At 63.8% G+C, this 56,404-nt stretch carries 52 protein-coding genes and 1 tRNA gene (1 of these 53 cut by a window edge); 34 read left to right on the forward strand and 19 right to left on the reverse strand.

Annotated features, from left to right (window positions below):
* Positions 1-585: 585 nt before the first annotated feature.
* From RBR52_RS10740 to RBR52_RS10750, 3 genes are read left to right on the forward strand one after another with little or no spacing between them, the layout of a single operon-like run.
* The gene (locus RBR52_RS10740; RefSeq protein WP_320377213.1) at positions 586-1,992 is read left to right on the forward strand and encodes a TIGR03013 family XrtA/PEP-CTERM system glycosyltransferase; all 1,407 of its coding nucleotides are present in this window, start codon (positions 586-588) and stop codon (positions 1,990-1,992) included.
* Positions 1,993-2,013: 21 nt separating this feature from the next.
* Complete coding sequence (locus tag RBR52_RS10745) at positions 2,014-3,294, forward strand: nucleotide sugar dehydrogenase (RefSeq protein ID WP_320377215.1); 1,281 nt, start codon at positions 2,014-2,016, stop codon at positions 3,292-3,294.
* A gap of 6 nt (positions 3,295-3,300) precedes the next feature.
* A complete protein-coding gene (locus RBR52_RS10750; RefSeq protein WP_320377217.1) occupies positions 3,301-4,314 on the forward strand; it encodes an SDR family oxidoreductase in 1,014 nt (337 codons plus the stop codon).
* Positions 4,315-4,390: 76 nt separating this feature from the next.
* On the opposite strand, the gene RBR52_RS10755 is transcribed toward RBR52_RS10750, so the two are convergent.
* Positions 4,391-5,506 (reverse strand): alkene reductase, encoded by a 1,116-nt coding sequence (locus RBR52_RS10755; protein WP_320377219.1) that lies wholly within the window; start codon positions 5,504-5,506, stop codon positions 4,391-4,393.
* Positions 5,507-5,908: 402 nt separating this feature from the next.
* Here RBR52_RS10755 and RBR52_RS10760 point away from each other — a divergent pair, with 402 nt between their 5' ends.
* The 3 genes from RBR52_RS10760 (at position 5,909) to RBR52_RS10770 (ending at position 7,461) form a co-directional block, all read left to right on the forward strand.
* Positions 5,909-6,115, forward strand: coding sequence for a hypothetical protein (locus tag RBR52_RS10760; protein WP_320377223.1), 207 nt, complete (start codon positions 5,909-5,911; stop codon positions 6,113-6,115).
* Positions 6,116-6,182: 67 nt separating this feature from the next.
* Entirely contained in the window at positions 6,183-6,590 is a 408-nt protein-coding gene (locus tag RBR52_RS10765) for a lysozyme inhibitor LprI family protein (protein WP_320377225.1), read from the forward strand.
* Positions 6,591-6,654: 64 nt separating this feature from the next.
* Positions 6,655-7,461, forward strand: a complete 807-nt coding sequence (locus tag RBR52_RS10770) for an enoyl-CoA hydratase (protein ID WP_320377227.1) — start codon at positions 6,655-6,657, stop codon at positions 7,459-7,461.
* Here the strand turns inward: RBR52_RS10770 and RBR52_RS10775 are convergent.
* The gene (locus RBR52_RS10775; protein ID WP_320377229.1) at positions 7,450-8,310 is read right to left on the reverse strand and encodes a PP2C family protein-serine/threonine phosphatase; all 861 of its coding nucleotides are present in this window, start codon (positions 8,308-8,310) and stop codon (positions 7,450-7,452) included. The genes RBR52_RS10770 and RBR52_RS10775 overlap by 12 nt on opposite strands.
* A 166-nt stretch (positions 8,311-8,476) precedes the next feature.
* Here RBR52_RS10775 and RBR52_RS10780 point away from each other — a divergent pair, with 166 nt between their 5' ends.
* Positions 8,477-10,492, forward strand: a complete 2,016-nt coding sequence (locus RBR52_RS10780) for an ATP-dependent DNA helicase (protein ID WP_320377231.1) — start codon at positions 8,477-8,479, stop codon at positions 10,490-10,492.
* Positions 10,493-10,720: 228 nt separating this feature from the next.
* Here RBR52_RS10780 and RBR52_RS10785 read toward each other — a convergent pair whose 3' ends face one another.
* On the reverse strand, positions 10,721-11,554 hold the full coding sequence (locus RBR52_RS10785; RefSeq protein ID WP_320377233.1) for an outer membrane protein assembly factor BamD: 834 nt from the start codon (positions 11,552-11,554) through the stop codon (positions 10,721-10,723).
* A gap of 70 nt (positions 11,555-11,624) precedes the next feature.
* On the opposite strand from RBR52_RS10785, the gene RBR52_RS10790 reads away from it, so the two are divergent.
* Positions 11,625-12,644, forward strand: coding sequence for an RluA family pseudouridine synthase (locus RBR52_RS10790; protein WP_320377235.1), 1,020 nt, complete (start codon positions 11,625-11,627; stop codon positions 12,642-12,644).
* 9 nt (positions 12,645-12,653) lie between these two features.
* Here the strand turns inward: RBR52_RS10790 and RBR52_RS10795 are convergent, their stop codons facing one another.
* Positions 12,654-13,478 carry a glycosyltransferase family 2 protein gene (locus RBR52_RS10795; RefSeq protein ID WP_320377237.1) on the reverse strand — a complete coding sequence of 275 codons (825 nt, stop codon included), beginning with the start codon at positions 13,476-13,478 and terminating at the stop codon, positions 12,654-12,656.
* Positions 13,479-13,625: 147 nt separating this feature from the next.
* On the opposite strand from RBR52_RS10795, the gene pgeF reads away from it, so the two are divergent.
* The 6 genes from pgeF to rimO all read left to right on the forward strand — a co-directional run bounded on the left by pgeF (position 13,626) and on the right by rimO (position 20,493).
* Complete coding sequence (pgeF, locus tag RBR52_RS10800; RefSeq protein WP_320377239.1) at positions 13,626-14,465, forward strand: peptidoglycan editing factor PgeF; 840 nt, start codon at positions 13,626-13,628, stop codon at positions 14,463-14,465.
* Between the two features lie 114 nt (positions 14,466-14,579).
* A complete protein-coding gene (gene phaC / locus RBR52_RS10805; protein ID WP_320377241.1) occupies positions 14,580-16,313 on the forward strand; it encodes a class I poly(R)-hydroxyalkanoic acid synthase in 1,734 nt (577 codons plus the stop codon).
* A 41-nt stretch (positions 16,314-16,354) separates the two neighbouring features.
* Complete coding sequence (locus RBR52_RS10810) at positions 16,355-17,533, forward strand: acetyl-CoA C-acetyltransferase (RefSeq protein ID WP_320377243.1); 1,179 nt, start codon at positions 16,355-16,357, stop codon at positions 17,531-17,533.
* A gap of 45 nt (positions 17,534-17,578) precedes the next feature.
* Entirely contained in the window at positions 17,579-18,319 is a 741-nt protein-coding gene (gene phbB, locus RBR52_RS10815; protein WP_320377245.1) for an acetoacetyl-CoA reductase, read from the forward strand.
* A 172-nt stretch (positions 18,320-18,491) separates the two neighbouring features.
* The gene (gene phaR / locus RBR52_RS10820) at positions 18,492-19,037 is read left to right on the forward strand and encodes a polyhydroxyalkanoate synthesis repressor PhaR (protein ID WP_320377247.1); all 546 of its coding nucleotides are present in this window, start codon (positions 18,492-18,494) and stop codon (positions 19,035-19,037) included.
* 55 nt (positions 19,038-19,092) lie between these two features.
* Positions 19,093-20,493 (forward strand): 30S ribosomal protein S12 methylthiotransferase RimO, encoded by a 1,401-nt coding sequence (gene rimO / locus RBR52_RS10825; protein ID WP_320377249.1) that lies wholly within the window; start codon positions 19,093-19,095, stop codon positions 20,491-20,493.
* An 18-nt stretch (positions 20,494-20,511) separates the two neighbouring features.
* Here the strand turns inward: rimO and RBR52_RS10830 are convergent, their stop codons facing one another.
* Entirely contained in the window at positions 20,512-21,009 is a 498-nt protein-coding gene (locus tag RBR52_RS10830) for a hypothetical protein (protein WP_320377251.1), read from the reverse strand.
* A gap of 135 nt (positions 21,010-21,144) precedes the next feature.
* Positions 21,145-21,951, reverse strand: a complete 807-nt coding sequence (locus tag RBR52_RS10835) for a sulfite exporter TauE/SafE family protein (protein WP_320377253.1) — start codon at positions 21,949-21,951, stop codon at positions 21,145-21,147.
* 242 nt (positions 21,952-22,193) lie between these two features.
* Here RBR52_RS10835 and RBR52_RS10840 point away from each other — a divergent pair, with 242 nt between their 5' ends.
* Positions 22,194-22,742, forward strand: a complete 549-nt coding sequence (locus RBR52_RS10840) for an acetate uptake transporter (protein ID WP_320377255.1) — start codon at positions 22,194-22,196, stop codon at positions 22,740-22,742.
* Positions 22,743-22,827: 85 nt separating this feature from the next.
* Here RBR52_RS10840 and RBR52_RS10845 read toward each other — a convergent pair whose 3' ends face one another.
* Entirely contained in the window at positions 22,828-23,400 is a 573-nt protein-coding gene (locus tag RBR52_RS10845; RefSeq protein WP_320377256.1) for a DUF4124 domain-containing protein, read from the reverse strand.
* A gap of 214 nt (positions 23,401-23,614) precedes the next feature.
* On the opposite strand from RBR52_RS10845, the gene RBR52_RS10850 reads away from it, so the two are divergent.
* Complete coding sequence (locus RBR52_RS10850) at positions 23,615-24,421, forward strand: exodeoxyribonuclease III (RefSeq protein WP_320377258.1); 807 nt, start codon at positions 23,615-23,617, stop codon at positions 24,419-24,421.
* Between the two features lie 147 nt (positions 24,422-24,568).
* Here the strand turns inward: RBR52_RS10850 and RBR52_RS10855 are convergent.
* Positions 24,569-24,643, reverse strand: a tRNA-Val gene (locus tag RBR52_RS10855).
* A 98-nt stretch (positions 24,644-24,741) separates the two neighbouring features.
* Positions 24,742-25,461 carry a DNA polymerase III subunit epsilon gene (gene dnaQ / locus RBR52_RS10860; RefSeq protein WP_320377260.1) on the reverse strand — a complete coding sequence of 240 codons (720 nt, stop codon included), beginning with the start codon at positions 25,459-25,461 and terminating at the stop codon, positions 24,742-24,744.
* A 207-nt stretch (positions 25,462-25,668) separates the two neighbouring features.
* On the opposite strand from dnaQ, the gene RBR52_RS10865 reads away from it, so the two are divergent.
* Positions 25,669-27,297, forward strand: coding sequence for a peptide chain release factor 3 (locus RBR52_RS10865; protein WP_320377262.1), 1,629 nt, complete (start codon positions 25,669-25,671; stop codon positions 27,295-27,297).
* 9 nt (positions 27,298-27,306) lie between these two features.
* On the opposite strand, the gene RBR52_RS10870 is transcribed toward RBR52_RS10865, so the two are convergent.
* From RBR52_RS10870 to ribF, 4 genes are all read right to left on the reverse strand, one after another.
* On the reverse strand, positions 27,307-28,116 hold the full coding sequence (locus RBR52_RS10870; protein ID WP_320377264.1) for a DUF2189 domain-containing protein: 810 nt from the start codon (positions 28,114-28,116) through the stop codon (positions 27,307-27,309).
* Between the two features lie 138 nt (positions 28,117-28,254).
* The gene (gene lspA / locus RBR52_RS10875; RefSeq protein ID WP_320377266.1) at positions 28,255-28,782 is read right to left on the reverse strand and encodes a signal peptidase II; all 528 of its coding nucleotides are present in this window, start codon (positions 28,780-28,782) and stop codon (positions 28,255-28,257) included.
* Between the two features lie 13 nt (positions 28,783-28,795).
* Positions 28,796-31,675, reverse strand: coding sequence for an isoleucine--tRNA ligase (ileS, locus tag RBR52_RS10880; protein ID WP_320377268.1), 2,880 nt, complete (start codon positions 31,673-31,675; stop codon positions 28,796-28,798).
* 128 nt (positions 31,676-31,803) lie between these two features.
* Entirely contained in the window at positions 31,804-32,937 is a 1,134-nt protein-coding gene (gene ribF / locus RBR52_RS10885; protein WP_320377271.1) for a bifunctional riboflavin kinase/FMN adenylyltransferase, read from the reverse strand.
* Between the two features lie 371 nt (positions 32,938-33,308).
* On the opposite strand from ribF, the gene RBR52_RS10890 reads away from it, so the two are divergent.
* Together RBR52_RS10890 and RBR52_RS10895 are read left to right on the forward strand one after the other, a co-directional pair.
* The gene (locus RBR52_RS10890) at positions 33,309-33,512 is read left to right on the forward strand and encodes a cold-shock protein (RefSeq protein WP_013105664.1); all 204 of its coding nucleotides are present in this window, start codon (positions 33,309-33,311) and stop codon (positions 33,510-33,512) included.
* Between the two features lie 143 nt (positions 33,513-33,655).
* Complete coding sequence (locus RBR52_RS10895) at positions 33,656-34,204, forward strand: DedA family protein (RefSeq protein WP_320377281.1); 549 nt, start codon at positions 33,656-33,658, stop codon at positions 34,202-34,204.
* A 3-nt stretch (positions 34,205-34,207) separates the two neighbouring features.
* Here the strand turns inward: RBR52_RS10895 and RBR52_RS10900 are convergent, their stop codons facing one another.
* The 4 genes from RBR52_RS10900 to RBR52_RS10915 form a co-directional block, all read right to left on the reverse strand.
* Entirely contained in the window at positions 34,208-35,437 is a 1,230-nt protein-coding gene (locus tag RBR52_RS10900) for a tryptophan--tRNA ligase (protein WP_320377282.1), read from the reverse strand.
* 35 nt (positions 35,438-35,472) lie between these two features.
* The gene (locus RBR52_RS10905; RefSeq protein ID WP_320377283.1) at positions 35,473-36,132 is read right to left on the reverse strand and encodes a site-2 protease family protein; all 660 of its coding nucleotides are present in this window, start codon (positions 36,130-36,132) and stop codon (positions 35,473-35,475) included.
* A gap of 90 nt (positions 36,133-36,222) precedes the next feature.
* Positions 36,223-36,858 (reverse strand): L-threonylcarbamoyladenylate synthase, encoded by a 636-nt coding sequence (locus tag RBR52_RS10910; protein WP_320377349.1) that lies wholly within the window; start codon positions 36,856-36,858, stop codon positions 36,223-36,225.
* An 11-nt stretch (positions 36,859-36,869) separates the two neighbouring features.
* A complete protein-coding gene (locus RBR52_RS10915) occupies positions 36,870-37,721 on the reverse strand; it encodes a 3',5'-nucleoside bisphosphate phosphatase (protein ID WP_320377284.1) in 852 nt (283 codons plus the stop codon).
* Positions 37,722-37,946: 225 nt separating this feature from the next.
* On the opposite strand from RBR52_RS10915, the gene RBR52_RS10920 reads away from it, so the two are divergent.
* Positions 37,947-38,435 (forward strand): aminoacyl-tRNA deacylase, encoded by a 489-nt coding sequence (locus tag RBR52_RS10920; protein WP_320377286.1) that lies wholly within the window; start codon positions 37,947-37,949, stop codon positions 38,433-38,435.
* A 22-nt stretch (positions 38,436-38,457) separates the two neighbouring features.
* Positions 38,458-39,090, forward strand: a complete 633-nt coding sequence (plsY, locus tag RBR52_RS10925; protein WP_320377288.1) for a glycerol-3-phosphate 1-O-acyltransferase PlsY — start codon at positions 38,458-38,460, stop codon at positions 39,088-39,090.
* A gap of 25 nt (positions 39,091-39,115) precedes the next feature.
* Here plsY and RBR52_RS10930 read toward each other — a convergent pair whose 3' ends face one another.
* Positions 39,116-39,796 (reverse strand): TIGR02281 family clan AA aspartic protease, encoded by a 681-nt coding sequence (locus RBR52_RS10930; RefSeq protein ID WP_320377289.1) that lies wholly within the window; start codon positions 39,794-39,796, stop codon positions 39,116-39,118.
* Positions 39,797-39,802: 6 nt separating this feature from the next.
* Positions 39,803-40,288, reverse strand: a complete 486-nt coding sequence (locus RBR52_RS10935; protein ID WP_320377290.1) for a YajQ family cyclic di-GMP-binding protein — start codon at positions 40,286-40,288, stop codon at positions 39,803-39,805.
* 50 nt (positions 40,289-40,338) lie between these two features.
* Here RBR52_RS10935 and murB point away from each other — a divergent pair, with 50 nt between their 5' ends.
* The 13 genes from murB to RBR52_RS11000 all read left to right on the forward strand — a co-directional run.
* A complete protein-coding gene (gene murB, locus RBR52_RS10940; protein ID WP_320377291.1) occupies positions 40,339-41,364 on the forward strand; it encodes a UDP-N-acetylmuramate dehydrogenase in 1,026 nt (341 codons plus the stop codon).
* Positions 41,364-41,702 (forward strand): DUF4282 domain-containing protein, encoded by a 339-nt coding sequence (locus RBR52_RS10945; RefSeq protein WP_320377292.1) that lies wholly within the window; start codon positions 41,364-41,366, stop codon positions 41,700-41,702. The genes murB and RBR52_RS10945 overlap by 1 nt, the downstream gene beginning before the upstream one ends.
* Positions 41,703-41,950: 248 nt before the next feature.
* The gene (locus RBR52_RS10950) at positions 41,951-44,803 is read left to right on the forward strand and encodes a 2-oxoglutarate dehydrogenase E1 component (RefSeq protein WP_320377293.1); all 2,853 of its coding nucleotides are present in this window, start codon (positions 41,951-41,953) and stop codon (positions 44,801-44,803) included.
* Between the two features lie 111 nt (positions 44,804-44,914).
* A complete protein-coding gene (odhB, locus tag RBR52_RS10955; protein ID WP_320377294.1) occupies positions 44,915-46,216 on the forward strand; it encodes a 2-oxoglutarate dehydrogenase complex dihydrolipoyllysine-residue succinyltransferase in 1,302 nt (433 codons plus the stop codon).
* 74 nt (positions 46,217-46,290) lie between these two features.
* Positions 46,291-47,724 (forward strand): dihydrolipoyl dehydrogenase, encoded by a 1,434-nt coding sequence (lpdA, locus tag RBR52_RS10960; protein WP_320377295.1) that lies wholly within the window; start codon positions 46,291-46,293, stop codon positions 47,722-47,724.
* Positions 47,725-47,733: 9 nt separating this feature from the next.
* A complete protein-coding gene (zapE, locus tag RBR52_RS10965) occupies positions 47,734-48,831 on the forward strand; it encodes a cell division protein ZapE (RefSeq protein ID WP_320377296.1) in 1,098 nt (365 codons plus the stop codon).
* Positions 48,828-49,538: a hypothetical protein gene (locus RBR52_RS10970; RefSeq protein WP_320377297.1), complete on the forward strand. Its 711-nt coding sequence runs from the start codon at positions 48,828-48,830 to the stop codon at positions 49,536-49,538. Before zapE ends, RBR52_RS10970 begins: the two co-directional genes overlap by 4 nt.
* Before the next feature lie 68 nt (positions 49,539-49,606).
* On the forward strand, positions 49,607-50,512 hold the full coding sequence (locus RBR52_RS10975) for a mechanosensitive ion channel family protein (protein WP_320377298.1): 906 nt from the start codon (positions 49,607-49,609) through the stop codon (positions 50,510-50,512).
* Entirely contained in the window at positions 50,502-50,948 is a 447-nt protein-coding gene (locus RBR52_RS10980; RefSeq protein WP_320377299.1) for a mechanosensitive ion channel domain-containing protein, read from the forward strand. Before RBR52_RS10975 ends, RBR52_RS10980 begins: the two co-directional genes overlap by 11 nt.
* Positions 50,949-51,004: 56 nt before the next feature.
* Positions 51,005-52,648 carry an acyl-CoA synthetase gene (locus RBR52_RS10985; protein ID WP_320377300.1) on the forward strand — a complete coding sequence of 548 codons (1,644 nt, stop codon included), beginning with the start codon at positions 51,005-51,007 and terminating at the stop codon, positions 52,646-52,648.
* Between the two features lie 196 nt (positions 52,649-52,844).
* A complete protein-coding gene (locus RBR52_RS10990; protein ID WP_320377301.1) occupies positions 52,845-53,594 on the forward strand; it encodes an electron transfer flavoprotein subunit beta/FixA family protein in 750 nt (249 codons plus the stop codon).
* 37 nt (positions 53,595-53,631) lie between these two features.
* Entirely contained in the window at positions 53,632-54,564 is a 933-nt protein-coding gene (locus RBR52_RS10995) for an electron transfer flavoprotein subunit alpha/FixB family protein (RefSeq protein WP_320377303.1), read from the forward strand.
* 100 nt (positions 54,565-54,664) lie between these two features.
* Positions 54,665-56,404, forward strand: the 5' portion of a protein-coding gene (locus RBR52_RS11000; protein WP_320377304.1) for an acyl-CoA dehydrogenase. The gene runs 45 nt beyond the window's last position; 1,740 of the gene's 1,785 nt are visible here — the first part of the coding sequence; it begins with the start codon at positions 54,665-54,667; the stop codon falls past the right edge of the window.

Raw genomic sequence — 56,404 nt, forward strand, 5'->3', positions numbered from 1 at the left:
GTCCACGATCAGACTGAAACGCCGTCCACGATCACGCTGAAATCCCGTCCACGATCAGCCTGAAATGCCGTCCACGATGGGCTGAAATACGCACTGTGGACTTACACCACGTCGCGGGACGCGACCTCTGCCGGCCGCCGTACCGCTCATGCGTCCGTGTCCAGTCCGCGCCGGGCGCTTCCTCGTGCGCCCACGACCAGCCTGCATCGAGCGCCTTCTCCTTCTGATAGCTCACAGCGCTCACAAGGAAACGCAGGGCCGCCCCAAGTTTCCATGACCCCACGGCGGGGATCGGCGAGCCGACCCTGTGGGCGCTCATAGACGGCATGCCCTGCGGTGAGAAATCGCGCAGACATCCTTTGAATCGGGGGGTCCGCTTGAGCCGGGGATGGCTGTGTTATTTCCGATTGGCAACAATTCGACAAACCAACCGAGAAGCTCGGATTTGTCGACAAAAGTGCGAAAAAATTCACATCGACCTGACCGCCTGGCAGCGCAGAATTCACGCAAACACAGGGAGTCCGTGCCCGGTCTTGGTGTGCTGATGGACGGTCTGTCGTGATAACCCATTGCCCAGAGTGAAAAATGTTCAAGATCTTTAATCTCTATATTCCTGCAAAAATGACGCTGGAATTGCTGGTCGATCTGGCAATTTCCATTCTGTCGTTTGCTCTCGCGACCTGGTCTGTTTATATGATGACCGAAGGCAAGCAGGATTTATCGTATTGGGCACAGCAAGGGTTTTACCCACTGATTCTGTATACTGGATTGACGGTGTTGCTTTATACCGCCCTTGGCGTTTACCGCATCGACGCGGAAAACAGCTTGCGCAGCTTTCTGGTGCGCACCACGGTTGCATTTGGCTTTGTCTTCTTCCCGGTTTATTGGTACACGCTGATGTTCACCGAAGCGGGCAGTTCATTCCGAGTACTGGTGTTTACCTATCTTTTTCAAATGGCGCTTCTGATTCTTATCCGCTTCATCTTTCTGCGGCAGACGGCGCTTTCCGGCATGACGCGGCGTATTCTGATCGTCGGAAATGGGCGAGAGGCTCAGGCGCTTTCACGCCAGATCATGGAACACCACGGGTCTTCCTATACCATCGTCGGTTTTTATCCCACGCAGCATGATGACCAGGCCCCGGTTCGACTCGCTGGTCAGGTCTTTGATGAAAATATTCCTCTCGAACAAGTCGTGCTCGACACGCGGGTGGACGAAATCATCGTGGCTGTGCGTGAACACCGGGGCGGCGTACTCCCGATCCGGCAATTGCTCGAAGCCCGCATTCTCGGCACGCCGGTACACAATCTGCCCACGTTTTACGAGCGTCTCAAGGGTGAAGTACCGCTAGAGAGCATGAAGGCAAGCTGGCTGATTTATGGTGGGGGCTTTACTCAAGGCCATCTCCGAGCGTGGGCCAAGCGTCTTTTCGATATGGTGAGCGCAAGTGTTCTGTTGCTGGTGCTGTGGCCTATCATGCTGCTGGCCGCATTGTTCATCAAATTGGAAGACAAGGGCCCGGTTTTCTTCCAGCAGCAGCGCGTCGGTCTTTTTGGAAGGCCATTTTATTGCCTCAAATTTCGCAGCATGCGCACCGATGCAGAAAAAGACGGCGTGGCGCGTTGGGCGAGCACGAATGACAGTCGCATTACCCGGGTCGGAGCTTTCATTCGCAAGACCCGCATAGACGAATTGCCCCAGTTGATCAATGTCTTGCGTGGAGAAATGAGCATGGTCGGGCCGCGCCCGGAGCGCCCGACTTTTGTGGATATGCTCGAAAAGGACATCCCCTTCTACGCCATTCGCCATAGCGTCAAGCCGGGTGTCACAGGGTGGGCACAGGTGCGTTATACCTACGGCGCCTCGGTAGAGGATGCGAAGAGGAAATTGCAGTTCGATCTTTACTATGTCAAAAACAATAGTGTATTTCTGGATTTATTCATTTTGTTCGAGACTGTGCGCGTGGTGATTTTTGGTGAAGGCGCTAGATAATTTAACTTTAGAAAGAAAGCGATGACAGTTGTTGCTGTAGTTGGATTGGGATATGTCGGTCTTCCTTTGGCCGTCGAGTTTGGGAAAAAATATCGCACCATCGGTTTCGATCTTTCAGTCGAGAAAATATCTGCTTATTGCAGGCATATCGACCCGACGGGAGAGGTCAGTCAAGAAAGTCTCAAACAGGCGACCTTGTTCGAACCGACGACCGACGCCTCGAAGCTCAAGGAGGCCGATTTTGTGATCGTCGCCGTGCCGACTCCGGTTGACGATGCGCACAACCCAGACTTCAGCCCACTCGTCGGCGCCAGCACTTCGGTGGGCAAAAATCTCAGACCCGGGGCGATCGTGGTCTATGAGTCGACGGTTTATCCAGGCGCCACGGAAGAAATCTGTGTGCCGATTCTTGAAAAACACTCTGGTTTGAAGTGGATGCGGGACTTCTTTGTTGGTTATTCGCCCGAGCGGATCAACCCAGGCGACAAGGAGCACACCTTGACTCGCATCGTCAAGGTCGTTTCTGGCGATACCCCGGAAACGCTGGAAACCGTCGCTACCGTTTATGGCTCTATCATTACTGCCGGGGTGTACCGCGCCGAGAGCATCAAGGTGGCCGAAGCGGCGAAAGTGATCGAAAACACGCAGCGCGATCTGAATATTGCGCTGATGAATGAACTCTCCCTCATCTTTCATCGCATCGGCATCGATACCTTGGCGGTACTCAAGGCGGCGGGCACCAAGTGGAATTTCCTGCCGTTCCGCCCGGGTCTGGTCGGCGGGCATTGCATCGGTGTCGATCCGTATTACCTGACGCACAAGGCCGATATGCTCGGCTACCACCCGCAGGTGATTCTGGCAGGGCGTCGCATCAATGACGGCATGGGCAAATACATCGCCGAACAGACGATCAAGCAAATGAGTCTGGCGGGCCTGCCGATCAAGGGGAGCGACGTCATCGTTCTCGGCTTGACCTTCAAGGAAAACTGTCCCGATCTGCGCAATTCCAAAGTGATCGACGTGATCCGTGAATTGGCGTCTTATGGGGTAAACGTCATCGTGCATGACCCGATTGCAAACCCGGACGAGGCGGTGCACGAATATGGCGTCACGCTGACGCCTTGGGCCGAATTGCCGCGCGCGCGAGCCGTCGTGTCGGCCGTGGCGCATCAAGCCTATAAAGACATGTCGGTCGCCGAAGTCCTTGAGAAACTGCAGCCGTCCGGTATTTTCATGGACGTCAAGTGTCAATACGACGCGGCCGAGCTTCAATCGCATGGCGCGCAAGTCTGGAGACTTTGACCCGCCATGTCGATCGAGCCATTGTTGTCTTCAAAGTCCCGGCGCTGGCTGGTCACCGGCAGCGCCGGATTCATCGGTTCTCACTTGATCCAGACGCTTCTGACGCAGGGTCAGAGCGTGGTCAGTCTGGACAATTTTTCAACCGGCCATCGATCCAACCTGGACGAGGTGCGGCGCCTCGTCGGCGAGGAGGCCTGGAAGCGGCACACCTTCATCGAGGGCGATATCGTCGATCCGCAGACCTGTCAGCAGGCCTGTCAGGGGGTGGATATCGTGTTGCACGAGGCGGCTTTGGGGTCGGTGCCGCGTTCGATCGAAAACCCGCTGGCGACCCATGCGGTCAATGCCACCGGTTTTTTGAACATGTTGGTTGCCGCGCGCGACGCGGGGGTGAGCCGCTTCGTCTACGCGGCTTCGAGTTCCACTTATGGCGACCACCCCGGTCTGCCCAAGGTCGAAGACCTCATCGGCAAGCCGTTGTCGCCCTATGCGGTGACCAAATATCTCAACGAACTCTACGCCGATGTGTTCGGGCGGGTTTATGGCCTGCAGTCCATCGGGCTGCGCTATTTCAATGTGTTCGGCACCCGCCAAGACCCTAACGGGCCGTATGCCGCGGTGATTCCCAATTGGGCCAAGGCCATCCGCAGCAATCAGCCTTGTTTCATCAACGGCGACGGCGAAACCACGCGCGACTTCTGTTATGTCGACAATGTGGTGCAGGCCAATGTGCTGGCAGGCTTGAGCGCCAACCCCGAAGCGGTGGGTCAGGTCTACAACGTGGCGTTTGGCGAGCAGACCAGCCTGAACACCCTGCACCAGTTGTTGAGCGAGCAAATCATGGCGCTCGATTCGAGCGTGAAATTCACCCCTCCGGTCTACCGCGACTTTCGCAAGGGGGACGTGCGCCACTCGCTGGCGGATATCGGCAAGGCGAAGCGCCTCCTGGGTTACAGCCCCGATTTCAGCGTGCGGGCGGGTTTGAAAATCGCGATGCCCTGGTACGTCGGCAAGGCGTGAGCGCCTGATTGCCCGGCTGTCCGCTGGTAAGGCGGGCGGCCGATCGATTTCGGGCTAGCTGGGGCAAAGACTGTCCTCAGACCGTCGACGGGGAGGCGTCGAGTGTGGGGTAGTCGGTGTAACCGGCTTCGCCGCCGCCATAGAAGGTGGCGGGATTGGGTTCGTTCAGCGGGGCGCCCTGCTGGAACCGTGCCACCAGATCCGGGTTGGCGATGAAGGGGCGGCCAAAGGCCACTGCATCGGCCAGCCCGGAGGCCAGACGCGCCTCGGCGGATTCGCGGGTGTAGTTGCCGCAGACGATGATGCGGCCCGCATAGGCGGCGTGCAGCTTTTGGCGGAAGTCATCGCTCAAGGCCGGGCCGCCCGCCCAGTCGGGCTCGGCAATGTGGATGTAGGCGATGCCGCGGCGGTCGAATTCCTGCGTCAGATAGAGGTGGATCTCCTCGGTCTGCGCGTCCTGGATGTCGTGACGGTTGAAATGCGGTGAGATGCGCACCCCCACGCGATCGGCCCCGGCTGCGGCGATCAGGGCGTCGACGGCTTCGAGCACGATGCGGGCGCGGTTTTCCAGGCTGCCGCCGTATTGATCGGTGCGCTGGTTGGTGTTCGTGGCCAAAAACTGTTGCAGCAGATAGCCGTTGGCGCTGTGCAGTTCCAGCATGTCGAAGCCCGCTGCCAGCGCGCGCTCGGCGGCGCGTCGGTAGTCGGCGATGATGCCTGGAATTTCAGCGGTTTCGAGCGCGCGCGGCATGTCGCAGGGCACGCGCCTGGGGCCTTCGGGCAGCACGACGAAGGCTTCGCCCGTCTCGCTGCGAATCGCGCTGGGCGCCACGGGTGCCTGGCCGTTTTCCTGCAGCAGATGGTGCGAGATGCGCCCAACATGCCAGAGTTGCAGGGCCATGCGGCCGCCTGCGGCATGTACCGCCTCGGTCACCTGCTTCCATCCGGCGACCTGTGCGTCGGTATGGATGCCTGGCGTGAAGGCATAGCCTTGCCCTTGACGCGAGATCTGCGTGGCCTCGCTGACGATCAGCCCCGCGCTGGCGCGCTGGGCGTAATAGCGCGCATTCATTTCGCCGGGAATGTCGCCCGGCTGCCTGGCGCGTGAGCGTGTGAGCGGCGCCATCACCATGCGGTTGGGAAGAGTCAGCGCGCCGAGTTGCAGGGGGGTGAAGAGATTGGGAGCAGTCATGTCGTTCCTTTTGTTGTTGCGGTGCGGCAATCGTAGGCAGCTTTTGCCTGATCTGCACGGTGGCGCAAAACGGATCGAGCGACTTCTGCTCAGCGCGAGTCGGCGGGGGCGTCTTGGTAGATCGGACTGTGCTCGGGCCGGGGGAGCCGGGCTTCTTACAGAGAGGGGTAACGCGCCTTGCGCGTCAGCCAGACCCGAGCAGAAAGCTGACGGCATCGCTCATTCAGCTACAAAAAACAAGATGATTCGTCTGTTGCATGAGTGTGACCGGGCCAAAGTGTGCCGGATCTGGAACGGAACGAGCGCGGCCGTTGGTGATGATCGGCACTGCCGAGGATCACCACAGCAACCCGATGAAAATCGCCCCGTCCGGGTTCGAGCGGGCGGACACTTCATTTTCACATGCTGCCCGAATCGCTGCGCCATATGCGCAACTGGAACCGCGACTGCCTCGATTTTGCGCAGCAGCAGGGCTGGCGCTCGCGCAATACGCCCATCATCATCGCGCTCTATTCCGACGTGCTGCAGTCGTTTCGGCTGACCGCGCGCGGCCAGCGACCGGGGTGGCAGCCACCGCCGCAAAATCGTTATGACCAGGCGGCGTTGTGACCGATTGAAACCGCAGGGAACAGCAAGGCGAGGCGCAGCTCCATCTTCCTTTGAACGGAGGATGAGGATGCTTGGAAGAGGCATTTTGTGCGGCGGGCTGCTGGCGCTGGCGTGTATTGGGCAGGCGCAGGCCGCCCCCGAAGTGAAGACCCCGCCCATCTGCCTGTCTCAGCCCCACAGCGCCGATTGCGCCGCGCAGACGCGGCACGCGCTCAATGACCGCATGTTCCATCTCTATCGCCTGGAACTGCAGAAGGTCATGGGCACCTACACCGAAAGGCGGCTCGTTCATGCGCAGAATCTGTGGCGGCGCTGGGCAAATGCGGAATGCCTGTTCCGCGACGGCCCGCCCGACCACGGCGGCGCAGAGTGGAACCAGCGCCAGGATGCCTGTCTGTCGGGCATGATCCGCACCCGCATCGCCCAGCTCGACGGCTTTCTGCACTGCTCCGGCGCCACTTGCCCGCCGCGATGAACCGCGTCAGGCAAAGTTCAGCGTGACATGGCAACATTCGCGAAAAACCCAAGGAGACTCCGCCATGTCCAATGCATCCAACCCGACCGAAGTCCTGCTGCACGAACGCGATGCGCGCGGCGTGGTCACCCTCACGCTCAATCGCCCGCAGGCGTTCAACGCCCTGTCCGAAACCCTGCTCGACGCGCTGCAGGCGCAGATCGACACCCTGATGGAAGACGACGCCGCCCGCGTGGTCATCCTGCGCGGCGCGGGTCGGGCCTTCTGCGCGGGACACGATCTCAAGGAAATGCGCGCCCAACCTTCGCAGGCGTATTACCAGGCGCTGTTTGCCCGTTGCGGCAAGGTCATGACCGGGTTGATGCGCCTGCCCCAGCCCGTCATCGCGCAGGTGCATGGCATCGCCACCGCCGCGGGTTGCCAGTTGGTCGCCAGTTGCGATCTGGCCGTGGCCAGCGCCGACGCGCGCTTTGCCGTCTCGGGCGTGAACTACGGGCTGTTCTGCTCCACGCCCGGCGTGGCGCTGGCGCGCAATGTGCCGCGCAAGCAGGCGATGGAAATGCTCCTGACCGGCGAGTTCATCGACGCCACCACGGCGCAGCAGCGCGCCCTCATCAACCGGGTGGCCCCCGTCGATGCGCTGGATGCCGAAGTGGAGCGCCTGGTCGCCAGCATTCTGAACAAGCCCGCCGCCGCCGTGCGCATGGGCAAGGCGCTGTTCTACCGCCAGGTCGAGACCGGCATCGACGCCGCCTACCAGCTCGCGGCGCAGACCATGACCTGCAATATGCTCGACGACTGCGCCCTCGAAGGCGTGCAGGCCTTCATCGAAAAACGCGAGCCGAGCTGGCGCGCGGCTTCAGGCGCCTGATGACGCGCCTGAGGTCTCGCCCGGCGCGGGCAGGCGCACGAGTTCGATGACGATGAGGGACAGGTTATCGCCGCGCCCGCCCGCGCGGGTGCGGGCCTTGTCGATCAGGTATTGGCAACATTCGCGCGGCTGCAGTTTGGAGACGGCGATCTCCAGATCCTGATCGCTGAAGTAGTGCCACACCCCATCGCTGCACAGCATGAGCACGTCGCCAGGCATCAGCGGGCTTTCTTCCACGGGCTTGATCGGCAGTTCGGACATGCCCAGGCTGCAGGTCAGCACATTGCTCATCGCGTGGTTGCGCGCCCGGGCTTCGGTGAGCTCGCCCTTGTCGACCAGGGTTTGCACATACGAGTCGTCTTTGGAGCGCTGCAGCAGTTGGCCGTCGCGGAAGACGTAAATGCGGCTGTCGCCCACATGCGTCCAGTAACAGCGGCCTTCGTCGGCATGGAACAGCGCGCAGGCGATGGTCGAATGCGGCTCCTGCTCGGTGGACAGGGCGGTGAGCCGGATCATGCTGTGGCTCTCCTGCACGATCTGCTGCAGCAGCGCGTGCGGGTCGTCGCTGTCGGGGTGATAGCGCTCGAACAGTTGCTGCGCGGTGAGCATGACCTGATCGGCCGCCTTGCGTCCGCCGCTCTTGCCGCCCATGCCGTCGGCAATCACCGCCAGCACGCAACCCTGCACGCGAGGGTGAGGAATGATGCGCAACTGATCCTGCTGGTAAGGCCGGTCGCCCTTGTGCAGACCGCTTGCCGCGCTCAGCCGCCAGCGGGCGCCCGCGCGGTGCTGCACCGGCTGGGGCAGGGGCGGCAATCGGGAAGGCGGGTAGTGATCGGCGGGATCCATAGAATCGGCGGCGATTCAATGCGGAAGGCGGATAGGGGTGAGCGGGTGAACGAACAAGCGAAGCTGCAAGTGCAGAACACCGATGATTCTAGGGGGCGTGCAGGTGCGTCTTCGTCAGGATTTGCGCCACGGGAATGCGCCCGTCGTTTGCATGTCGACTGAACCCGTGTCCCCCGCGCCCCAACCGCCCGCGCCCGCAACGGCCCTGGCCGAGCATTGCGATGCGCTGTTTTCTCCCGGCAGTCCACTGCAGGCGGAATTGCCGCAGTGGTCGGTGCGCGAGGGGCAGCGCGAGCTGGCGCTTGCCGTGGCGGGGGCCATCGAAGACCGCGCCATCCTCATGGCCGAAGCCGGCACGGGCACGGGCAAGACGCTGGCCTATCTCGTGCCCGCGCTGCTGCATGGCGGGCGCGTGATCATTTCCACCGCGACGCGCAATCTGCAGGATCAGCTCTACAACAAGGATTTGCCCGCCGCGCGCCGGGCGCTGGGCGCCGCGGTGAGCACCTGCGTGCTCAAGGGGCGCTCCAACTACGTCTGTCTCTACCGTCTGCAGCGGGCGGCGCAGTGGGTGCACGGTCGTCATGCCCATGCGCAGTTGCGCCGCATCGCGCAGTTCGCCAGAAGCGATGCGCGCGGCGATCTGTCGGCGCTGTCGGGGCTGGAAGAAAACTCCGCGCTCAATTTTCTCGTCACCTCCACCACCGACAACTGCCTGGGCGCCGACTGTCCCGATTACAAGGCCTGCTTCGTGATGAAGGCGCGACGCGAGGCGCTGGCCTGCGACGTGGTGATCATCAACCACCATCTGTTTTTCGCCGATCTGGCCTTGCGCGGCGAGGGCGTGGCCGAATTGCTGCCGACCGCCGACACCCTCATTCTCGACGAGGCGCACCAGCTCGCCGAGATCGGGGTGCAGTTTCTCGGCGCGCGCTGCGGCACGGCGCAGGTGGTCGATCTCAGTCGGGATGTGCTGGCGTGCGGGCTGCAACAGGCCAAGGGCCTGGCCGACTGGCAGACCTTGAGCGCTGCGCTGGAGCGTGCGGCGCGCGATCTGCGTCTGGCCGCGCCGCAAAACCCCGGGCGCCTGAGCCAGCCCCAGGTGCTCGATCTGCCCGGCTGGGACGTGGCCCTGCACGACCTCCAGGCGCAATTGGCGCATACCGCTGAGGTGCTGTCGGCGCATGTCGAGGCAGCGGCTGAATTCGAGCGACTGACAGATCGCTGCACCGCGCTGCATCAGGCCTTTTCAGACTGGCAGGCGGCGCCTGACCGCGAGCAGAGCGAGCAACCCCCGCAGGTGCGCTGGGCCGACGTGGGCGGCGCGCATCTGCGGCTGCAGTCCGCGCCCCTGTCCATCGCGCCGGCGTTTGCCGCGCTGCTGGCGCAGCGCAGTCAGGCCTGGATTTTCACCTCGGCGACCCTGAGCGTGGGCGGCAACTTTCGCCATGCCCGCGCCGCGCTGGGGCTGACGCCGGAGCAGGGCGGCTGTGCGCCGGTCGAAGGCGGGGTGGCGCCGCGTTGCCGCGAATTGCGCGTGGCCAGCCCGTTCGACTATGCCGGGCAGGGGCGGCTGCTGGTGCCGCAAGACCTGCCGCTGCCCAACCAGCCGGGACATTCGGAATCGGTGGGGGCGCTTGCCGCTGAACTCGCCTCGGGCAACGTCGGCGGCACCCTGGTGCTGACGACCACTCTGCGCGCGGCCAGGCTCATTGCGCAAACCCTGCGCGCGCTATTGCCCGACCGGGCGGTGCTGGAACAGTTCGATGAATCGAAGGCGGCTCTGCTGGCGCGCTTTGCCAGCACCTCGCAGGCGGTCTTGGTGGGCAGTCAGAGCTTTTGGGAGGGCGTCGATCTGCCCGGCGACCGGCTGACCCTGGTGATCATCGACAAACTGCCGTTCGCCCCGCCCGACGACCCGCTCACCGCCGCGCGGCTCAAGCAGATCGAGGCCGAGGGACGCAGCGGCTTTGCCGACTACAGCATGCCGCAGGCGGCACTCTCGCTGCAGCAAGGCGCGGGTCGGCTGATCCGCACCGAAAGCGATCGCGGGGTGCTGGTGGTGTGCGACCGGCGCCTGACGGCAACGGGCTGGGGGCGGCAACTTCTGGCGAGTCTGCCACCCTTCACGCGCTTGACCCAGACCGCAGAGGCGCAGGCGTTTTTGCGACAGGCCGATTGAACCCAGATTGTCCATTAGGCGGGGCTTTGCCCCTACACGGTTGCTGGCGGTCGGTTTGGGGTGTCTTTGCCCCGGCGCTTCGCGCCCATAGCTTGGGCTATGGGCTTGTCGCGCCGGGCCCAATCCATCCCCAAACCGCCACGCCATCATCCCGTGTCCTAATGAACAATCTGGGTTGAATGCGACAGAAGCCGCTGCGGCACGCCGCAAATCCGCTGAAAAGACGATTTACCAGAGCTTCCAGAACGAGTCGTCGCGCCTGGGCAGACCTTCGGTGAGATAGGTGCTGTGCGGGTAGTTCAGCTTGAGCACGCGCTCGGCGTCGTCGCGCAACTGGGTCAGTCCCAGTTTGCCGTAGGCATCGACCAGAATGGCCAGGGCGAGCTGATTGGCCGGCGCGTCCTGATAGTGCTCGATGGCGCGCTGCGCGCGGTCAGCCGCGGCCACATAGGCCCCGCGACGGTAATAGAACAGCGCGACGTGGGTCTCATACTCGGCCAGCGAGTTGACGATGTAGCGCATGCGCTGGCGGGCGTCGGGCGCGTACTTGCTGTCGGGGAAGCGGGTGACGAGTTCCTTGAAGGCCTCGAAAGACTGCCTGGCCGCCGCCTGATCGCGTTCGTACAGCTTCTGATCCGACAGGAAGGAGAACCAGCCCTGATCGGTGTTGAAGTTGATCAGGCCCTTCAGATAGAGCGCATAGTCGGCGTAGGGGTTGTTGGGATAGAGCTTGAGAAAGCGATCGACCGCGGCCAGGGCCTGCGCGCGTTCGCCCTGCTTGTAATTGCCATAGGCGATTTCCAGCAGTGACTGCTGGGCGTAGAGCCCGTAGGGATAGCGCGACTCCAGCTTTTCATACAGCTTCACCGCCTTGTCGGTGTTGCCGCTGCTCATCTCGTCCTTGGCCTCTGCATACAATTTGGCCGACGACCAGCCCAGGGTTTCGTCTTTCGGCGGCGCTGAGGCGCAGCCGGCAAGGCCAGGCAGCACGACGCTCAGCACGACTGCCGCCGCAGCGCCCGACAACCGCAGCGTCCAGAGACGGTACAACGCAACACGCATATCAATCGCCCAGGGTGGTGTAAAGCGCACAGATTATAGGGAGCCTCTTTGGGGGCCTCGATTCCCCCTCATGACCGATTTCTCCCCAACTCCCTCCCAGGCACAGGTCGACGACGATCTCGACGAAGACCTCACGGCTGCCCAGCCGCTGCTGCTCGAAGCCGTCGTGCCCGAGGCCGCCGCCGGGCAGCGTCTGGACAAGGTGCTTGCCGCGCAGTTCCCGCAGTATTCCCGCAGCCGCCTGCAGCAATGGTGCGAGGCCGGGTTGGTGCGCATGGGCGCGCAGGTGGCGGGGGTGCGCGACAAGGCCCGCGCGGGCGAAACCCTGCGCATCAGCGTGCCCGTCTTGCCCGAGGACACAGCCTTCGCCCCCGAAGACGTGCCGCTGAACGTGGTGTTCGAAGACGCCGATCTGGCCGTGCTCGACAAACCGGCGGGGCTGGTGGTGCATCCGGCCGCGGGCAACTGGAGCGGCACCCTGCTCAACGGCTTGCTGGCTCGCTATCCCGAGACCGCCGGGCTGCCGCGCGCGGGCATCGTCCATCGTCTCGACAAAGACACCAGCGGGCTGATGGTCACGGCGCGCACGCTGCAGGCGCAGACCGAACTGGTGCGCAGGCTGCAGGCGCGCACCATCCACCGCCAATACCTCGCGCTGGCCTGGGGATCGGTCGATCGCGCGTTCAGCGTGGATGCGCCCATCGGCCGTCATCCGCGCGACCGCCTGCGCATGGCCGTGGTGCACGGTGGCAAACCGGCCCGCACCGACTTCACCCCGCTGGCCGAACTCGACACCCGCTGGGGGCCGCTGACGGCGCTGCGCTGCAAGCTGCACAGCGGGCGCACGCATCAGATTCGCGTGCATCTGCAATTTGCCAAGCTCGAACTGGCGGCCGACCCGGTCTATGGCGGGCGCCTGCGCCCCGATCTGCCGCTGGGCCGCCAGGCGCTGCATGCCGCGCGGCTGGGGTTTGCTCATCCCGCCAGCGACAAGCCGCTGGATTTCATCGCTCCCGTTCCCGTGGACATCGCCCGTTTCTGGGAGGCTTGCGGCGGTGAGTCGAAAGAGATCGATCCGCAGCGCTGGTGAGACCCCGGATCAACTCATGCGCGCTTGGCGGACGAACTCTTCAAAGTGCAGTCCGGGCTTTTGTTGCCAAGCCTGAAGATAGGCCGCGTTGAGCCGCCGCTTGCGTTGCAGACAGACGGCCAGGGCCGAAGATCGCTCGGCAGACGATAGACGCGACAACATTTGCACATACGCGCGCTCGGCCCGGTGACTGGCCGCGGGCATGTGATGCGTGGCCGAATCGGGGCGGATGCGATAGTGCATCAACGGCTGGGGGTGCACGAACAGGCCGCCGGCGTTGACCACGGCGGCGTGGTTGAATAACAGGTCTTCGGCGAAGTCGAGGTCTTCGTCCCATGTGTGGGTGATGCAATCGCGGCGATACACCGGGCAGAATCCGCCGTCGATCAGCAGACTCTCCTGTGGTGTGAGGTGCCCGTGCACGGGCAATACCGGCGTCAGCTTCGGCAGATCCGCAGCACCGAGGGGGGTGATCGCCATGCGGCATACCGCAGCGCCGTGGGTGGCGGCCATGGGCAGCAAAGTGGCCGCGCGCTCGGGCAGCCAGACATCGTCGGCATCGAGAAACGAGATGAAATCGCCGCCGGCGCGATGCAGTCCGGCATTGCGCGCGGCCGATGGCCCGGCTGCGATGCGTCCTGTCGTGGTGCAAAGGCACTCCAGCGCTTGTCGGCGGGTCGGGGTGAAGTGGCGGGCATAGTCGGTGCCGTCATCTGAGACGACGATGACTTCGATGACGAGGCCGTCTGGCCGGTGCTGCGCAGCCAGTGAATCCAGCGCATCGCCGATGAAGGCATGCGACCGATGGGCGGGAATGATGACGGAAAGTCGCATCGCAGGGAAGAACACTCGGCACGAGGTGTAGGCTTTCACTATAAATTGCGGGCAGCCGGCACACAGGCTGCGAGCTTTGCCGATCGCAGCATCTGGATACCTCCCTTACCTTTTTCCGGCGCAAACTTGCCGCGCATTGTGCCCGCTATGCCGCTCACGCCCGTTCTGACGGATTTCATCCCCCCCCACCTCGTCGTCAACACGGCGCAGGCGCCTTGGCTGCAAGTCGTCTGGCCGGGCAACCCGCGAGTGCGCGCGGTGTTCACCAGTTGTGCCGGGGGCGTGAGCGTGGGGCCCTGCGCCTGCGGACAGGGCGCAGCAGGCGCAGGAATGAATCTGGGTAGTCATGTGGGCGACGACCCTGCCGCTGTGTCGCAGAACCGCCGCTTGCTGAGCGCAGCACTGGGCGGCGCCCAGCCCCGTTATTTGCGGCAGGTGCACGGTATCGAGGTGGCCGATCTCGACCCGATGAATGGCGAGATCCCGGAGCCGGATGCGGACGCCGCCTGCACCACGCGGCGCGGCGTTGCCGCCACGGTGCTGGTCGCCGACTGTCTGCCGGTGTTGTTCGCCGCACCGCAAGGCAGGGCGGTGGCGGCGGCGCATGCGGGGTGGCGCGGTCTGGCGGGCGGCGTGCTCGAAGCCTGTCTGCAGGCTGTTTGCGACCGTGCCGGGTGCGATCCAGCCGAGGTGCAGGCCGTGCTGGGCCCGGCCATCGGGCCTGAGGCCTTCGAAGTGGGCGACGAGGTGAGGGCGGCATTCGTCGGCCTTCATGCGCAAACGGCGGCGGCGTTCAAACCCGGAAAACCCGGCAAGTGGTGGGCTGATATCTGGCAACTTGCGCGCATCCGTCTGCAGGCCGCGGGCGTGTCGGCGCAAGGGATTGCAGGGGGCGGCCTTTGTACCTTTGTCCATGCGCAGCGGTTCTACTCTTACCGTCGCCAGGCCGTCACCGGGCGGCAGGCGGGGTGCATCTGGGTGGATTAGGTCCTGTTTGCGCATCGTACAAGCGCGGTTGACAGGGCATGCAGCCTGGTCAAGAATGCCGTGGCCTGCCGCTTTTGCGGATGGGCTTGCTCCCTCCCCGTCGTTTCAAATCCCATGGAACAAAGCACTTCGACCGGCCGCGCTGCGCCACCCTTTTTCCCGCGACAGACCGGCCCCTGGGCAGCCTGGGGCGAGCTGCAGCCGAAATGGGCCTCGCTGCTTGGAGGAGCCGCAAAAGCGCAGGCCGTGCAGATCGCGCCCGAACGCCTGCGTTCTCTGCAACAGCGTTACGTTGACGAGTTCCGTCAGTTGTGGAGCAGTCTGCTGCAAGCGCAGGCTTCGCCTGCTTCCATCCCGTCGGCAAGTGATCGGCGTTTCTCCCACGAGGCCTGGAGCGCGAACCGGATTTCGCGCTACACCGCCGCGCTCTACCTGCTGGGCGCACGCGCCTTGTTCGATCTGGCCGACAGCGTGCAGGCCGATGAACCGACGCGGCAGAAGCTGCGCTTCGCCGTGCAGCAATGGGTCGATGCGGCGGCGCCGTCCAACTTTCTCGCGCTCAATCCCGAGGCGATCGACAAGGCGGTGCGAACGCAGGGAGAGAGCCTGCGCGCCGGGGTGAACAACTGGCTGAAGGACCTGAAACAGGGGCGCCTGACCCAGACCGATGAATCGGTATTCGAGGTGGGGCGCAACGTGGCGACCACGGCGGGGCAGGTGGTGTTTGAAAACGCGCTGTTCCAGCTCATCGAATATGCGCCGCTGACCGAACAGGTGCATGCGCGGCCGCTGTTGTTCGTGCCGCCGATGATCAACAAGTATTACATCCTCGATCTGCAACCCGACAATTCCCTGGTGCGGTTTGCCGTGGAGCAGGGGCACCGTACCTTCGTCATGTCGTGGCGCAACCCGGACGCCAGCCTGGGTCATCTGACCTGGGACGATTATGTGCAGGATGGCGCGATCCGCGCGATGGAGGTGGTGCGCGACATCGCCGCCAAGCGCAGCGAAGGCACGATCAACACCCTGGGGTTTTGCGTCGGCGGCACCCTGCTGGCCAATGCGCTGGCGGTGCTGCAGGCGCGCGGCGAATCGTTCGCCCACAGCGCCACCCTGCTGACCACCATGGTCGATTTCAGCGATACCGGCATTCTGAGCGTTTATGTGGACGAAGCCTCGGTGTCCCTGCGCGAAGCCACGATAGGCAAGGGTGGGTTGATGACGGGGCGCGAGCTGGCCACGGCTTTCTCCAGCCTGCGCCCGAACGATCTGGTGTGGAATTACGTCGTCGGCAATTACCTCAAAGGTGAGACGCCGCCGCCTTTCGACCTGCTGTACTGGAATTCCGATTCGACCAACCTGCCGGGGCCGATGTTCGCCTGGTATCTGCGCAATACCTACCTCGAAAACAAGATGCGCCAGCCCGGCGCGCTGACCGTGGCCGGCGCGCCGCTCAATCTGCAGGCCGTCAAGCTGCCGACCTATGTGTATGCCTCGCGCGAAGACCACATCGTGCCGTGGCAGACGGCGTATCAGACCACGCAGATATTGGGTGGGCCGATGCGCTTCGTGCTGGGTGCTTCGGGACATATCGCGGGGGTCATCAACCCGGCCAAACGCAACAAGCGCAGCCACTGGACCTCGCCTTCCGGTCAGCGCAAGCTGCCCGCGCAGCCGCAGGCCTGGCTCGACGCCGCTACCGAACAGCCGGGAAGCTGGTGGAACGACTGGGCGCAATGGCTGGCCGGGCAGGCCGGGCCCGACATCGCGGCGCCGAAAAAACCCGGCAACGCTCGCTACAAGCCCATCGAACCCGCGCCGGGGCGCTATGTCAAGGTGCGGGCCTGATGAACTGCAAATGATCTTTTTCAAACGAAGGAGCTTTGGTCATGACTGATATCGTCATCGTGTCCGCCGTGCGCACGGCGGTGGGGAAATTCGGCGGTTCGCTCGCGAAAGTGCCGGCGGTCGATCTGGGCGCGCTGGTCATCAAGGAGGCGATCGCGCGCGCCAGGCTGGAGCCGGGGCAGGTGTCCGAGGTGATCTTCGGGCAGGTGCTGCAGGCGGGCATCGGGCAGAACGGCGCGCGGCAGGCCAGCATCAAGGCGGGCCTGCCCGATACGGTGCCGGCGATGACCGTCAACAAGGTCTGCGGCTCGGGACTGAAGTCGGTGATGCTGGCGGCGCAGGCCATCCGTGAGGGCGATGCCGACATCGTGGTGGCGGGCGGGCAGGAGAATATGAGCGCCGCGCCGCATGTGCTGCCGGGTTCGCGCGACGGCCAGCGCATGGGCGACTGGAAACTGATCGACAGCATGATCGTCGACGGACTGTGGGATGCGTTCAATCAGTACCACATGGGCATCACCGCTGAAAACGTGGCGAGAAAATACGGCATCACCCGCGAAATGCAGGACGCCTTCGCCGCTACCAGCCAGAACAAGGCCGAGGCGGCACAAAAATCGGGGCGCTTCGACGATGAAATCGTGCCCGTGATGCTGCCGCAGAAAAAAGGCGACCCCGTTGCCTTCGCCACAGACGAGTTCGTGCGGCACGGCGTGACGGCGGAAAGCCTGGCCGCGCTGCGTCCGGCGTTCGACAAGAGCGGCACGGTGACGGCGGGCAATGCTTCGGGCATCAACGATGGGGCCGCGGCCGTGGTGGTCATGTCGGCCCAGCGCGCCTCCCAACTTGGCCTCAAGCCGCTGGCCGCCATCCGCGCCTACGCCAACGCCGCGCTCGATCCGGCCTATATGGGCATGGGGCCGGTGCCGTCGTCGACCCGCTGTCTGTCGCGCGCGGGCTGGACGCCGCAGGAACTCGACCTGATGGAAATCAACGAGGCATTTGCCGCGCAGGCCATCGCCGTGAATCAGCAGATGGGCTGGGACGCCGCCAAGGTCAATGTCAACGGCGGGGCCATCGCCATCGGCCACCCGATCGGCGCCAGCGGCTGCCGCATTCTGGTCACACTGCTGCACGAGATGAACAAGCGCGATGCGAAGAAAGGCCTGGCTTCGCTGTGCATCGGCGGCGGCATGGGCGTGGCCATGGCGCTGGAGCGTTGAACCTGCGCAGATTGATGAAGCCGAAACCAAAACGAGGAGTACGCAATGAGCAAAAAAGTAGCTTATGTCACGGGCGGCATGGGCGGCATCGGCACCGGGATCTGCAAACGACTGTGCGAGGCGGGACACAAGGTCATCGCGGGCTGCGGGCCCAACTCCAGCCGCAAGGAGAGCTGGCTGGAGACCATGCGCGCGCAGGGCTTCGATGTCTATGCCTCCGAGGGCAATGTGGCCGACTGGGATTCGACCCAGGCGGCGTTCCGGAAAGTGTTTGCCGAACATGGTCAAGTGGACATTCTGGTGAACAACGCCGGCATCACCCGCGACGCCGTGCTGCGCAAAATGACCTACGAAGACTGGGATCTGGTGCTGCGCACCAATCTGTATTCCATGTTCAATGTGACCAAGCAGGTGATCGACGGCATGGTCGAGCGGGGCTGGGGGCGCATCATCAACATCGCCTCGGTGAACGGCGAAAAAGGCCAGTTCGGCCAGACGAATTACGCCGCGGCGAAGGCGGGCATGCACGGTTTCACCATGTCGCTGGCGCTGGAAGTTGCCTCCAAGGGGGTGACGGTCAATACGGTATCGCCGGGCTACATCCTGACCGATATGGTCAAGGCCATCCGGCAGGACGTGCTCGACAAGATCATCGCCTCGATTCCGGTCAAGCGTCTGGGTACACCGGAAGAAATCGCCTCCATCGTGACCTGGCTGGCGAGCGAGGACGCCGGGTTCACGACCGGCGCCGAATTCAGTTGCAACGGCGGGCTGCATATGAGCTGAGGAAGTGCGCAATGCACAGCGGTGCGGACGAGTCTCGATATCCCTCGGTGGCAATCACCGGGGAGTATGGTTCAATCGGATGGTCATTGATCCGCTCATCTCCTCGTCGAGCGCTCATTGAACAGATCATTGAACAGCTCATTGAACAGCTCATTGAACAGATTCCACCGCCATGTCCAAGCCCGACACGCCTCAGCGCATCATCAAAAAATACCCCAATCGCCGCCTCTACGACAGCGAAGCGAGCGCCTACATCACCCTGAGCGATGTCAAGCAACTGGTGATGGACGCAGTGCGCTTTGTGGTGCAGGACGCCAAAACAGGCGAAGACCTCACCCGCAGCATTCTGCTGCAGATCATTCTGGAGGAGGAGAGCGGCGGCTTGCCCATGTTCAGCTCGGTGATGCTTGAACAGATCATCCGTTTCTACGGTCACGCCATGCAGGGGATGATGGGCAGCTATCTGGAAAAGAATGTGCAGGCCTTCATCGACATCCAGAACAAGCTCGCCGAACAATCGCGCGGAGTGTATGACAACGCGGCGCTCAACCCCGAGGCCTGGACGCAGTTTCTCAACGTGCAAAGCCCCATGCTGCAGAACATGTTGGGCAATTACCTCGAACAGAGCAAGAACCTGTACATGCAGATGCAGGAGCAGATGCAGGAGCAGGCCAGGCAGATGCTGGGCGCGTTCCAGCCGCCGCCAGCCAAGAAGTAGGCTGCAGCCTGTTGCCATGTCGACCGAGGGCCAAGCCTTCAGCGACAATCGCGGGATGGAACGATCTCTCATTCAATCACCTTCGGTGATGCCCGCTGCGCCGAAAGTCGGCTTCGTCTCCCTGGGCTGCCCCAAGGCGCTGGTGGACTCCGAGCGCATCCTGACCGAACTGCGCGCACGAGGGTATGACACCTCCGATAGCTACGCCGGGGCGGATCTGGTCATCGTCAACACCTGCGGCTTCATCGACGCCGCGGTGCAGGAAAGTCTCGACGCCATCGGTGAGGCGCTTGCCGAGAACGGCAAGGTCATCGTCACGGGTTGTCTCGGTGCGCGCAATGATGCGGCGACGGGCAACAACCTGGTGCGAGAAGCGCATCCCAGGGTGCTGGCCGTCACCGGGCCGCATGCGACCGACGAGGTGCTGCGACATGTACATGCCGTATTGCCCAAGCCGCACGACCCGTTTGTCGACCTCGTGCCGCCTGCGGGCATCAAGCTCACGCCCAGGCATTACGCCTATCTGAAGATCAGCGAGGGCTGCAACCATCGCTGCACCTTCTGCATCATTCCGGCGATGCGCGGCGATCTGGTGTCGCGGCCGATCGGCGAGGTCTTGAACGAGGCGCGCGCGCTGTTCGCCTCCGGCGTGAAGGAACTCCTGGTGGTCAGCCAGGACACCTCGGCTTACGGCGTCGATGTGAAATACCGCACCGGCTTCTGGGACGGACGCCCGATTCGCACCCGCATGACCGAGTTGGTCGATGCGCTGGGCAGCCTCGCAGCCGAGCATGACGCCTGGGTGCGCCTGCACTACGTCTATCCCTATCCGCATGTCGACGAGGTGTTGCCGTTGATGGCACAGGGACGCATCCTGCCCTACCTGGATGTGCCGCTGCAGCACGCCCACCCGGACGTGCTCAAACGCATGAAGCGCCCGGCAAGCGGCGAACGCAACCTGGAGCGCATCGCCCGCTGGCGCGAGATCTGCCACGAACTGGTGGTGCGCTCGACCTTCATTGCCGGATTTCCCGGTGAAACGGAAGCGGAGTTCGAGACTCTGCTCGATTTCATCCGTGAAGCCGAACTCGACCGCGTGGGCTGTTTCGCCTATTCGCCGGTGGAGGGTGCGGCTGCCAATGCGCTACCTGGTGCGGTGCCCGATGTGCTGCGCGAAGAGCGCAGAGCCCGCTTCATGGCCGTGGCCGAAGAGGTGTCCACGCGCAAGCTGCACAGGCGGGTGGGACAGGTGATGCGGGTGTTGGTCGATCAGGCCAGCCGCGACGGCGGCGTGGGCAGAAGCTATGCCGATGCGCCTGAGATCGACGGCAGAGTGCATCTGCTGTCGCCCGAGAAGCCCTCGGCCAGGATGCGGCTGGCGCAAAGCGGCGGTCAGTTCGTGCGCGTCCGCATCGTGCGCACCGACGGGCACGATCTGGTGGGTGAACTGCTCTGAAGCCGCGCAGCCCCTTGTTTACTGCGCGCCGATGGCGGCCTTGAGCGCGGCCAAATCACGCGCGAACCCAATATGCGTGATCTTGCCCTGGCGAATCTGCATCACCGTGACCGCCTCTTTTTCGTGCGGCATGAAGGCCGCCTGTTCCGCCTTGCCGGCCAGCAGGATCGAATAGGGGCGCTTGCGCATCTTGGGCAGTGCAAAAGTCTGGGTGACAAACCCCGGCATGCCGCTGATGTCAGCGAGGAACACGATGCCCTGCTTGCGCATCGCCTCGACGCCCAAGGCGGTCAAGTAGTCGTTCACCACATCGGAGGGCGCCTTTTCCACCGCGAACAACACGATGCGGGTATCGGCGCCCGGAAAGTCTTCCTTCTTGCCGTGCTGATTCTCGAATTGCGTCTGGGGCAGGGTGTCACCCACGCCCAGCGTTGAAGTCGAGGCCAGCGCGGGTAAGGCGCCGCAGACAAATGAAGCGGCGACGAGCGCTGCGGATAAAAAGGTACGGCGTTGCATTCGAACTCCTGTGAGCGAATGCAACATCAGAACAGATCGAGGCCAGCAGGTTCCACCCCGGCTCAGGCCATCTGACCATACCGCTTGAGGCGCGTCAAAAACTGAACGGGCGAAGCCGGCAATTCGAGCCGTTATTTAAAGATGGATGCCGAATGCCGACATGTTTCTGTAGATCATGTAAACAGCCACCACGGCCACCAGCGCCGCAAAGATCAGGTTGAGTGCGCCTTTGCTGCTCTTGCCCAGGTGGGTCGCCAGCCGCGCGCCGAACACCCCACCCGCAATGCCCCCGGCAATGTAGAGCCCCGCCACCGTCCAGTCGAGCAGGCCTGAACTGGCATAGTTGACCGCTGTCGTCAGGCCGAAGGTCCCCACCGAGAACAGCGAGGAACCCACCGCCGCCAGCATCGGCATGCCGGTGGCGAACACCAGGCCCGGCACGATGAGAAAGCCGCCGCCGATGCCGAAGAAACCCGAAAGCGTGCCGACGATCGCCGCAGATAGCACCAATTTCCAGAGTGAGAACTGCCCCGGATGACCTTCGATGTCGCCGGGTTTCGCTTTTTTCGGGCGAACCATCAAGGCAGCGATGATCAGCATCAGAATCGCGAACAGAAAGAGCAGTTTCTTGCCGTCGACCGCCTTGCCCAGCGAGGAGCCGACAAAGGCCGCAATCGCGCCGACGATGGCGAAGATCACCGCCTCCTTCCAGCGCACATTCCCGGCCCGCGCATGCGGTATCAGGTTGAGATAGGCGTTGACGGAGACCGCCAGCGCCGTGGTGCCGATGACGACGTGGGGAACGGGATAGCCCACCAGATAGAGAAGCAGCGGCACCGCGAGGACGGAGCCGCCCCCGCCGATCAGGCCAAGAGTGAAACCGACTGCCACGCCGGAAACGACGGACAGGATGTGTTGGGTCAGGGTCAGATCTGCGAGCATGGTAGCCATAGCATATAAGAACTCTCTTATGAGTTTTGTGAGGATTTGTGCGGATTTGTGGCGAGGCGAAGAATTGCGTCGCCAGAAGGCGCGAAAAGCGACACGATGTAAATCCTGTCCTGTTTGCGTGACATGTAGGCGAATCGTCAGCCAGGTTGCCGATGCTCCGCGCGGGCCTGCAAAAACGCAGACCGCGCGGCGAAAGCGCCGTGTTGAGCGAATAAACCAACGAGGAGATTGAAATGACTGAGAAAACGGCGATCAACCCGGCCCCGCTGGGCTTGTCCGGATTTGCCCTGACCACCTGGCTGCTGAGCATGGTGAATGCCGGATGGTTTCCCGGCGCGGATGTCCCGATGGTGTTGGCTGCGGCGTTTGCCTTCGGCGGAACGGCGCAGTTCGTCGCCGGTGTCATCGAGGCATTTGCCGGCAACAGTTTCGGTTTTGTCGCGTTCTGCGGCTATGGCGCGTTCTGGTGGAGTTTTGCCCTGTTCGTCGATTTCTTCGCCAAGGGCGTGGGCGGGCCGTTCGTCGGCTGGTATCTGCTGCTGTGGGGCGTGTTCACGACCTATTTGTGGATAGGCACCTGGAAAAAGGGTCGCGCCTTGATGCTGGTATTCACGGCGCTGGTTCCCACTTTTTATCTGCTGGCCGCTGGGGCAATGATGGGCAATGACGGTCTGAGCGTATTCGGCGGTTATCTGGGGCTGATTACGGCCGCGCTGGCGTTTTATCTGGCAGCGGCCGAGGTCATCAATGAGTCCTGGGGGCGCATCGTCCTGCCGGTTTGACCGCTGCCGCTGCGCGGCATGGCTGCATTCGTTCTGAAGCCTGGCTCATCCGTTGGGGGATGGGCCGGGAGTCCCGCCGGGCGTGTCATTGCGCTGCCGAGGTTCTGGCCCAGAGCGGTTTCATCCGGGCGTGCAGCGCGTCGTATTCGCGGTTGATGCGGTCGATTTCGGCCTTCTGGCCGACGATGAGTTCGGTTTCCTGCTGGGTGAGGACCTTGTTTTCATCAAACTTGGTTCGCAGTTCAAGAGGCAGCGGGCCCTGCGGATAAAACTGCGCATCGATTTCCAACTGCTTGCGCTGGCGCTGCAGGCTTACCAGTTGCTTGCTGGCTTCTTCGATCAGGGCCTGGGGACGACTCAAGTCCTTGACGCGGGCTGCCTCCAGCGCGGCAGCATTCGGATAGCGCAGCAACAGCGCGCGATCTTCGCGCTGTCGTTCTCGCTGCTGTCTGGCAAGACTCTGCGCCGCCGCATTGGCCCGGGCCTGCTCGGCCTGTTCCTCGAGGGTGAGAATGCGCCTTCGCACGGTGCCGTCGGCGCCGATCACGCGGCCGCCGTAGTTCAGGCAATCCTGAGTCAGGCGATCGCTGGAAACGAGCGTGCCGTTCGCGTCGCGACAGAGGTAGATGTCGGCGTGCGCCCAGGCAGGGGCACTCAACAAAAGACCGAAGAAAAGAGGGCGAAGTCGGCGCACGATCAATTTCATGAACTGCGGGTAAGCGCGTTGCTGCAACAATGTCGTATGGGGTCGTCGCGTTGACGAGCCGCCTTATTGTGCCTTGCTTTGCGGACTTGCAGGCGCAGCCTGTGTTGCGTGGGCGACGTCCCGAAGCCCTGCCTGCTCATCGCCTGATCCAACCGGATGCCTGGATATGTTGCCTTTCCCCTTGCGCGTGACCACCCTCAACCTCAACGGCGTGCGTTCCTCCGCGAACAAGGGGGTCGATGACTGGCTGCGGCAGCAGGCGCGCCCTGATGTGCTGTGCGTACAGGAGCTCAAGGCGCTCGATGTCGATATGACGCCCGGCTTGCGGACTCTGGGCGGACTGCCCGGGGCCGCGTTTCATCATGCCGAGAAACCCGGCTACAGCGGTGTGGGCCTCTACTGGAAACATGAGCCCGATGAGGTGCGCATCGGCTTTGGTCATGCCGAGTTCGACGCCGAAGGGCGCTATGTCGAAGCCATCTACAAACGTCCCGGCGGCGGGCGTTTATCCATCGTCTCGGCCTACTTTCCCTCGGGCTCCAGCTCGGACGATCGGCAGCAGGCGAAATTTCGATTCCTGGCCGATTTTTACGAACATCTACGGGCGTTGAAAGCCGCGGGTGAAGTGCTGTTGTGCGGCGATGTGAACATCGCCCACAAGGAGATCGACCTGAAGAACTGGAAAGGCAACCTCAAGAACAGCGGTTTCTTGCCGGAAGAACGCGCCTGGATGACCCGCCTGCTTGACGATGCGGGCTATGTGGACGTGTTCCGTCAGCTCGACCCTGCGCCCGATCGATACACCTGGTGGAGCCATCGCGGACAGGCGCGGGCCAAGAACGTGGGCTGGCGGATCGACTATCACCTGGCCACCCCCGGTATCGCGGCGCAGGCCAAGCCGGGAAGCGCCTGGATTTACACCGAGCAGCGGTTTTCCGATCATGCACCGCTCACCATCGACTACGTTGGCTGATGTGCCCCGATTCTTGCCCCGGTTTGTACCCCTGCCGGGCTGCGGCTGTCAAAAAACCACGGCGAACAGCTACGGAATAAAAAAAGCCGTAAAGCATTGATTTCCTAATGCTTTACGGCCGTCTGCGGACTTCGCCGGACAATCAAATGGTGGGCGGTACTGGGATCGAACCAGTGGCTTCCACCGTGTGAAGGTGGCACTCTACCGCTGAGTTAACCGCCCAAAGCCAAATCATCTACTGAACCAGCCGGACCTACGCGTCACCGAGCTTGCCCAGAGGTCGATCAGCAAAGTTAGCAATTATTGCACACTTTTTCAGCTCATCCGTTTTGACTCTTGTCCGGGCTGGGTCGCCAGATGCTTTTGCCCTGGCTTTTCTTGTCGATCAACTGCAGAAAGGCCTGGTGCGCTGCTTGCTCTTCTTCGTTAGGCGGGTAGACGGGTAGAGCGTATCGGTCGAGTTGACCAGAGGCCACGCTCACCTGCTGCCGCGGCGTTTCCAGATCGATCACCAGGCTCTCCTGCCCGCGTGTGAGGCTGAGATAGACCTCGGCGAGCAGTTCGGCGTCGAGCAGCGCGCCGTGCAGGGTGCGGTGCGCGTTGTCGATGCCAAAGCGCTTGCACAAGGCGTCGAGGTTGTTGAACTTGCCGGGGAACTGCAGCTTGGCCATGAGCAGCGTGTCGGTGACCTGCGTAACGTGCTGCTTGAAGGCGGGCCGGTTCAGTCTTTCGAGTTCGGCGTCGAGGAAGGCGCAATCGAAGGGGGCGTTGTGGATGATGATTTCGGCGTCGCGCACGAATTCCAGGAGGTCGTCGGCGATCTGGTCGAAGCGTGGCTTGTCCGCAAGAAATTCTTCGGTGAGTCCGTGGACTTTGAGGGCGTCGGGGTGACTGGCGCGATCCGGGTTGAGGTAGGCGTGGTAGTGCCTGCCCGTCAGTTTGCGGTTGAACAGTTCGACTGCGGCGACTTCGATGATGCGGTCGCCGCTGGCCGGATTGAGGCCGGTGGTCTCGGTATCGAGGACGATCTGGCGTGTCATGCGGGGTGGGTCTCAGGCAAAATAGTAAATTTGCTGCGCCACCGGATGGGTGGCGCGTCTGCGCGTAGCGGCGGGCTGCAAAGCCTCATGGCGATGAATTCAGGGCGACGAATTCCCTTTCCTTTTCTCTTCCTTTTTCTCTTCCTGCTACGCAGCCCAAAGCCTAACCCAGATGCAAGCCGTCGCGAGACGCGACCCGGCCAGACCATGAGCACAAACCCTTCCGAGCAGAACCGCGAGCAGATTCGCAGGCGGCGCACTTTCGCCATCATTTCCCACCCCGACGCGGGCAAGACCACGCTGACCGAAAAGCTGCTGCTGTTCTCGGGGGCGATTCAGATCGCCGGCAGCGTGAAGGCGCGCAAGGCCAGTCGCCACGCCACTTCGGACTGGATGGAAATCGAGAAACAGCGGGGTATTTCGGTGGCCTCGTCGGTCATGCAGATGGAGTGGCGCGACTGCGTGATCAATCTGCTGGACACGCCGGGCCACCAGGACTTTTCCGAAGATACCTACCGCGTGCTCACCGCAGTGGACGCGGCGTTGATGGTGATCGACGCGGCCAACGGCGTGGAGGAACAGACGCTGCGCCTACTCGAAGTCTGCCGCGCGCGCAACACGCCCATTCTGACCTTTGTCAATAAGATGGATCGCGAAGTGCGCCAGCCGCTCGATCTGATGGATGAGATCGAGCGCCATCTGGGCATGGCCGCCGTGCCGTTCACCTGGCCGGTCGGCATGGGGCGCGATTTTCACGGCGTCTACGACCTGCGCCTGGATCGCATGCGGGTGTTCCGGCCCGGCGAGGAACGGGTGCGCGACGATGACCAGATGCTCACAGGGCTGGACAACCCGGAGTCGGTGCGCCGCTTTGGCCAGCCCTACCAGCAGGCGCAGGGTGAGATTGGCCTGCTGCGCGACGCGGCGCCCGCGTTCGATGAGGCGGAGTTTCTCGCGGGGCGCCAGTCGCCGCTGTTCTTCGGCTCGGCGATCAACAACTTCGGTGTGCAGGAGGTGCTCGATGCGCTGGTGGAACTTGCGCCTTCGCCGCGGCCGCGCGCGGCGACCACCCGGGTGGTACAGCCTGACGAGACAGCGTTCACCGGCGTGGTGTTCAAGATACAGGCCAATATGGACCCGGCTCACCGCGATCGCATCGCCTTTGTGCGCATCGTTTCGGGGCGCTTCGAGCGCGGCATGAAAATCCGGGTGGGGCGCACCGGCAAGGACATCCGCCCCGGCAGCGTGGTCACCTTCATGTCGCAGCGCCGCGAATTGCTCGATGAAGCGTATGCGGGGGACATCGTCGGCATTCCCAATCACGGCACACTGCATCTTGGCGACAGCCTGAGCGAAGGGGAGGAATTGCAGTTCACCGGGCTGCCGTTTTTCGCTCCCGAGATGTTTCGCACGGTCGAGATCGCCGACCCGATGCGCAGCAAACAACTGCGCACGGGCTTGCAGCAGTTGGGCGAGGAGGGCGCGATTCAGGTGTTTCGCCCGGCAACCGGCGGCAGCTTGCTTTTAGGGGCCGTGGGCACATTGCAGTTCGACGTGGTGCAGCACCGGCTCAAATCGGAATATGGCGTGGACGCACGCATGGAAGGCAGCAAATACCGCATGGCGCGCTGGTTCACCTGCGACGATCCGCAGGCGCTCAAGCGCTTCATCGATACCAATGCGCACCGCATCGCCTACGACGTGGTCGATGCGCCAGCGGTCTTGCTCACCCATGCGAGCGAATTGCGGGTGATGCAGGAACTGGCGCCCAAAATCCAGTTCCACACCCTGCGCGAGCATGCCGGTCAGGTGTTCAAGCCCTCGCTGCAGACTTGAGGATGGACGTCAGGCATTGATGGGTTGCTGCAGGCTGGGGCAGACCACGCCGCGGTAGGCATGCCAACTGGCATGGCCGATGATGGGCAGCACGATGATCCAGCCCAGTCCAAAGGGGAGCATGGCCAGCAGGCTGATGCCGCCGATCAGCGCCGCCCAGCAGGCCATCGCCACCGGATGCTCCATGCAGACGCGCAGACTGGTCAGCGCGGCGGTGATGGCGTCCACCGGCCGATCGAGCATCATGGGAATCGACACCACGCTGATGGCAAAAACCAGCCCGCCGAACAGCAGTGCCACGCCGAGATAGACCAGCACAAACGTGACGTTGGCCGGATCGAGCAAGAGCCGCAACACGCCGCCGCCATCGGGCATGCCCGCATCGAAAAACAGCGCGAACACCACCAGCGCGGTGCGTCCCCACAGCAGTTCGATGACCAGCAGCAGCCCGGCGAACAGGGCGACGCTGCTGCGGTGGGGCCACCAACAGCGGATGCAGAAGTTCAGCCGCGCCTTGAGATGGATCTCACACCGGCGGCTGGCTTCCATCAGCCCCATCGCCAAGGCGGGACCGACCAGCAGCAGGCCCGCAGCCAGCATCAGGGTGTATTCGGGGGTGCTCGCCAGCGTCCAGGCCAGCAGCCAGCCCAGCGCCGTGAAAATCAGCCCATAGCTCAGGCCGACGATCGGGCAGCGGGCAAAGTCGCGCCAACCCGCCGCCAGCCAGCCAAAGGGGGTGTGCCATTGCAGATTGCATACGCTCACGCGGGTGCGGGTTTGCGCAGCGAGCGGATGATGCTGCGCTTCTTCAGGTGTCATATCCCGGTTCTCCTCCGTTTGGGGCCGCCTGCATCGGGCGGCCTATCAATTTTGGAGGCTAAGGTGCGACAAACCGCCGCACAACCCGGGATACCACGGGGTGTTTATCGTGATATCACAATAAACTCATAACAAAAATCACGAACGGCGCTGGCGGGCACGCCGAAACTCGTCGACGATCAACAGCACGGCCCCGACGAAGATGGCCGAGTCGGCCAGATTGAAGGCAGGCCAATGCCATTGCTGGCCGCCCAGGGTGAGGTAGAAATCGAGGAAGTCAGTCACCTTGCCCCACAGCACGCGGTCGATCACATTGCCCAAAGCGCCTCCAAGGATGAAGGCCAGCGCCAGGCTGAACAGCGCCTTGCCTCGGTTGCGAAACATCAGCCAGAGGATGAACAGCGAGGCTGCGAGACTCAACGCGGTGAAAAACCAGCGCTGCCACCCCGGTGCTGCGGCGAGAAACGAAAACGCCGCTCCGGGATTGTGGATGTAGACCAGATTGAAAAATCCGGTCACCGGATGGCTGCTGTCGAGCGGCAGGTCTTGGCGCACCAGCCACTTGGTGAACTGATCGGCCAGAATGACGGCCAGCGACACCAGCAGCCAGGGCCAGACCCGTGCGCGCCGTGCGACGAAGGAAGCATCAGACAGGGCAGAGGGCATGCGCGAGGGGCTCTCAGGCGATGTGGCGCGGTTCGCCCGCACCATAGAGATTGCTCACGCAACGCCCGCACAGGCCGGGATGGGCTGGATCGGCATCGACATCTTCGCGCCAGTGCCAGCAGCGCTCGCATTTGGCGTGGTGGGTGGGCGTCACCACGATGCGCAGTTCGCCTTCGCCGGGGTGCAGGCTGGCGCGCGAGGTGATGAGCACGAAGCGCAGATCGTCGCCCAGCCGGTCAAGCAGGGCGTACTCGGCGGGCGGGGCGTACAGATCGACCTCGGCCTGCAGTGAGGCGCCGATTCGGCCTTGCTCGCGCAGGGTTTCGATTTCCTTGTTGGTCGCCTCCCGAATGGCGCGGATGCGCGCCCATTGTTCGAGCAACACGGCGCTGTCGGGCTGCTCGGGCCACGGCCAATAGGTCTCGACGAAAATGCTCTCGCCCTTGCCGATCAGCGCCCAGGCCTCTTCTGCGGTGAAGCTGAGAAAGGGCGCCATCCAGCGCAGCATGGCCTGTGTGATCTGCCACAGCGCGGTTTGGGCGCTGCGTCGGGCCAGGCTGTCGGGCGCGGTGGTGTAGAGCCGGTCCTTGAGCACATCGAGGTAGAACGCGCCCAGGTCTTCTGAGCAGTAGACCTGCAGCCTGGCCACCACGGGATGGAATTCGTACCGGTCGTAATGCGCCAGGATGACCGACTGCAGGCTCTGCGCATGCGCCAGCGCCCAGCGATCGAGTTCGAACATCTGGCTCAGCGGCACAGCGTGCTGAGCAGGATCGAAATCGCTGGTGTTGGCCAGCAGGAAGCGCAGGGTGTTGCGGATGCGGCGATAGCTATCGACCACGCGGGCGAGGATTTTGTCGTCGCCTGCGATGTCGCCGGAATAGTCGGAGGCGGCCACCCACAGGCGAACGATCTCCGCGCCCAGCTTGTTGCAGGTCTGCAGCGGATCGATGCCGTTGCCCAGCGACTTGCTCATCTTGCGGCCCTGGCTGTCGACGGTGAAGCCGTGGGTCAGCAGCGCTTTGTAAGGCGCGCGGCCGTACATCGCGCACGAGGTGAGCAGCGAGGAATGAAACCAGCCGCGGTGCTGGTCATGGCCTTCGAGATAGAGGTCGGCCTGTGGGCCTTGGGCATGACCCGCACCGGCATGACTGCCCATGAGCACCGTGGTGTGCGTGGTGCCCGAATCGAACCAGACTTCGAGGATGTCGCTGCTCTTGGCGTAGTGCGCCGCATCGGCCTCGCAGCCCACGCGGGCGAGGACGTCTTCGGCGCCGGCCTTGCTCCAGGCCTCGATGCCGCCCTGCTCCACCATCTCGGCGGCGACATCGAGGATGTCCAGGGTGCGGGGATGCAGCTCGCCGCTGTCCTTGTGCAGGAAGAAGGGGATGGGCACGCCCCAACTGCGCTGGCGGCTGATGCACCAGTCGGGCCGGTTGGCGATCATGTCGTGCAGGCGGGCCTTGCCGTTTTCCGGATAAAAGCCGGTGTGCTCGATGGCTTCGAGCGCCATCTGGCGCAGGGTTTTGGGCGCCTTGTCCCGGGTGAACACGCCTTCGCCTTCGTCCATGCGGATGAACCACTGCGCCGCGGCGCGGTAGATGACCGGCGCCTTGTGACGCCAGCAGTGCGGGTAGCTGTGGGTGATGGTGTGCGTCGACAATAGCCTGCCGGCGTCTCGCAGGGTGTCGATGATGCGGGGAGCGGCTTTCCAGATGTTCTGCCCGCCGAACAGCGGCAGGTCGGGCGCATAGCTGCCGTCGCCCTGCACCGGATTGAGGATGTCTTCATACGCCATGCCATGCGCGACGCAGGAGTTGAAGTCTTCCACGCCGTAGGCGGGCGAAGAATGGACGATGCCCGTGCCGTCATCAGCCGTGGCGTAGTCCGCCAGATACACCGGGGACAGCCGCCGATAGCCCGCATCCACCTCGAACAGCGGATGACGGAAAGCCAGCCCGCCCAGCGCCTTGCCGGGCGCGGTAGCCACGATGCGGCCTTCGAGTTCATAGCGCTTCAGGCAGGTCTGGACCAGGCTGGCGGCGAGCACCAGATAGCCGCGGGGGGTATCGACCAGCGCGTACTCGATTTCCGGGTTGAGGTTGAGCGCCTGATTGGCGGGCAGGGTCCAGGCGGTGGTCGTCCAGATCACGGCAAAAGCGGGCTTGGCGGCGTCGGGCAATGCCGGCAGGCCGAAGGCCGCCGCCAGCGCTTTGGGATCGTCCGACTCGAAGGCGACATCGAGAGTCTGCGATTTTTTGTCGGCATATTCGATCTCGAACTCGGCCAGCGACGAACCGCAATCGAAGCACCAGTAAACCGGCTTGAGCCCGCGATAGACGAAGCCGCGCTCGATCACGCGCTTGAAGGCGCGAATTTCCGCCGCCTCGTTGACGAAATCCATGGTGCGGTAGGGATGATCCCAGTCGCCCAGCACGCCCAGGCGCTTGAAGTCGGCCATTTGCTGCACGATCTGCGCCGTGGCATAGGCACGGCTCCTGGCCTGCATTTCGTCGCGCGGCAGGCAGCGGCCGAACTGCTTTTCGATGGCGTTTTCGATCGGCAGGCCGTGGCAGTCCCAGCCCGGGATGTAGGCCGCATCGAAGCCGGCGAGCTGCCGCGCCTTGACGATCATGTCCTTCAGTATCTTGTTGACCGCATGGCCCATGTGGATCTGGCCGTTGGCATACGGCGGGCCGTCGTGCAGCACGAATTTCGGCGCCCCCACGCGCGCCAGACGCAGCCTGCGGTAGAGACCCTCGTCGTTCCAGTCGGCAATCCATTGCGGCTCGCGTCTGGGCAGATCGCCGCGCATGGGAAAAGGCGTGTCGGGCAGATTCAAGGTGGCCCGGTAATCGGGCTTTTCGGCGGCGGCAGGGGAGGCGTGATCCATGGGGCTGAGTGCAATGCCGGAACCCCGGTCTAAGGGTCCAACGGAAAAAAAGTGAATGGCGACTGCGTCGATGAAGCCGATCATCCGAAGGGAATCGGAACTTGGCGGGTGATCGCTGACGATCGCTGTCAAATTCGATCGCGCGTGGTTTGCCTGGCGAGCTGTGCGAACCAGGCGCGGGCCTGATCGCTGTCTCTCTGGATGGCGGCGGTCAGTTGAGCAAGGTCGGAGTAATGCGCCTCATTGCGCAGTTTGTGCAGGAGTTCCACTCGAATGAGTTTACCGTAGGCTTGCGCCCGCCAATCGAACACATGCGTTTCCAGCAGTACCCGCCCGTTGGTCTCGACGGCCGGTCGCGTGCCCAGGCTTGCCACGGCGGGAAGCGCAGCCGTCTCCAGCCCGTGCACCTGGGCGACGAACACGCCGCCCAAGGCTGGGCGCGCTCGATCGAACCGCAGGTTCAAGGTCGGAAATCCCAGCTTCCGTCCGAGTTTGGCGCCGTGCAATACATGCCCTGAAATGGCGTAGGGGCGCCCGAGCAGGAGCTGCACGGTCTCCATGTCACCTGCCTGTAGCGCCTGCCGCACGGCCGAACTGGAGATGCGCAAATCAGTTCCGCACGGCCGCTCCGAAGGAACTGACACCCCCTCGGGGGGATGAGCGGGACATGGATCAGTCCCTGCGGACTGATCCATGCCATGCGAATCCGAGTGGCTTGCAAGCCGCGAGGTGGAATGCGAGCGCAGCGAGTCAGGGGGCAGTTTCATCCTGGTCTGCGTGAGCACGACGGGCATCTGCCGGGCCTCTCCCCCTGCGCTGCGCATCAGCCTGTCGAGTTGGGCGAAATCTCCCGCGCGTCGGGCACCGAAGCGGAAATCATCGCCGACCAGGACGAATTGCGCCTTGAGACCCTGCAACACGATCTGCCGAACAAAAGCCTCGGGCGACAGTGCCGCGATGCTCGCATCGAACCGCAGCACGATGACTTGCTCCGCCCCGGCTTCGCGCAAGGCGCACAACTTGTCGCGCAGGGTCGAAATACGGCTGGGCGCGGAATCCGGCTGACCGTGAAGTGTTGCAAAAAAATCACGCGGATGCGGTTCAAAAGTCAGCACCGTCGGCACGAGCCCCCGTGCATGGGCGGTGTGCACCAATTCGTGCAACATGGCGAGATGTCCCCGGTGCACCCCATCGAAATTGCCGATGGTCAGCGCCGTTCGGGAGGCTAGCGCCTTGTGATGAATTCCCCTGAAAATATGCATAAAAACAATTTATTAACGCGTTATCTTGAAGTCATGTGCGAGGATTTTTGCGGCTCAAGATCCGCGTCGTTTGGTGGGTGACGGCGCACCGTTGCAATGCACTCGCCCGCAAGCCGCTCCTGGTCTGCTGGCGTCGAAACAGCATATTGTCCGCGTTATCCAGCTCGGTTCCGTTCTCCGTGCCGGGTAAGGGGTTTGCCCTGCGCTCAAAGGTCGCTCGCACGGTTGTTTTGCATGTATAGTTATTGCGCAGTCGAAACAAGAGCCTGTGCCTCATTGGCTTGGGGTTGGCTTGTGGCGGTTTCACAGTAGTGATTTGCCGGGCTTGTTGAAGATTTGCACTTCTCTATTTTTTTCTTAAAGGTTGATTCATGGCTACCGGTACTGTGAAATGGTTTAACGAGTCCAAGGGCTTCGGTTTCATCAAGCCCGATGAAGGCGGCGAAGATCTGTTCGCGCATTTTTCTGAAATTCAGGCCAAAGGTTTCCGCACCCTGCAGGAAAACCAGCGTGTCGAATTCACCGTGAAGGCTGGCCCCAAGGGACCCCAGGCTTCTGCCATTCGGCCCATCTGATCATCCCTCTGATCATCCAATCCGATCGTTTCCTCCGATCTGGAGCATGATGCGTCCCGGCCAAGAGCCGGGGCGCTGCAAAATCGACCGGCTTTGAACCGGTTTTTTTGCATGGGCCGAGCCCGCCGGTAGACTCCCCCTGCATGATCGAGGACTTCGTTCGGCATTACGGTTATGCGGCGGTGGCATTGGGCGCATTGGCCGAGGGAGAGACGGTACTGCTGCTTGCGGGCTATGGCGCCCACCGCGGCTGGCTGGAGTGGCCTCTGGTCGTCGTGGTGGCGGCAATTGCAGCCACGCTCGGTGATCAATTCTTTTTTTTCATGGGGCGGTGGTTCGGGCCGCACTTGCTCAGACGCTTTTCCAGCTTGGAAAGGCAATTGCCCCGTGTTCAACGGCTGCTGCATCGTGGCGCGCCGTGGGCGATCGTGAGCGTGCGTTTCCTCTATGGTTTGCGCATCGCGGGGCCCGTTCTGATCGGCATCGCCGGGGTTGCGCCGTGGCGATTCGTGGTGTTCAACACCTTGGGCGCTTTCCTGTGGGCACCCCTGTTCACCGGGCTGGGATGGTTTTTCGGTGCGGGCGTGGCGCAACTGGCGTCGCGCCTGCAGTGGGCCGAGGAAATCCTGCTGGCGCTTGCCGTCGTCATCGCTTTGATCGCCTGGCGCATCGGGAAAAGTCGACAGCGCTGACCCTCAGACCTTCAGACCCATCGCGTCCCGAACGGCGTGCATGGTCTCTTGTGCCGTGGCGCGCGCCTTGTCGCTGCCGTGCGCCAGGATGTCGCGGACCAGCGCGGGGTTGTCGAGATAGGGCTGTGCGCGCTCGAACATGGGTTGCTGCTCGCGCAGGATGGCTTCGATGACGGGCTGCTTGCATTCCAGGCAGCCTATGCCGGCCGTGGTGCAGCCGCGTTGCACCCATTCCCGCGTGGCTTCGTCGGAATAGGCCAGGTGGAACTGCCAGACAGGACAGCGTTCGGGGGTGCCGGGATCGGTGCGCTTGACGCGCGCGGGGTCGGTGGGCATGCGCTTGATTTTGTGCTCGACGCTGGCGCGCTCTTCCCGGATGGCGATGGCGTTGCCGTAACTCTTGGACATCTTGCGGCCGTCCAGTCCCGGCAGCTTGGATTCCGGGGTCAGCAGCGCTTCGGGCTCGCGCAGGATTTGCCTGCGGCCGCCGCTGAGCTGCGCGCGCAGCGCGTCTTTTTCTGCGCGCGATAATTTGCTGGCGGAGATCAGATCGCGGGCTTCGTCGCGTTTGTCGGTCAACCCTTCCTGATCGGCTGCGCGACGCAGGGCGGTGAATTGCGAGCGAACTTCCTCGGGCAATTTGGCCGCAGCGGCTCGGGCCTGCGCCTCGACAGTCGGGTCTTTGCCGTAGAGATTGTTGAAACGGCGCGCGATTTCACGGCTCATCTCGATATGCGGCACCTGATCGGCGCCGACGGGCACGTAACGCGCCAGATAAATAAGGATGTCTGCGGCCTGCAGCAGCGGATAGCCGAGAAAGCCGTAGGTCGCCAGATCCTTGTCCTTCAGATTGGCGATCTGGTCTTTATAAGTGGGCACGCGCTCCAGCCAGGACAGCGGCGTGCCCATGCCCAGCAGCAGAAACAACTCGGCGTGCTCCAGCACCCGGCTTTGCACGAAGAGCGTGGCCCGGTTCGGATCGACTCCGGCGGCTAGCCAATCGATCACCATCTCGGTGGTGTGTGCGTAGATGGTTTCCGGCGTTTCGTAATGCGTGGTCAGCGCGTGCCAGTCGGCGACGAAAAAGTAGCAGTCGTGGGTGTTTTGCAACTGGATCCAGTTTTTCAAGGCGCCGTGATAGTGGCCTAGGTGCAGCGCGCCGGTGGGGCGCATGCCGGACAAAACGCGATCATCGGCGCCCGTTGCGCCATCGGCCTGTGCAGGGAAGGTCATGTTGGGAAGCGTCGGGAGAAGAGGGAAAGACAGGCTCAGATGAGCATCTGGAAGGGGCTGAGCAGAACCTTGAGAACCTGCATCGACAGCGCCATGAGCGGGCTGAGCCAGAAGTTGGTGACGATGCCGGTGAGCACCAGCGCCATCACGATGAAAAAGCCGTAAGGTTCCACACGCGACAAGGCAATGGCCTGACGGACGGGCAGCAGCCCCACCAGAATGCGCCCGCCATCGAGCGGCGGCAGCGGAAACAGGTTGAACACGAACATCACCAGGTTGACCAGAATGCCGGCCTGCGCGACATCGTAGAAATAGATCTCGTTGACGGCGAAGGCGTGCAGCCCGACGAGCATCAGGCCCCAGAGAAACGCCTGAAAAAAGTTGGAAGCCGGGCCGGCGAGCGCGACCCAGATCATGTCGCTCTTGGGGTTGCGCAGTCGCCCGAAATTCACCGGAACCGGCTTGGCGTAGCCAAAGAGAAAAGCGCCGGAGGTGGCGAAGTAGAGAATGAGGGGCACGAGGATGGTGCCGATCGGATCGATGTGCCGCACCGGGTTGAGCGAAACGCGGCCCATCATGTAGGCGGTGTTGTCGCCGAAATAGCGCGCCGCATAGCCGTGCGCCGCCTCGTGCAGGGTGATGGCAAAGAGCACCGGCAGGGCATAGACGGTGACGGCCTGTATGAGTTGATCCATGCGGGGATTGTAGAAAGGGCGGTTCGGCAGGGCGGAACAGGGACGGCTTGACCCGCGCTGCGCCAAGGATGAAGGGGTCGATTGCAGCGTCTACTGCAGGGCCGGGAGGCCGAGCGCTTCGAGTGGGCCGCGGCCGATGCGGATGACCACGGGCGCGGCACCGCACAGGTCGACCACGGTGGTGGGCTCGCTCGGGCAGGGGCCGGCGTCGAGCACCAGATCGACCTGGTGTTCGAGGCGGTCTCGAATCTCTGCCGCATCATTGAGCGCGTGCTCGTCGCCGGGCAGAATCAGCGTGGTGGCGAGCAGGGGCTGAGCCATTTCCACCAGCAGATTGTGGGCCACGGCGTTTTGCGGCACCCGCACGCCGATGGTCTTGCGCGAAGGGTGCGACACCCGGCGCGGCACTTCCTTGGTGGCTTCGAGGATGAAGGTGTAGGGCCCCGGCGTGCAGGCGCGGATGAGGCGGTATTGCCGGTTGTCCACGCGGGCATAGTTGCCCAGTTCGGACAGATCGCTGCACAGCAGGGTGAGGTGATGGCGCTCGTCCACCTGGCGGATTTGCCGCAGGCGCTGCACCGCGGCCTTGTCGTCGAGATGACAGACCAGGGCGTAGGACGAATCGGTGGGGATGGCCGCCACGCCGCCGCCATGCAGCACGGCGGCCGCCTGCTTGATCAGCCGCAGTTGCGGGTTGTCGGGGTGCAGGGTGAAGTATTGCGCCATGGCGGAAGGGTTCAATGGAGCAGGTCCCAGACCGGAGTGAGATCGGCTGGCAGGGGGGCGAGACGCCCGAGGTCGCAGGCGCTTTCTCCCGGGCTGTGAAAATCGGAGCCGCGCGAGGCGTAGAAGCCCAATTCCAGCGCGATCCGGGCGTATTTCCGGGCCTGCGCTGCGGTATGGCTGCCCGTGACCACTTCGATGCCCTGGCCGCCCAGCGACTTGAAGCGCTCCAGCAGCGCCCATTCCTCAGTCTCTGTGAACCGATAGCGGCCTGGGTGGGCGATGACGGCGATTCCGCCTGCAGCACGAATCCAGCTCAGGGCATCGTCGAGACGGGCCCATTCATGTTCGACATAGCCGGGTTTGCCCGGCGTCAGGTAGCGGCTGAACACCTCGTGAGTCTGGCGGCACACGCCATGCTCCACCAGCAACCGGGCAAAGTGCGTGCGCGACAGCAGCGTCGGGTTGCCCGCATGGCGCAATGCGCCGGCATACACATCGGTCAGGCCCAGATGCCTTTCGAGATCGGCTGCCATGTCTCTGGCCCGCTGGTCACGGCCAACCCGGATCTGTTGCAGTCCGTCCAGCAAACGTGGGTTTGTGGCGTCGATGTTCAGCGCCACGATGTGCACGGTCTGCGCGGCAAACGAAATCGAGATTTCCACCCCAGGCACAAAGCGCAGACCCAGCGATTGCGCGCTTTGCCGCGCCTCGGCCAGGCCACCGAGTTCATCGTGATCGGTGAGCGCCCAAAGGTCGACCCCATGCGCATGCGCGCGCTGCGCCAGTGCGGCAGGCGCCAGCGTGCCGTCCGACACGGTGGAGTGACAGTGCAGATCGGGGTTGCGCGCAAATGGGGAAGACATGTGGACCATTGTAGGGAGGGGATACTGAAATGGCGTGGACAGGCCCTGGGAGTCTGTCGGGCTTGGGGCGCGGAAGGCGAAAAAGGGCAGTGTGGATGCCATGTGGCGGCGGATTTGCAGCCCCATAGCCGAAGCTATGGGGCAAAAAGACGCTGCCGCAGGGCGCCGCACCGCCCTTTTGCAGCCCGCGATCCTCAAGCCCGGAAGGCTCCTAAACTACGCCGGATGGGCAAATCCTCACGACACGTCAGCCTGACCCCGGCGACGAAGTGGCTGCGCGCGCAGGGCGTGGCCTACACCGAGCAGGTGTATGACTATGTCGATCATGGCGGCGCCGCCTGGGGCGCGCAAAGCCTGGGGCTGGCGCTGCGCGCGGTGATCAAGACGCTGGTGATGCAGGACGAGGCGGCGCAGCCGCTGATCGTGCTCATGCATGGCGACTGCGAGGTCTCCACCAAACGGTTGGCCCGGGCGATCGGTGCACGACAGGTCGAGCCGTGCAGGCCCGAGGTGGCGCAGCGTCACAGCGGGTATCTGGTCGGAGGCACGTCGCCGTTTGGTCTGCGCAAAGCCATGCCGATTTACGGAGAAGCATCGGTGCGGGCGTTGGATCGCATCTACATCAACGGCGGTCGGCGCGGCTATTTGCTGGGCATGTCGCCCGCCGTGCTCGATACCCTGTTGCAAGTCCGCTGGGTGGATTGCGCCCAATAGATGCCCAATAGAATCACGCCGCATGAATACGTCGACCATCGTGGCCCTGATCTTCGCCGGGCTGGCCTATCTGCTGGGATCGCTGTCGTTCGCCGTTCTGGTCAGCCGGGTCATGGGCATGGCCGATCCGCGCACCTATGGCTCGGGCAATCCGGGCGCCACCAATGTGCTGCGAAGCGGCAACAAGTTCGCCGCCATTCTGACCTTGCTGCTCGATGTCTTCAAAGGCTGGCTGGCTGTCTGGCTGGCGATGCTGCTGGGGCCGGGATTCGGGCTGGGCGCGCCCGGCGTGGCCCTGGTGGCCGTGGCCGTGTTTCTCGGGCATCTCTACCCCGTGTTTTTCCATTTCAAGGGCGGCAAGGGCGTGGCGACCGCAGCGGGTGTGCTGCTGGCGATTCAGCCCTGGCTGGGTCTGGCCACGCTGGCGACCTGGCTGATCGTCGCCGGGTTTTTTCGCTACTCTTCGCTGGCGGCGCTGGTGGCTGCCGTGTTCGCGCCGTTCTATTACTGGTTTGGCGGCGGGCTGGCGTGGAATACCGACCCGGCTCTGCTGCTCGCCCTGGTCATCATCAGCGTGCTGCTGATCTGGCGGCACAAGAGCAATATCGGCAAGCTCATGCGCGGTGAAGAAAACCGCATCGGGCGGAAAAAATGAGACGGAAAATGCGGGTTCTTCCCGTTCAGTAACGCGGGCTCAGGGTCATGCGGTCGCCGTCGTGCTGCATGTTCACCCGCTGCAAAAAGCTCATGCCCAGCAGAGCGAAAGGCATCGGAGTGTCGATCACCACGGCGGGCACGTTGCGCAGTTCGATGTCACCCACGCGCACTTTGTCGAGATCGATCAAGGTCGCAGGCACCGTGCCATTGGCGGTGTTGACCGCCGAGGCCCTTGCATTGTGCAGATCGAGGCCCAGCCGTTGGGCCTGCTCGCGGCTGAGGGTGATGCGGGTCGCCCCCGTGTCCACCATCATGCGCAGCAGTTCGCCGTTGATGCGGCACTCCGTCACGAACTGCCCGTTCGATTTCGCAAACAGCACGGTGCGCTGGGCGGCCGTCGCCCCGACGCTCAGCGGTGCGGCGCCCAGACCCAGATGCATTTTCTGCCCGTTGACTTCAACCGTGGCCTGCTGATCCGAGAGTGCCAACAGCTTGACGCCCTGCACCGTTTGACCGACTCGCAGCGTGCGGGGTGCGCCCCCATCGATCACCAACAGCGCCTGATCGCCAAACCTGCCAGCGAGGCCCACGCTTGCCGCAGCAAAAGCCGGGCTGCCGCAGAGTGCAATGGCGGTGCATGCTGCAATCCAGCGGACGGTACGCGCAGCGGACGAAGGGCGCAGCGGCATGGCGGACTGGTTCACGCCGACTCAGTCACGAAAATTATTGAATGACAGCGGGGCTTCCTCGATGTCCTTGCGCAGCACCGCCATGGCAGCCTGCAGATCATCGCGCTTGGCCCCGGTGATGCGAACGACGTCGCCCTGAATTGCGGCGGTGAGCTTGAGTTTGGAGCCCTTGATCGCCGCGGTGATCTTTTTCGCCAGCTCCTGCGGGATGCCGACCTTCACCGTGATGACCTGCCTGACCTTGTCGCCGGATATTTTTTCGATTTTCCCAGGGTCGAAAAAGCGCGGGTCGATCTTGCGCTTGGCCGCCTTGGTCATGAGCACATCGCGCACCTGCCCGAGCTGGAAGTCGCTGTCGGCCGTCAGGGTGATGGCCTTGTCGTTGTGCTCGACCTGGGCGGAACTGCCCTTGAAATCAAAGCGTGTGGCGATTTCCTTGCTGGCTTGGTCGCAGGCGTTGCGCACTTCGACGAGATCGGGTTCGAGAACGGTATCGAATGAGGGCATGGCAAGGACAGGATCCTGGAGAATAATGAGCGTTTACTCTGCAGGATTCTATGAGTCTGGAAATCGAAACCGATGTGCCCCTGCGCGCATTGAACACTTTTGGCATCGACGCGACGGCGCGGCGTCTGGTGCGGGTGCGCAGTGCGCGCGATGTGCGACTTGTCGTCGATCACCCTGAACTGGGTCGGTCGCCCAAGTTCATTCTGGGCGGCGGCAGCAACGTGCTTTTCACCTGCGACATCGACGATGCGGTGGTGGTGAAGACGGAAATTCACGGTCTGCGCGTGCTGGAAGACGACGCGCATTCCACCTTGATCGAAGCGGGTGCGGGCGAGCCCTGGCATGACGTGGTGACCTGGGCGCTGGAGCAGGGCTTTGCCGGACTGGAAAATCTCGCCCTCATTCCCGGCACGGCGGGCGCGGCGCCGGTGCAGAACATCGGTGCGTATGGTCTGGAGCTGTCCGACAGGCTGGAATCGGTCGATGTGGTCGATCTCGTCACGGGTCGCAGCGCCACGCTGCCTGCGGCGCATTGTCGGCTGGGCTATCGCGACAGCATTTTCAAGCGCGAACTCGCGGGCAAGTCGGTCATCACCGCGATACGCCTGCGTCTGCCCAAACCCTGGGCGCCGGTGGCGGGGTATGCGGACGTGGCCCGCTGGTTGCAGCGCGAGCACATCGACCATCCATCGCCCCGCGACGTGTTCAAGGCCGTGTGCGACATTCGCACCAGCAAATTGCCGGATCCGGCCAGGCTGGGCAACGCCGGGAGTTTTTTCAAGAACCCGGTGGTCAACCGCACCCTCCGCAATGAAATATTGGAAGACCATCCCGACATCGTCAGCTACCCGCTGGACGACGGCACCTACAAGCTCGCCGCAGCGTGGATGATCGCCGCCTGCGGCTGGAAAGGGCGAACGCTGGGCCGCGCGGGAGTGCATGAGCAACAGCCGCTCGTTCTGGTCAATCGTGGCGGTGCCAGCGGGGCCGACGTCCTGGAACTGGCGCGCGCGGTGCAGGATAGCGTCGAGCAGAAATTCGGCCTGCGTCTGGAACCGGAACCGGTCATACTGTGATGCAGACGATTGCTGATTTTTTCGCCTTCCGCACCTTTGTCAGCCTGGACGTGTTGCGCGTGGTCTATGCGCTGGGTGCCATCGGCATGCCGCTGCTGGCCTGGGCGGTGTGGCTCTGGCTCGGTCGTTTTGCGCTGTGGCGGTCGATGCGCGGGGTGTCCGTGACGGCGGTGAGGCGCTTCGTGCCCAGGCGCTGGCGCGTGATGTCCATTTTGCTGTTCCTGCTGTGTTTTTTCTGCATGGAACTCGCGTGGCGAATGATGTTTGAATTCATCATTGCCTACCTGCAGATGCGTGACGCCTTGCAACTGCTGACACAACGCGCGGGCCTGCATTGAGCGCCCAAGCCGCCTGCAAACCATGGCAAAGGGCTTGGCAGCGCGGGTCCCATAAGGATCGCGGCATGGGCACGGAAACGCCCACTTACATCCCTGCTTTGCGCTGCATCAAAACTGCGTGTTAGAGTGTGACCAGACTCTTTTGAGTCAGGCCCTTCTAAAGCCGCAATCCGCCAATCGGGCAGCCCGAGCCGCGGAAGGATGTCTTCCCACTGAGCGCCGGGGTGCCCGGCAGACTGTGAGCGCATATGTTGATGCAGAAATTCAAAGCCAATTCGTATCTCTTCGGCGGCAATGCACCGTATGTCGAGGAGATGTACGAGAGCTACCTCTCCAACCCCGGCTCGGTGCCGGATCATTGGCGCGACTACTTCGATGCGCTGCAGCATGTGCCCGCGCTCGACGGCAGCAATGCGCGCGACGTGCCGCATGCGCCTGTGGTTTCGGCTTTCGCCGAACGCGCCAAATCCGGCCCCATTCGCACGCTGCAGGCGGTGGCCGATGGCGAACTGGCGCGCAAACGGGTTGCGGCGCAGCAACTCATTGCCGCCTACCGCAACGTGGGGGTGCGCTGGGCAGACCTCGATCCGCTCAAGCGTACCGAGAGACCCCCGATTCCCGATCTCGATCCGGCGTTCTACGGTTTCACCGACGCCGACCTGGAGACGGTGTTCAACGTCAGCAATACGTTTTTCGATCGCGAAAATCTGTCGCTGCGCGAGCTGATCAACAACCTGCATGAAACCTATTGCGGCTCGCTGGGCGCCGAGTTCATGTATTTGAGCGATCAGGACCAGAAGCGCTGGTGGCAGCAGCGGCTGGAATCGACCCGCACCCGCCCGAATGTGGATGCGCAGGCGAAAAAACACCTGCTCGAACGCCTGACCGCCGCCGAGGGCCTGGAGCGTTACCTGGCGACCAAGTACGTCGGTCAGAAGCGGTTTTCGCTGGAGGGCGGCGAGAGCTTCATCGTCTCGATGGACACGCTGGTGCAGCGCGCGGGGCAGGTGGGCATCCAGGAGGTGGTGATCGGCATGGCGCACCGCGGCCGGCTGAACGTGCTGGTCAACACCCTGGGCAAGCGCCCGCAGGACTTGTTCGACGAGTTCGAGGGCAAGCATGCCGACGATCTGCCGTCGGGCGACGTCAAGTATCACCAGGGCTTTTCCAGCGACGTCTCCACCCCGGGTGGGCCGGTGCATCTGAGTCTGGCCTTCAATCCCTCGCATCTGGAAATCATCAACCCGGTGATCGAAGGTTCCACGCGCGCGCGGCTGGACCGTCGCGGCGATGCGCTAGGCGAGACGGTGCTGCCGGTGCTGGTGCACGGCGACGCCTCGTTCGCCGGGCAGGGCGTGGTGATGGAAACCCTGGCGCTGGCGCAGACCCGCGGCTACACCACCGGCGGGACGGTGCACATCGTCATCAACAACCAGATCGGCTTCACGACGTCCGATCCGCGCGACGCTCGTTCCACCCTGTATTGCACCGATGTGGTGAAGATGATCGAAGCGCCCGTCCTGCACGTCAACGGCGACGATCCGGAGACCGTGGCGTTCGCCACCAGCCTGGCGCTCGACTACCGCAAGCAGTTCCATCACGACGTGGTGGTCGACATCGTCTGCTTTCGCAAGCTGGGCCACAACGAGCAGGACACCCCGGCGGTCACCCAGCCGTTGATGTACAAGAAGATTGCCGCGCATCCGGGAACGCGCAAGGTCTACGCCGACCGGCTGGCGAGCCAGGGGGTGATCACCGCGGAGGACGCCGAGCAGATGGTGCACGAATTCCGCGCCGAGATGGAGTCTGGCGTGAGCCGGGAGCCAGTGCTCACCAACTACAAGAGCAAATACGCGGTCGACTGGACGCCCTTCCTCGGCCGGCGCTGGACCGACAGCGCCGATACGGCGATGCCGTTGACCGAACTCAAGCGGCTGGCCGAGCGCATCACCACCGTGCCGCAGAACTTCAAGCTGCATCCGCTGGTGGAAAAGGTGATCGCCGACCGCGCCAGGATGGGTCGGGGCGAGCTGCCGCTCGACTGGGGCATGGGCGAGCATCTGGCGTTCGCCTCGCTGGTGGCCAACGGCTTTCCGGTGCGGCTGTCGGGCGAGGACAGCGCACGCGGGACGTTCAGCCATCGCCACAGCGTGCTGCACGACCAGAACCGCGAGAAGTGGGACGTGGGCACCTACATCCCGCTGCAGAACGTCGCCGAGGATCAAGCGCCGTTCACCGTCATCGACTCCATCCTGTCCGAAGAGGCGGTGCTCGGTTTCGAGTACGGCTACGCCACCGCCGACCCGCGTACCCTGGTGATCTGGGAGGCGCAGTTCGGCGACTTCGCCAACGGCGCGCAGGTGCTGATCGACCAGTTCATTTCTGCCGGCGAGGTGAAGTGGGGGCGCGCCTGCGGCCTCACGCTGATGTTGCCGCACGGCTATGAAGGGCAGGGGCCGGAACACTCGTCGGCGCGGCTGGAGCGCTACCTGCAGCTTTGCGCCGAGACCAATATGCAGGTCTGCCAGCCGACCAATCCGGCGCAGATCTTCCACCTGCTGCGCCGGCAGATGATCCGGTCGCTGCGCAAGCCGCTGATCATCATGACGCCCAAGTCGCTGCTGCGGCACCCGCACGCCAAATCGCCGCTGACCGATCTGGCCAACGGGCGCTTCGAGTTGGTTCTTCCCGAGACCGCGGATCTCGACGCCGACAAGGTCAAACGCATCATCGCCTGCTCGGGGCGGGTGTACTACGACCTGCTGGCTGCGCGCGCCGAGCGCAAGATCGACGATGTGGCCATCATCCGGCTGGAGCAGCTCTATCCCTTCCCGCACAAGGCCTTCGCGGCCGAAGTCAAACGCTACCCCAACGCGCGCGACATCGTCTGGTGCCAGGACGAACCGCAGAACCAGGGCGCGTGGTTCTTCGTACAGCATCACATCCACGAGAACATGCTCGAAGGGCAGAAGCTCGGCTACGCCGGGCGGCCGGCATCCGCCTCGACCGCAGTGGGCTATTACGCCAAGCATGTCGAACAGCAAAAGGAGTTGCTGGCAGCGGCATTCGGCAAGCTCAAGGGTTATGTGCTGACGCGCTAAGGCAGGACGGGGGCGGCTCAACTCCGTTCCCTTCACCCTTTCACTCCATTTCCCACACACCGTTCACAGGCCGTCATTTCCTCGGCTTTCTAAAAAATACCGTAATCCATCATGGCGCTGATCGACATCAAAGTTCCTCAACTCTCCGAATCCGTGGCCGAAGCCACGCTGCTGACCTGGAAAAAAAAGCCCGGCGAACCCGTGGCGCAGGATGAAATCCTGATCGAAATCGAGACCGACAAAGTGGTGCTCGAAGTGCCCGCTCCCGCAGCCGGGGTCATGGCGCAGATCATCAAGAACGACGGCGAATCGGTGACCAGCGACGAGGTTATCGGCAGGATCGACACCGAAGCCAAACCCCAGACCAGCCCGCTGCCCGTGGCGCAGGTGCAGGCGCCCGCACCGGCCTCGTCCCCAGCCTCGCCCCCCGCTGCGCCTTCGGCTGCGGGCGCGGCGGTGGCCATGCCGGCTGCCGCCAAGATCATGGCCGAGCAGGGGGTGAATCCATCGGATGTGGCGGGCACCGGGCGCGGCGGGAGAATCACCAAGGGCGATGCCTTGCAGTCCGCAGCAACCCCCAAGGTGCAAACGACGCCGGCAGCGCGGCCCAGTGCTGCGGCGCCCAAGCCCGCAGCGGCGGTGCAGATGCCTTCACTCACCATCCCCGCGCTGCAGCCGGTCGAGGCCGATCTCGATCTGGCCACTTACACCGACCGCCCCGAGCAGCGCGTGCCGATGAGCCGGCTGCGCGCGCGCATTGCCGAGCGGCTGCTGCAGTCGCAGGCGACCAATGCCATCCTCACCACCTTCAATGAAGTCAACATGAAGCCGGTGATCGATCTGCGCAATCTCCACAAGGACAAGTTCGAGAAAACGCACGGCGTCAAGCTCGGTTTCATGAGCTTTTTCGTGCGCGCCGCGGTGCATGCGCTGCGCAAGTTCCCGCTGCTCAATGCGTCGATCGACGGCAACGACATCGTCTATCACGGCTATTTCGACATCGGCATCGCCGTGGGCAGCCCGCGCGGCCTGGTCGTGCCCATCCTGCGCAATGCCGACCAGATGAGCTTCGCCGACATCGAAAAGGCGATTGCCGATTTCGGCGCCAAGGCGCGCGACGGCAAGCTCACCATCGAGGAACTCACCGGCGGCACCTTCTCCATCAGCAACGGCGGGGTATTCGGCTCGATGCTGTCCACGCCCATCATCAACCCGCCGCAGTCGGCCATTCTGGGCATCCACGCCACCAAGGACCGGCCCGTGGTCGAAGACGGCCAGATCGTCATCCGCCCGATGAACTACCTGGCGCTGAGCTACGACCACCGCCTGATCGACGGCCGCGAGGCGGTATTGAGTCTGGTGGCGATGAAGGAGGCGCTGGAAGATCCGGCGCGTCTGCTGCTCGATCTTTGAAACGGGCCATAAGCAAGGCTTTATCGGCTTTTTCGCGCGCGGCGCAGGGCGCTGCGCGCCATCAGGAATCCATCATGTCTTCAGCATTCGATCTCATCGTCATCGGCGCCGGCCCTGGCGGCTATATCGCCGCGATCCGCGCCGCCCAACTCGGCCTGAGCGTGGCCTGCATCGACGCCTGGCGCAATGCCCAGGGCGGCCCGGCGCCTGGCGGCACGTGCACCAATATCGGCTGCATACCCTCCAAGGCACTGTTGCAGTCCAGCGAGTATTTCGAGCAGGCCGGGCACGACTTTGCCGCGCATGGCATCGGCGTGAGCGGCCTGAGCATCGACGTGGCCGCCATGCAGCGGCGCAAGGCCCAGGTGGTCAAGCAGAACAACGAGGGCATCCTCTACCTGTTCAAAAAGAACAAGGTCACTTTTTTCCACGGCGAGGCCGCGTTCAAGGGTGGCACTGCCGATGCGGGCTGGCAGATTGCATTGACCGGCAAGGACGCCGAGCAGACGCTGTCGGCCAAGCAGGTCATCGTGGCGACGGGTTCCGTGCCGCGCAGCCTGCCGGGGCTGGACTTCGACGAGCAGCGCGTGCTGTCCAACGACGGCGCGCTGTCCATCGACGCCGTGCCCAAGACGCTGGGCGTCATCGGCGCCGGGGTCATCGGCCTGGAGATGGGCAGCGTGTGGCGCAGGCTGGGCGCTGAGGTCACGCTGCTCGAAGCGCTGCCCGAGTTTCTCGCCGCCGCCGATGCGCAGGTCGCCAAGGAGGCGCTCAAGCAGTTCACCAGGCAGGGGCTGGCGATTCATCTGGGTGCCAGGATCACCGCGACCAAGGTGCTGAAAAACGGCGTGACCGTGGACTGGACCGACGCCAAGGGCGAGGCACAGACGCTGAAGGTGGAGCGGCTCATCGTCTCGGTGGGGCGCAAGCCCAATACCGAGCGCCTCGGCGCCGAAAGCGTCGGCCTGAAACTCGACGAGCGCGGTTTCATCGCGGTGGACGCCGACTGCCGCACCAATCTGCCGGGCATCTGGGCCATCGGCGACGTGGTGCGCGGGCCCATGCTGGCGCACAAGGCCGAAGAAGAGGGCGTGGCGGTGGCCGAGCGCATCGCCGGGCAGAAACCGCATGTCGATTTCAACACCATCCCCTGGGTGATCTATACCGCGCCCGAAATCGCCTGGGTCGGCCAGACCGAGCAGCAGCTCAAGGCCGCGGGCCGCGCATACAAGGCGGGCAGCTTTCCCTTCATGGCCAACGGCCGCGCCCGCGCCCTGGGCGATACCACCGGCTTCGTCAAGATGCTGGCCGATGCGCAGACCGATGAAATCCTCGGCGTGCACATCATCGGCCCGATGGCTTCGGAACTGATCGCCGAGGCCGCGGTGGCGATGGAATTCAAGGCGTCGAGCGAAGACATCGCCCGCATCTGCCACGCGCACCCGACCTTGTCGGAAAGCCTGAAGGAAGCCGCGCTCGGCGTCGATGGCCGCACGCTGAATCTCTGAACGGCTTGCATGAACGTCACCGAGTATTTCGAGCAATCCTTGCGCGAGCGGGGCTTTGCCGCCGACGCCGCGCAGCGCGCCGGTGTCGCCCGGCTGCAGCAGTGCTACGACGAATGGGTGGCGTACAAGTCGCGCCGGTCGAGCGCCATCCGCCGCGCCCTCGTCCACCCCGAACTGCCGCGCGGCGTTTACCTCTACGGCGGCGTGGGGCGGGGCAAGTCGATGCTGATGGATGCGTTTTTCGTCACCGTGCCGCTGTTGCGCAAGACGCGGCTGCACTTTCACGAATTCATGCGCGAAGTGCAGCGCGAAATGGCCGTGCTGCAGGGCACGGTCGACCCGCTCACCGAACTGTCCAGGCGCATCGCGCGGCGCTTCCGGCTGATCTGCTTCGACGAGTTTCACATCAGCGACGTGACCGACGCGATGATCCTGCACCGCCTGCTCCAAGGGCTGTTCGACAACGGGGTGCAATTGGTGGCCACGTCCAACTTCCACCCCGACGACCTCTATCCCGACGGACTGCACCGCGACCGCATCCTGCCCGCGATCGAGCTCATCAAACAGAAAATGGACGTGGTCAAAATCGATGCGGGCGTGGACTACCGCCACAAGGCCCTGCGCGAACTCGACCTCTACATCACCCCGCTGGGCGAAGCGGCCCAAGCCCGCATGGAACAGGCCTTCGAGCGCATGGCCTCCAGCACCGAAGAAGACCCGGTGCTGACCATCGATGGGCGCGAGGTGCAGGCGCTGCAACGCGCGGGCGGCGTGGTGTGGTTCAGCTTTCACGAACTGTGCGAAACCCCGCGTTCGCAAAACGACTACCTCGAAATCGCCAGCCGTTTCCACACCGTGCTGCTGTCGGACGTGCCGCAGATGACCGAAGACAGGGCCAGCGCCGCGCGCCGCTTCACCCTGCTGGTCGATGTGCTGTACGACCGCCGCATCAAGCTCATCGTCTCTGCCGCCGTGCCGCCCGAGCAGCTCTATGTGCATGGGCCGCTCGACTATGAATTCACCCGCACCGTGTCCAGGCTGCACGAAATGCAGAGCGCCGAATACCTGCGCGAGGGGCGGCGCCAGGGCGAGGCTGCTTTGGTATGAGGGCTGTTTGGAGTCTGTGCGCGGTCGTGCTCGCGCTGACGACGGGCCTGGCGGGGCATTTCGCCTTGGCCGAATCTGCGCAGCCGACCCCGGCGCAGGACGCGGCGCAACAAGCGGCGCTGCAACGACAGCGCGCTCAAGTGCTGGCGCAATACGCCCAGCAGCGCAATGCCTGTCTGCAGCGCTTTTTTGTCAACGACTGCCTCGATGCCGCGCGCGAAAATGAACGCGCAGCCTTGGCGCCGATCGATGCCCAACTGCAGGCCATTGCACTGCGCAGCCGCATGTGGGCTGCCGAAGACGAAATTCGCCGGGTGCAGGCGAATATCGCCGCGGCACAGCGCGCACAGCCCGACCGCGCCGAGGCCGAGCGTCAGCGCGCCGCACGCGAGGCCGAGCTTGCGCGGCGACAGCAACAGGCCGCCCAGCACGCAGAGCAGGCCGCCCATCCGACGAACCGGCAGAAAGTGCCCGCAGAATCTGCTGCGCGCGGCCCCCAGCCCGCGGATCGACCGTTTCCGACCCCTGCGCCGTCATCGCAGCTCAGCCCGGCGCAGCGCGCTGCGGATGCGCAGCGGGCGCAGGCCGACTTCGCCGCCAGGCAAAAAGCCTACGCCGAGAAGCAGGCCGAGCAGGCGCGCCAGAACGCCGCCAAGCCGGCGGCCGCACCGCTGCCGCTGCCGCCGCCGAGCGCGCCGCTGCGCTGAACCGGCCGCGGCGGGGACGATGGCCCCGACGGGCTACCATGCCCGTCTGTCCATTCCGGCTATTGCGCATGTTGATCGAATCTCCCCTGGTTGCGGCGTTCACCCATCAGACCCCGGAGCGGCTGCGGCTGCAGATCGGCATTCTGCTGGGCGTCGTGGTGCTCGGGGCGCTGCTGGGGACGGCACTCGAAAAGCAGGTGCGCAAGCTGCCCGGCTGGAAGGCCGCGTTTGACGCGAGCTGGCGCTACGGTCTGGGGTTTCCCGCGGTGGCCCTGCTGATGCTGGTTCTGGTGCGGCATGGCTCGCATCTGCTGCTCGAACTCCCACTGCTCAAACTGGCCCTGCCGGTGCTGGCGGTGCTGCTGCTGGTGCGGCTGGCGGGTTCCGTCGCCAGGCAGCGGTTTGCCCAGGATGGCGGCGTGCGCTACCTGGTGCGCGTGGTCAGCATCGGTCTGTGGACGGCACTGGCCCTGCATCTGGCCGGGGTGCTGCCGGAAATCCGCGAGGCGCTCGACGCGCTGTCGGTCACGCTGGGTAAACAGCGCCTGTCGGGTTGGACCTTGCTCAAGGGCGCGGCGTCCATCGCGGTCACGCTGCTGCTGGCGTTGTGGGTTTCCTCGCTGCTGGAAGCGCGTCTGATGCGCACGCCGCTGGATGCCAGCCTGCGTCTGGTGTTCACGCGGCTGCTGCGCTCGGCGGTGCTGCTGGTGGCCATCCTCACGGCCCTGCAGATGGTGGGCATCGATCTCACCGTGCTGAGCGTGTTCGGCGGCGCGCTGGGCGTGGGCCTCGGCCTGGGTCTGCAGAAAATCGCGGCCAACTATGTTTCGGGCTTTGTCATCCTGCTCGAACGCAGCCTGCGCGTGGGCGACAACGTCCGCGTCGATACCTTCCAGGGACAGATCATCGACATCAAGACCCGCTACACCCTAGTGCGCAGCGCGGGGGGGCACCGATTCCATCGTGCCCAATGAAATGCTGATCGCCAACCGCATCGAAAATCTCTCTTACAACGACCCCAACGTCTGGCTGTCCACCACGGTCGGGGTGTCGTACGACACCGACATCGAAACAGCGCTGGCCATCGTGCGGGAGGCGGCGCAGTCCGTGCCGCGCGTGCTGCACAGCCCCGGCCCGAGCGCGGTGCTCGATGCCTTTGGCGACAGCGCGATCAACATCACCGTCGGCTACTGGATCGCCGACCCGGAAAACGGTACCCTGGGTGTGCGTGGCCAGGTCAATCTCGCCATCTGGCACGCGCTCAAGCAACACGACATCGAGATACCGTTCCCGCAGCGGGTGCTGCAATGGGCGCCGGGCCAGGAGGGTGCGCCGTTTGCCGCGCCCTTGCCAAAGGCCACGCAACCGCAAAGCCCCCGCCGCGCGGAACCCGACGACGCGGGCGACTGACGCAAGGTCTGACCAAGGCGTCTGTCGCAGCATTTAGTTCAATAGAGGAGACCGATATGCAAGACGCTGACCTTACCCCCAACCGCGCCAACCACGCGCCACTCACGCCGCTGATCTTTCTCGACCGTGCGGCGGACGTTTATCCGCAACGCACGGCCATCCTCCACGGCAACCTGCAGCGCAACTGGGCGCAGACGCGCGAGCGCTGCCGCAGGCTGGCCTCCGCGCTGCTGCGCCGGGGCCTGCAGCGCGGGGACGTGGTCGCGGCCATGCTGCCCAACGTCCCGGCCATGGTGGAGGCGCACTTCGGCGTGCCGATGGCCGGGCTGGTGCTCAACACCCTGAACATCCGGCTCGATGCCGAGGCGCTCGCCTACATGCTGCTGCATGGCGGCGCCAGGGCCGTGCTGGTCGATCCCGAACTGGCCGCGGTGATGCAGCGTGCCATAGCTCTCGCCGTGGAGCAGGGCCTGCCGCCGCCGCTGGTGATCGACGTCCCCGATGCGCAATTCGTGCCCGAAGGGCGGGGCATCGGTGCGCTGGACTACGAGACCTTGCTCGCCGAAGGCGTGGCGGGCGGCGCCCTGCCCGACCAGGCCGACGAATGGGATGCGATTTCGCTGAACTACACCTCGGGCACGACGGGCAAACCCAAGGGCGTGGTCTATTCGCATCGCGGCGCCTATGTGAATGCAGTGTGCAATATTCTCGAATGGGACATGCCCAAGCACCCGGTCTATCTGTGGACCCTGCCGCTGTTTCATTGCAATGGCTGGTGCTTCGCCTGGACGGTGGCGGCGCGCGCCGGGGTCAACGTCTGTCTTCGCAAGGTCGAGGCGCAGGCGATTTTCGACCGCATACGCCAGGCCGGGGTGACGCACTACTGCGGCGCGCCCATCGTCCACAACCTGCTGGTCAACGCGCCGGCAGAAATGAAGGCCGGCATAGGCCACAAGGTGCGCGCGATGGTCGCTGGCGCCGCGCCACCGGGGACCATGATCGAAGGGCTGGAGGCCATGGGTTTCGAACTCACCCACACCTACGGCCTCACCGAAACCTATGGCCCGGCGACGGTCTGCGCCAAACAGCAGGACTGGGCCGGGTTGCCGCTGCCCGAGCGCGCCCGTTTGAACGCCCGGCAGGGCGTGCGCTATCACCTGCAGAATGCGGCGACGGTGCGCGACCCCGAAACCCTGGAAGAAGTGCCGCACGACGGCCAGACCATGGGCGAGATCATGTTCCGGGGCAACATCATGATGAAGGGCTATCTGGGAGATCCCGAGGGTACGGCGCAGGCGTTTCGCGGCGGCTGGTTCCACAGCGGTGATCTCGCCGTGGTCGACCCCGACGACTACATCAAGATCAAGGATCGCAGCAAGGACGTGATCATTTCGGGCGGGGAGAACATCTCCAGCCTCGAAGTGGAAGACGTGCTCTACCGGCATCCGGCCGTGATGGTTGCCGCCGTGGTGGCGATGCCCGATCCGAAGTGGGGTGAGATTCCCTGCGCGTTTGTCGAACTCAAGCCGGGCCAAACGGCGACCGAAGACGAGATCATCGCATTCTGCAAATCGCATCTGGCGGGCTTCAAAACACCGCGCAAAGTGGTGTTCGGGGAGGTGCCCAAGACCTCGACCGGCAAGATCCAGAAATACGCCTTGCGCGCGCAGGCGCATTCGCGCGAGGCGATCGATGTGTAGCACTGCGCGCCGCTTTCAGCTCCCAGCGGTTTGGGCAGAGGCGGCGAGCCCTTTCCCCAGGGCTTGATTCGCCGCCGCTTCCCTCGTTACACTGCAAAAAAAAAGCGAACGGTCGTTCTATTAAGGCCTGCGCTGCCTCAAGTGGGCAGCGCTTCCTATACTGTCACCGCATAACAAACCCTCATGGAGCAATGGCATGAAAGTGCTGGTCGCGGTCAAGCGCGTGGTCGATTACAACGTCAAGGTGCGGGTCAAGTCCGATGGCAGCGGGATTGATGCCGCCGGTGTGAAGATGAGCATGAACCCTTTCGACGAGATCGCAGTGGAAGAGGCGGTGCGACTCAAGGAAAAAGGCGTGGCTACCGAAATCGTCGCCGTGAGTTGCGGCCTGGCCGCCTGCGGCGAGACCCTGCGCACCGCCCTGGCGATGGGCGCAGATCGCGGCGTGCTGGTGGAAAGCGAGGCCGAATTGCAACCTTTGGCCGTGGCCAAGCTGCTCAAGGCGGTGGTCGAAAAAGAGGGCGCGCAGCTCGTCATTCTGGGCAAGCAGGCCATCGACGACGACTCCAACCAGACGGGGCAGATGCTCGCCGCGCTGCTGGGCTGGCCGCAGGCGACCTTCGCCTCCAAAGTCGAAATCGACGCCGCGCAGGCGCGCGTCACGCGCGAGGTGGATGGCGGACTGGAGACGATCGCGGTCAAGCTGCCCGCCGTCATCACCACCGACCTGCGGCTGAACGAGCCGCGCTATGTCACCCTGCCCAACATCATGAAGGCGAAGAAAAAGCCGCTCGACACGCTCAAGCCCGAAGAGCTGGGCGTGGATGTGAGCCCGCGCCTGAAAACGCTCAAGGTCGCCGAGCCGCCCAAGCGCGGCGCCGGCGTCAAGGTGCCCGATGTGGCCACGCTGGTGGCCCGCCTGAAAACCGAGGCCAAGGTGATCTGACCGGCTTTGCTTCAAGCAACCCATCCGAGGATTTTTCATGACCGCACTCGTCATCGCCGAACACGATAACCAGGTTCTCAAGCCCTCCACCCTCAACACCCTGGCCGCGGCGCTGCTCTGCGATCCGCAAGTGCATGTGCTGGTTGCCGGGCACGACTGCGCGGCCGTCGCCCAGGCGGCCGCGCAGGCGGCTGGCGTCGCCAAGGTGTTGTGCGCCGACGCGCCGCAACTGGCCGACGGCCTGGCCGAAGTCGTCGCCGCGCAGGTGCTGGCGCTGGCACAGGCGTATGGCCATATCCTGGCCCCGGCCACAGCCTTCGGCAAGAACCTGATGCCGCGCGTGGCCGCGCTGCTCGATGTGGCGCAGGTGTCGGACATCATTCATGTGCACGGCCCAGACACTTTCGACCGCCCCATTTACGCCGGCAACGCCATTGCCACCGTGCAAAGCGTCGACCCGATCAAGGTCATCACCGTGCGCACCACCGGCTTCGACCCGGCGGCGGCCACAGGGGGCGCAGCCGAGGTCGTCCGCGTCGATGCGGTGGCGGACAGCGGCCTGTCCAGCCTGAGCGGGCGCGAAACGACCCGAAGCGAACGGCCCGAACTCACCGCGGCGAAGGTCGTCGTCTCGGGAGGGCGCGGGCTGGGCAGCAAGGAGAATTTCGAGGCCTTGTTGGTACCCTTGGCCGACAAGCTGGGCGCCGCGCTGGGCGCCAGCCGCGCAGCGGTCGATGCGGGCTATGCGCCCAACGATTGGCAGGTTGGGCAGACCGGCAAGATCGTCGCGCCACAGCTCTATGTGGCCGTGGGCATTTCCGGCGCCATTCAGCACCTGGCCGGCATGAAAGACAGCAAGGTCATCGTCGCCATCAACAAGGACGAGGAGGCGCCGATCTTCGGCGTGGCCGACTACGGTTTGGTGGCCGATCTGTTCACCGCCGTGCCCGAGCTGGTCAAACAGCTCTGAAATCCGGGGCCCGTCCGTTCACATTCATCAGGTCGTTCGCACGGCCTGCCCGACAGCCGCACAGACGGCTGATCCCCAACATACCCAGAGGGAGACTCGCATGAGCTATACCGCCCCCATCCGCGACATGATGTTCGATCTCGAGCATCTCGCGGGCCTGGAGTCCATTTCCAGACTGCCGGGTTTCGAGGACGCCACACCCGATACCGCGGCGGCGGTGCTGGAGGAATGCGGCAAGTTCAACCGCGAGGTGGTGGCTCCGCTGAACCGCGAAGGCGATCTCCATCCCAGCTCCTGGGCCGACGGCAGGGTGACGACCCCGCCCGGGTTCAAGCAGGCTTTCCGTCAATTCGTCGAAGGCGGGTGGCAGGGCTTGCAACACCCCACCGAGTTCGGCGGACAGGGTCTGCCCAAGAGCATCTCGGCGGCGTGCACCGAAATGCTCAACAGCGCCAATCTGAGCTTTGCGCTTTGCCCGCTGCTGTCGGACGGTGCCATCGAAGCCCTGCTCACCGCAGGCAGCGAAGCGCAGAAGCAGCGCTACATCCCCAAGCTGATTTCCGGCGAGTGGACCGGCACCATGAATCTCACCGAGCCGCAGGCGGGTTCCGATCTGGCGCTGGTGCGAACCCGCGCCGAGCCGCAGAGCGACGGCACTTACCGCCTGTTCGGTCAAAAGATCTACATCACCTACGGCGAACACGACATGGCGGACAACATCGTCCATCTGGTGCTGGCCCGCCTGCTCGATGCGCCGCCGGGGGTGAAGGGCATTTCGCTGTTCATCGTGCCCAAGGTGCTCGAAGACGGCCGCCGCAACGATGTTTGGTGCGCCTCGATCGAGCACAAGCTGGGCATCAAGGCCAGCCCGACGGCGGTGCTGATCTACGGTGATGGCAAGGGCGAGGCGGGCGCAGGCGCGATCGGCGAACTGGTCGGCGAGCCCAATCGCGGTCTGGAAACCATGTTCATCATGATGAACGCGGCGCGCTACGCCGTCGGACTGCAGGGCATCGCCGTGGCCGAGCGGGCTTATCAGCAGGCGGCGGCCTATGCCAAGGAACGGATCCAATCGCGCCCGGTGGACGGCAGTGCGGCGCAGCCGGTGGCCATCGTGCATCACCCCGATGTGCGCCGCATGCTCATGACCATGCGTGCGCTCACCGAAGGCTGCCGCGCGCTGGCGCTGGTGGCCGCCAGCCTGCACGATGTGGGGCGCGCCCATCCCGACGCTGCCCAGCGCGCCGCGCACGAGGCGGCTTATGAATTTCTGGTGCCGCTGGTCAAGGGCTACTCCACCGAAATGAGCATCGAGGTGGCGAGCCTGGGCGTGCAGGTGCATGGCGGCATGGGTTTCATCGAAGAGACCGGGGCGGCGCAGCACTACCGCGACGCGCGCATCCTCACCATCTACGAAGGCACCACCGCCATCCAGGCGAACGATCTGGTGGGGCGCAAGACGCTGCGCGACGGCAGCGCCGTGGCGCTGCAATTCGCCGCGAGGGTGAGCAAGGTCGAAGAGGCGCTGACTGCGACCGGCGATGCGCAGGCCGTGGCGATGGCGGGCCAGTTGCGCCAGGCCCGCGAAGCCTATGCGCAGGTGGTGGCGTTTGTCGCCGCCCACGGCAAGCCCGACCCGAACGCGGTTTATGCCGGCAGCGTGCCGTATCTGATGCTTGCCGGCAATCTGATGGCCGGCTGGCAGATGGCCCAAAGCTGGCTGGCCACGCGCGACCTGCCAGCCGAGCAGGCCGCTTTCGCCCAGGCCAAACGCGCCACCGCTGCGTTTTACTGCGCGCACATCCTGCCGCGCTGCGGCGCCCTGCGCGAAGCCGTGCTC

This window comes from Thiomonas sp., from assembly GCF_034007205.1.
Classification (GTDB): Bacteria; Pseudomonadota; Gammaproteobacteria; order Burkholderiales; family Burkholderiaceae_C; genus Thiomonas.

Excerpts from the sequence above, each read along its gene's own strand:
- RBR52_RS10915 (WP_320377284.1), bottom strand. The coding sequence starts at position 37,721 with ATGTCTTCCCCATTTGCGCGCAACCCCGATCTGCACTGTCACTCCACC.
- RBR52_RS10790 (WP_320377235.1), top strand. The coding sequence starts at position 11,625 with ATGACCGATTTCTCCCCAACTCCCTCCCAGGCACAGGTCGACGACGAT.
- ribF (WP_320377271.1), bottom strand. The coding sequence starts at position 32,937 with ATGCATATTTTCAGGGGAATTCATCACAAGGCGCTAGCCTCCCGAACG.
- ileS (WP_320377268.1), bottom strand. The coding sequence starts at position 31,675 with ATGGATCACGCCTCCCCTGCCGCCGCCGAAAAGCCCGATTACCGGGCC.
- RBR52_RS10795 (WP_320377237.1), bottom strand. The coding sequence starts at position 13,478 with ATGCGACTTTCCGTCATCATTCCCGCCCATCGGTCGCATGCCTTCATC.
- RBR52_RS10765 (WP_320377225.1), top strand. The coding sequence starts at position 6,183 with ATGCTTGGAAGAGGCATTTTGTGCGGCGGGCTGCTGGCGCTGGCGTGT.
- RBR52_RS10905 (WP_320377283.1), bottom strand. The coding sequence starts at position 36,132 with ATGGATCAACTCATACAGGCCGTCACCGTCTATGCCCTGCCGGTGCTC.
- RBR52_RS10900 (WP_320377282.1), bottom strand. The coding sequence starts at position 35,437 with ATGACCTTCCCTGCACAGGCCGATGGCGCAACGGGCGCCGATGATCGC.
- RBR52_RS10755 (WP_320377219.1), bottom strand. The coding sequence starts at position 5,506 with ATGACTGCTCCCAATCTCTTCACCCCCCTGCAACTCGGCGCGCTGACT.
- RBR52_RS10840 (WP_320377255.1), top strand. The coding sequence starts at position 22,194 with ATGACTGAGAAAACGGCGATCAACCCGGCCCCGCTGGGCTTGTCCGGA.
- RBR52_RS10835 (WP_320377253.1), bottom strand. The coding sequence starts at position 21,951 with ATGCTCGCAGATCTGACCCTGACCCAACACATCCTGTCCGTCGTTTCC.
- RBR52_RS10945 (WP_320377292.1), top strand. The coding sequence starts at position 41,364 with ATGCAGACGATTGCTGATTTTTTCGCCTTCCGCACCTTTGTCAGCCTG.
- RBR52_RS10990 (WP_320377301.1), top strand. The coding sequence starts at position 52,845 with ATGAAAGTGCTGGTCGCGGTCAAGCGCGTGGTCGATTACAACGTCAAG.
- RBR52_RS10895 (WP_320377281.1), top strand. The coding sequence starts at position 33,656 with ATGATCGAGGACTTCGTTCGGCATTACGGTTATGCGGCGGTGGCATTG.
- plsY (WP_320377288.1), top strand. The coding sequence starts at position 38,458 with ATGAATACGTCGACCATCGTGGCCCTGATCTTCGCCGGGCTGGCCTAT.
- RBR52_RS10785 (WP_320377233.1), bottom strand. The coding sequence starts at position 11,554 with ATGCGTGTTGCGTTGTACCGTCTCTGGACGCTGCGGTTGTCGGGCGCT.
- RBR52_RS10810 (WP_320377243.1), top strand. The coding sequence starts at position 16,355 with ATGACTGATATCGTCATCGTGTCCGCCGTGCGCACGGCGGTGGGGAAA.
- RBR52_RS10950 (WP_320377293.1), top strand. The coding sequence starts at position 41,951 with ATGTTGATGCAGAAATTCAAAGCCAATTCGTATCTCTTCGGCGGCAAT.
- RBR52_RS10970 (WP_320377297.1), top strand. The coding sequence starts at position 48,828 with ATGAGGGCTGTTTGGAGTCTGTGCGCGGTCGTGCTCGCGCTGACGACG.
- RBR52_RS10975 (WP_320377298.1), top strand. The coding sequence starts at position 49,607 with ATGTTGATCGAATCTCCCCTGGTTGCGGCGTTCACCCATCAGACCCCG.
- RBR52_RS10750 (WP_320377217.1), top strand. The coding sequence starts at position 3,301 with ATGTCGATCGAGCCATTGTTGTCTTCAAAGTCCCGGCGCTGGCTGGTC.
- rimO (WP_320377249.1), top strand. The coding sequence starts at position 19,093 with ATGGAACGATCTCTCATTCAATCACCTTCGGTGATGCCCGCTGCGCCG.
- odhB (WP_320377294.1), top strand. The coding sequence starts at position 44,915 with ATGGCGCTGATCGACATCAAAGTTCCTCAACTCTCCGAATCCGTGGCC.
- lspA (WP_320377266.1), bottom strand. The coding sequence starts at position 28,782 with ATGCCCTCTGCCCTGTCTGATGCTTCCTTCGTCGCACGGCGCGCACGG.
- RBR52_RS10745 (WP_320377215.1), top strand. The coding sequence starts at position 2,014 with ATGACAGTTGTTGCTGTAGTTGGATTGGGATATGTCGGTCTTCCTTTG.
- zapE (WP_320377296.1), top strand. The coding sequence starts at position 47,734 with ATGAACGTCACCGAGTATTTCGAGCAATCCTTGCGCGAGCGGGGCTTT.
- RBR52_RS10830 (WP_320377251.1), bottom strand. The coding sequence starts at position 21,009 with ATGCAACGCCGTACCTTTTTATCCGCAGCGCTCGTCGCCGCTTCATTT.
- RBR52_RS10740 (WP_320377213.1), top strand. The coding sequence starts at position 586 with ATGTTCAAGATCTTTAATCTCTATATTCCTGCAAAAATGACGCTGGAA.
- murB (WP_320377291.1), top strand. The coding sequence starts at position 40,339 with ATGAGTCTGGAAATCGAAACCGATGTGCCCCTGCGCGCATTGAACACT.
- RBR52_RS10890 (WP_013105664.1), top strand. The coding sequence starts at position 33,309 with ATGGCTACCGGTACTGTGAAATGGTTTAACGAGTCCAAGGGCTTCGGT.
- RBR52_RS10995 (WP_320377303.1), top strand. The coding sequence starts at position 53,632 with ATGACCGCACTCGTCATCGCCGAACACGATAACCAGGTTCTCAAGCCC.
- phaC (WP_320377241.1), top strand. The coding sequence starts at position 14,580 with ATGGAACAAAGCACTTCGACCGGCCGCGCTGCGCCACCCTTTTTCCCG.
- RBR52_RS10910 (WP_320377349.1), bottom strand. The coding sequence starts at position 36,858 with ATGGCGCAATACTTCACCCTGCACCCCGACAACCCGCAACTGCGGCTG.
- RBR52_RS10770 (WP_320377227.1), top strand. The coding sequence starts at position 6,655 with ATGTCCAATGCATCCAACCCGACCGAAGTCCTGCTGCACGAACGCGAT.
- phbB (WP_320377245.1), top strand. The coding sequence starts at position 17,579 with ATGAGCAAAAAAGTAGCTTATGTCACGGGCGGCATGGGCGGCATCGGC.
- lpdA (WP_320377295.1), top strand. The coding sequence starts at position 46,291 with ATGTCTTCAGCATTCGATCTCATCGTCATCGGCGCCGGCCCTGGCGGC.
- RBR52_RS10760 (WP_320377223.1), top strand. The coding sequence starts at position 5,909 with ATGCTGCCCGAATCGCTGCGCCATATGCGCAACTGGAACCGCGACTGC.
- phaR (WP_320377247.1), top strand. The coding sequence starts at position 18,492 with ATGTCCAAGCCCGACACGCCTCAGCGCATCATCAAAAAATACCCCAAT.
- RBR52_RS10865 (WP_320377262.1), top strand. The coding sequence starts at position 25,669 with ATGAGCACAAACCCTTCCGAGCAGAACCGCGAGCAGATTCGCAGGCGG.
- RBR52_RS10985 (WP_320377300.1), top strand. The coding sequence starts at position 51,005 with ATGCAAGACGCTGACCTTACCCCCAACCGCGCCAACCACGCGCCACTC.
- RBR52_RS10775 (WP_320377229.1), bottom strand. The coding sequence starts at position 8,310 with ATGGATCCCGCCGATCACTACCCGCCTTCCCGATTGCCGCCCCTGCCC.
- dnaQ (WP_320377260.1), bottom strand. The coding sequence starts at position 25,461 with ATGACACGCCAGATCGTCCTCGATACCGAGACCACCGGCCTCAATCCG.
- RBR52_RS10850 (WP_320377258.1), top strand. The coding sequence starts at position 23,615 with ATGTTGCCTTTCCCCTTGCGCGTGACCACCCTCAACCTCAACGGCGTG.
- RBR52_RS10935 (WP_320377290.1), bottom strand. The coding sequence starts at position 40,288 with ATGCCCTCATTCGATACCGTTCTCGAACCCGATCTCGTCGAAGTGCGC.
- RBR52_RS10870 (WP_320377264.1), bottom strand. The coding sequence starts at position 28,116 with ATGACACCTGAAGAAGCGCAGCATCATCCGCTCGCTGCGCAAACCCGC.
- RBR52_RS10920 (WP_320377286.1), top strand. The coding sequence starts at position 37,947 with ATGGGCAAATCCTCACGACACGTCAGCCTGACCCCGGCGACGAAGTGG.
- pgeF (WP_320377239.1), top strand. The coding sequence starts at position 13,626 with ATGCCGCTCACGCCCGTTCTGACGGATTTCATCCCCCCCCACCTCGTC.